The organism is Serratia quinivorans, from assembly GCF_052113645.1.
Lineage (GTDB): Bacteria > Pseudomonadota > Gammaproteobacteria > Enterobacterales > Enterobacteriaceae > Serratia > Serratia quinivorans_B.
In genome coordinates this window covers 1-57,671 of the sequence record NZ_JBIEIU010000013.1, presented here as the reverse complement: position 1 = coordinate 57,671, position 57,671 = coordinate 1, and the positions used below count along the sequence as shown (strand labels likewise).

Below are 57,671 nucleotides of genomic sequence, written 5' to 3'. Positions count from 1 at the left end.
CACCCACATCACCGCGGTAGGCGCCGATTCCCATGGCAAGCAGGAACTGGAGAGCGGCCTGGTGGCCAGGGCGGATGTCTTGCTGGCAGACGCGCTGTCTCAGTGCACAGAATACGGCGAGATCGCCACGGCTTATCGGCAGGGATTATTGGTGTCGACGCCCATCGTCGAGTTGGGTGCCGCTCTGGCGCAAGGGAAAAAGGTACGCACGAGTCCGGAGCAAATCACCCTGGCCGATCTGACCGGGTTGGCGATCCAGGATGTGCAGATTGTGAAAGGGATTTTAGCGCGGCTGTAAACGGATTTCAGGGGCGCGGCTGCGCCCCTCCGGATGCCAAACAGCGTCAGGCATTCAGCACAAACTTCTCGATGGCACGTGCCACGCCGTCTTCGGTATTGGTGGCAGTGACAAACTGCGCGATCGCCTTCAGTTCCTCAATGGCGTTGCCCATTGCCACGCCAACGCCGGCATATTCGATCATCGCCGTATCGTTAGCCTGATCGCCCAACGTCATGATATTTTCCTGTGCAATACCGAGATGATCGGCCAGCATTTTCACGCCGGTACCTTTATCCACGTTCTTGTGCAGGATCTCTAGATAATAAGGCGCGCTTTTCAGGAGGGTGTAACGCCCCAGCGTTTCAGCCGGGATACGGGCGATGGCGCGGTCCAACAGCTCAGGCTCGTCGATCATCATAACTTTCGGGAAGCGAATCTCAGGATCCATTTCTTCCACACTGCGATATTTGAGCGGAATACCGGTCATCTCCGACTCGTGCACGGTGTATTTACCGATATCCTTGTTCGGCGTATACAGAGTATCGAAATCGAATGCCTGATAGTGGACGCCGAGTTCGCGCGCCATCTGCTCGAAGTAGAGATAATCCTCAAAACCCAATGTTTCCTGCAGGATGCATTCACCATCTACCGCCTTCAAAACCAGCGCACCGTTGTAGGTAATGCAAAAATCACCGGGCCCCTGAATGTCCAACTGACGCAGATAGTCCTGCACGCCGACGTAAGGCCGCCCGGTGGCCAGCACCACGTGCACCCCTTTGCGGCGTGCCTCGGTGATCGCCTGCTTTACCGCCGGCGTAATCTGGTGCTGCGGGTTGAGCAGCGTGCCGTCCATATCAATCGCAATCAATTCAATAGCCATTCGAGCCTCTCCCAGTGGTTTTTTCCCATGCTAACGCGTTTCAGCCTGCCATGTCAGCGACAAAAAAGGCGTAAAAAAATCCGCGCGGGTTGCCCGGCGCGGATTTTCACACCATCAATGCATTAGATATCGATGTTTGCCGCTTTCAGGGCATTCTCTTCGATAAAGGCACGACGAGGTTCAACCGCATCACCCATCAGGGTGGTGAACAGTTGGTCAGCGGCAATGGCATCCTTCACGGTCACGCGCAACATGCGGCGGCTTTCCGGATCCATGGTGGTTTCCCACAGCTGCTCCGGGTTCATTTCACCCAGACCTTTATAACGCTGCACCGCCAGACCGCGGCGTGACTCTTTCACCAGCCACTCCAGCGCCTGCTCGAAGCTTTCAATCGGTTGACGACGCTCGCCACGTTCGATGAAGGCATCTTCTTCGATCAGGCCGCGCAGTTTCTCACCCAGCACGCAGATTTTGCGGTACTCGCCACCGTGAATAAAGTCGAAGTCCAGCGCGTAGTCGGTATCCACACCGTGGGTACGAATGCGCAGTACCGGCTCAAACATCTGGCGTTCACGGTTCTCAAAGATCACCGAGTCATAGCTGCTGCCGTGCTGTTCTTTGTCGTTCAGCAGTTTCACCAGAGAATCAATCCAGGTCTGAACCTTGGCCTGATCGCTCAGATCGCCTTCCTGCAGGGTCGGCTGGTAAATCAGGTTGTTCAGCAGCGCACGCGGGTAGCGGCGCTCCATACGACCGATCAACTTCTGCACGCTGTAATGCTCGGCAACCAGTTTTTCCAATTGCTCGCCAGCCAGTGCCGGAGCGCTGGCGTTGGTGTGCAGGGTTGCACCGTCCATCGCGATGGCGATTTGGTATTGATCCATCGCCTCGTCATCTTTGATGTACTGTTCCTGCTTGCCTTTTTTCACCTTGTACAGCGGCGGCTGGGCAATGAACACGTGGCCGCGTTCAATGATTTCCGGCATCTGACGGTAGAAGAAGGTCAACAGCAGCGTACGGATGTGCGAGCCATCGACGTCGGCATCGGTCATGATGATGATGCTGTGGTAGCGCAACTTGTCCGGGTTGTACTCGTCACGGCCAATGCCGCAACCCAACGCGGTGATCAGCGTCGCCACTTCCTGCGAAGACAGCATCTTGTCGAAGCGCGCCTTCTCAACGTTGAGGATTTTCCCTTTCAACGGCAGGATCGCCTGGTTCTTACGGTTACGCCCCTGCTTGGCAGAGCCGCCCGCTGAGTCCCCTTCCACCAGGTACAGTTCAGACAGTGCCGGGTCGCGTTCCTGGCAGTCCGCCAGTTTGCCCGGCAGGCCGGCCAGATCCAACGCGCCTTTACGACGGGTCATTTCACGCGCTTTACGCGCCGCTTCACGAGCACGTGCCGCATCGATGATTTTACCGACGACGATTTTCGCATCGCCCGGATTTTCCATCAGATAATCGACCAGCTTCTCGTTCATCAGCGTTTCAACCGCGGTTTTCACTTCGGAAGAAACCAGCTTGTCTTTGGTCTGAGAAGAGAACTTCGGATCCGGTACCTTCACCGAAACCACGGCAATCAGACCTTCACGCGCATCGTCGCCGGTGGCGCTGATTTTGGCCTTTTTGCTGTAGCCTTCTTTATCCATGTAGCTGTTCAGGGTACGGGTCATCGCGGTACGGAAACCGACCAGATGGGTACCGCCGTCGCGCTGCGGGATGTTGTTGGTGAAGCAATAGATGTTTTCCTGGAAACCGTCGTTCCACTGCAGCGCCACTTCCACACCGATGTCGTCTTTCACGGTCGAGAAGTAGAACACGTTCGGGTGGATCGGGGTTTTGTTCTTGTTCAGGTATTCAACAAACGCCTTGATACCGCCTTCGTAGTGGAAGTGGTCTTCTCTGTCACTGCGTTTGTCTTTCAGGCGGATAGACACACCGGAGTTCAGGAAAGAGAGTTCGCGCAGGCGCTTGGCCAGAATGTCGTACTCAAATTCGGTATTGTTGGTAAAGGTTTCATAGCTCGGCCAGAAACGTACCGTGGTGCCGGTTTGATCGGTTTCACCGACCACTTTCAGCGGCGCCTGTGGCTCGCCCATGGCGTAGGTTTGCTCGTGCACCTTGCCTTCACGACGGATCACCAGTTCCAGCTTCTCAGACAGGGCGTTAACAACGGAGACGCCCACGCCGTGCAGACCGCCGGAGACCTTGTAGGAGTTGTCATCAAATTTGCCGCCGGCATGCAGCACGGTCATGATCACCTGTGCTGCGGAAACCCCTTCCTCTTCGTGAATACCGGTAGGGATACCACGGCCGTCATCCTGTACCGAAACGGAGTTGTCGGCATGGATGGTCACCTGAATGTCACTACAGTGGCCAGCGAGTGCTTCGTCGATAGCGTTGTCCACAACCTCGAATACCATGTGGTGCAGACCGGTGCCATCATCGGTGTCGCCGATATACATGCCCGGGCGCTTACGCACCGCGTCCAGCCCTTTTAATACCTTGATACTTGAGGAGTCATAAGAATTCGACATCAACGTTTCTCGCTCATTTTAGTCCTGTGGTTGAACCTCTATTTTACCTTGTTCCACGCGGAACATCTTGCCCTTTTCACCGGCCATATCGGTCACTTGTTCAGCGCTCACGGCACTGACAAAGACCTGGGCCTGGGTGGCTTTCAGGCGATCGGCCAGCAACCGGCGACGGCCGGTGTCCAGCTCGGAGGCAAAATCATCAATCAGATACAGGCAACGCCGCCCGCTCTGCCGGGTGAGAAACTCACCCTGCGCTAAGCGCAATGCGCACATCAGCAACTTAAGCTGACCGCGCGATAACAAATCCTCTACCGGCGTGCCGTCGGCACGGATGCGGAAGTCCGCCTTATGCGGCCCCACCGCGGTATAGGTTAACGCCCTGTCGCGCTCAAACTGGCGCTCCAGCAGCTCTCCGTAGTCGCTCTCTTTGTCCCAGCCGCGCTGGAAAGAGAAACTCAGGGCAAATTCGGGCAAAAACTGCGCGCACGTCGCGGTAATATCCGCGGCAATCGCGTCGCTGTAAGCTGCCCGCCACTCGCTGATACGCTCGGCCAACGGGATCAATTCCTGATCCCAGGCGCGGATTTGCGCATAACGACTGACCTGGCGCAGCGCGGCATTGCGCTGCTTCAGTAACCGTTTCAGGTTGCTCCAGGCGGTGAAAAAACCCGGTTCGTTATGAAAACAGCCCCAGTCCAGGAAGGCGCGCCGGAATTTCGGCCCACCGTTTAGCAGGGTAAAACCTTCAGGGGTGATCAGCTGCATCGGCAATAGCTGCGCCAGTTCAGCCACTTTGTGGCCGTCGCTGCCATCGATGCGTACCTTGCTGTCCCCCTGACGGCTCTTGCTTAATCCTACGGATATTTCACGCTCTGCACCGTCAATACGGCCGTGCAAAACAAACTCTGGCTGGTCGTGGCGGATCACCCGACCGGCCTGCAGGCTTCGAAACGCACGCCCATGCCCGAGGGTATACACCGCTTCAAGCACGCTGGTTTTTCCGCTGCCGTTGGCGCCAACCAGGAAGTTGAATCCTGGCGCCAGCGCCAAATCCGCCGCTTCTATATTGCGGAAGTCTTTAATCAGTAAACGCGTCAGAGCCATGCAATCTCTTTACCGATGACGGTAAGTTGTTCAACCGTATATACCCTATGGATTTCAAGTTGCAGCCAACAACGCTGCAGCTTGAAAGACGACGGGTATGAACTACAACCGCATTGGCATGACGACGTAGGCGGCGGACTTACTGGCGCCGTCTTCGATCTGCACGCTGGAAACCGAGTCGGTCAGCAGCAGGCGCACATCTTCACACTTGAGCGCGTTCAATACGTCCAGCACATAGCTGACGTTGAAACCAATTTCCATCTCGGTGCCGTCGTAACTGACGTCGAGGATCTCTTCCGCTTCTTCCTGTTCAGGGTTATTGGCGGTGATCTTGAGCTGGTTCTGGCTAACGTACAGGCGCACGCCACGGAATTTTTCGTTCGACAAAATGGCCGCACGGGCAAATGCCTGCTTGAGCAGATCGCAACCGGCTTCCAGCGTTTTGTCCGGATTCTTCGGCAATACGCGGCGATAATCAGGGAAACGACCATCAACCAGCTTGGAAGTGAAGATAAAGTCACCGACGTGAGCACGAATGTTGTTGCTGCCAATCTGCAACTGCAGCAGCGTTTCGCCGCCGTCCAGCAGACGAACCAACTCCATCACGCCTTTACGCGGTACGATCACCGAATGCGACGGCAATTGCTGACCGATAGGCATCGAGCACACCGCCAGGCGGTGGCCATCGGTCGCCACGGTACGCAGTTCTTCCCCTTCGGTTTCGAACAGCATGCCGTTTAAGTAGTAACGCACATCCTGATGAGCCATCGAGAACTGCGTGGCTTCGATCAGGCGCTTCAGCGTCGCCTGCGGCAGAGAAAATTCAACTTCGCTCTGCCAGTCGTCCAGGTTCGGGAAGTCCGCCGCCGGCAGCGTAGAAAGGGAGAAACGGCTGCGGCCGGAACGCACCAGCATGCGCTCGCTTTCAAGCGTTACGGTGATCTCGGCCCCTTCAGGCAGACCACGGCAGATATCAAAGAATTTACGCGCGGGGACGGTAGTCGCGCCCGCTTCATGGGGCTGGGACAGGGCAACGCGCGCCACCATCTCCATCTCCAGATCGGTACCGGTCAGCAGCAGGGAGCCTTCCGTCACCTGCAACAGCAGGTTACCCAGAATTGGCAACGTTGGGCGGCCGCCCAGCGGGCTGCTCACCTGTTGCAGCGGTTTTAGCAGATGCTCACGTTCAACGATAAATTTCATAGCGCTAGGAAGATAATGTTCTGATTAAATTGGAGAAATCTTCTTTGATGTCGTGACTTTCCTCACGCAACTGCTCAATTTTCCGGCAGGCGTGCAACACCGTGGTATGGTCGCGGCCACCAAACGCATCGCCGATTTCTGGCAGGCTGTGGTTGGTGAGTTCTTTTGCCAATGCCATCGCCATCTGGCGCGGGCGGGCAACGGAACGCGAACGCCGCTTGGACAACAAATCCGCGACTTTAATTTTATAGTATTCCGCCACCGTCTTTTGAATATTATCGATGGTGACCAGCTTTTCCTGCAATGCCAGCAGATCGCGCAGCGCTTCACGCACGAAATCAATGGTGATGGCACGGCCGGTAAAGTTTGCGTTGGCAATCACGCGGTTCAACGCCCCTTCGAGCTCACGCACGTTGGAACGCAGGCGCTTGGCGATAAAGAACGCCACTTCGCCCGGCAGACGAATATCGTTCTCGTCGGCCTTTTTCATCAGGATCGCCACGCGGGTTTCCAGCTCAGGCGGTTCGATCGCCACCGTCAGCCCCCAACCGAAGCGGGATTTCAGACGATCTTCCACGCCGTTAATCTCTTTGGGGTAGCGGTCTGAGGTCAGGATAATCTGCTGATTGCCTTCCAACAGGGCGTTAAAGGTATGGAAGAACTCTTCCTGTGAACGCTCTTTATTGGCAAAAAATTGGATGTCATCGATCAGCAGCGCATCGACCGAACGGTAATAACGCTTAAATTCTTCAATGGCATTGTTCTGCAAGGCTTTGACCATGTCCTGCACAAAGCGTTCAGAGTGCATATAGACCACTTTGGCGTTCGCCTTGCGCGCCATGATGCCGTTGCCTACCGCATGCAACAGGTGAGTTTTACCCAGGCCGGTACCGCCGTACAGGAACAACGGGTTATAGGCACCGCCCGGGTTATCCGCCACCTGGCGGGCCGCCGCACGCGCCAATTGGTTGGATTTACCCTCAACGAAGTTATCAAAGGTGTGCTTGGGATTGACGTTGGAGCGGTAAGAAAGTTCAGGCTGCGGCGCCGCGTTGTCCCAGCTTGGGCGGGAAGGCGCCACGGCACGCACCACCGGCGCACTGGGGGCCGTTGCACTGCGGCTTTCGGTGACGGTCTGGCTGATGATTTGGGAAATCGGTTTGCTGCCCACTTCAAAACGCAGCAATGGGGCATCCGTACCGCAGAAATCGTTCAGCAGGCCATTGATATTGTTTAAGTACTTATCGCGGACCCAATCCAGCACAAAACGATTGGGCGCATAAAGCGCCAGGGTGTTGTCACTCAGTTCCGCCTGCAATGGGCGTATCCACATACTAAATTCTGTGGCAGGTAACTCATCCTGCAATCGGGCAAGACACTGCTGCCAAAGCGAAAGTGACACGGCGGACTCCACTCGAACAAGATCAATAAAAGAAAAGAATCAGGCTAATTTTTTATAACTCATGATTTTTGACACATACCCGGCATCGGCTGTTTGCCTGTGGGGGATGCGAACCGCCTTTCACGGTTTATGTCCCTCACGATCCCCGCTTGAGAGATCGCGATCGGAATGACGGATCATAGCGCAATCCGCGCAAGAGATCCTCCCCTTCATCACAGATTAGATCCATTTTATCCACAGGCCCCGGCCTGCGGCGATCTTTTCGCCAGCCGCGCCAAATTGCAGGCAAAATCCCGCCTGAGGAACGGCATTTTTTACATTGTCAACCGGTTATACCCTGTTATCCACGCCGGATCCTTGCCTTAAGCCACGAGGATCGCATCGGGATCCTTGCGATTTACCCCCGAGTCCGTATAATCTTCGCCCTACGTGTGTACCTGGTTCCTTAATGGTGTGTCATTAACCAGACAGGATTCTGCGGTGACCACGGGCCAAGACCGGATTTTACTCCGTATTGGCAGACAACCAGGTAGGCTAGCGCGATGTGAATTGACTCAGGACTGTACAATTATTACAATCCCGCCTCTTTATATATTGCGATTGAGGCGTCGGTGGTCTTCACGCCGAATAGCCAAACGCGTTTACTGATCAGTAATTATTTAAGTTTAGGTAGAAATCGCCATGAAACGCACTTTCCAACCGTCCGTATTGAAGCGCAACCGTAGCCACGGTTTCCGTGCTCGTATGGCCACCAAAAATGGTCGTCAAGTTCTGGCCCGCCGTCGTGCGAAAGGCCGTTCTCGTCTGACTGTTTCTAAGTAATAAAAGCTAACCCGCTGAGTGGTTAAGCTAGCTTTTCCCAGGGAGTTACGTTTGTTAACTCCCACTCATTTCACTTTCGTCTTCCAGCAGCCACAACGGGCTGGCACGCCGCAAATCACCATCCTCGGCCGCCTGAACCAGCTGGGGCATCCCCGCATCGGTCTTACCGTCGCCAAAAAACACGTCAAACGCGCGCATGAACGCAACCGGATCAAACGCCTAACCCGCGAAAGCTTCCGTTTACGTCAGCACGAGTTACCGGCGATGGATTTTGTCGTGGTGGCCAAAAAAGGGATAGCGGATTTGGATAACCGCGCGCTGACGGAAGCTTTGGAAAAATTATGGCGTCGCCACTGTCGCCAGGCTCCCGCATCCTGATCGGGCTGGTGCGGGCTTACCAGCTCGTCATCAGTCCGCTGCTTGGGCCTCGTTGTCGCTTCCAGCCGACATGCTCTCATTACGCAATTGAGGCATTAAGCAGGTTTGGCATGATAAAAGGCAGTTGGTTAGCATTGAAACGCGTATTAAAATGCCACCCCTTGAACCCAGGTGGCGATGATCCCGTGCCGCCGAAACCCGACGATAACAGAGAACACTAACGATGGATTCGCAACGCAATCTTCTCCTCATCGCTCTGCTGTTCGTGTCTTTCATGATCTGGCAAGCCTGGCAAACGGACAACGCTCCGCAACCAGTCGCCCAGACCACGCAACAGACTTCGAACACTGCTACCGGTGATGCCGCAAGCTCAGCAGTTCCAGCCAGTGGTCAGGGTAAACTGATTACCGTTAATACTGACGTGCTGTCGCTGACCATCAACACCCGTGGTGGTGATATCGAGCAGGCTAAACTGTTGGCTTACCCGGACACTCTGGGTTCATCGACGCCATTCCAACTGCTGGAAACCACACCGTCATTTGTTTATCAGGCGCAAAGCGGCCTGACCGGCAGAAACGGTCCGGATAACCCGGCAAACGGCGAACGTCCTCTGTTCCAGGCGGCGCAGGACAGCTACACCCTGCCGGAAGGCCAGGAAGAGCTGCGCATTCCGCTGACCTTTACCGGTAAAGACGGTGCGGTCTACACCAAGACTTTCGTGCTCAAGCGTAACCATTACGCGGTTGGCGTTGACTACAACGTTGACAACAAAGGCACCACTCCGCTGGAACTGACTCTGTTCGGCCAACTGAAGCAGACGACTGAACTGCCTAAGCACCGTGACACCGGCAGCAACAACTTCGCCCTGCACACCTTCCGTGGCGCGGCGTACTCTTCCAGCGATGACAAATATCAGAAGTATGCGTTCGATAAGGACGAGAACCTGAGTGTCACCACGCAGGGCGGTTGGGTTGCGATGCTGCAACAGTACTTCGCCACCGCATGGGTACCGGCAACTCAGGGCAGCAATACCTTCTATACTGCCAAGCCTGGCGATAACCTGTCGACCATTGGCTTCAAGGCTACTCCGGTAGTGGTGCAGCCTGGTGCGCAGCAGCAGCTGAATGCCACCCTGTGGGTGGGTCCGGAACTGCAGGACCAGATGGCCCAATTGGCACCTCACCTGGACCTGACCGTGGATTACGGTTGGTTGTGGTTCATTTCCCAGCCGCTGTTCAAATTGCTGAAGTTTATCCACGGCTTTATCGGTAACTGGGGCTTCTCAATTATCATCATCACCTTCATCGTGCGTGGCATCATGTACCCGCTGACCAAAGCGCAGTACACCTCGATGGCGAAAATGCGCATGCTGCAGCCAAAACTGCAGGCGATGCGTGAACGTATCGGTGATGACAAACAGCGCATGAGCCAAGAGATGATGGCGCTGTACAAGTCTGAGAAAGTGAACCCGTTGGGGGGTTGTTTGCCGCTGGTTATCCAGATGCCAATCTTCCTGGCGCTGTACTACATGTTGATGGGCTCGGTTGAGCTGCGCCATGCGCCGTTCGCCCTGTGGATCCACGACCTGTCGGCGCAAGACCCGTACTACATCTTGCCAATCCTGATGGGCGTGACGATGTTCTTCATCCAGAAGATGTCGCCGACCACCGTGACTGACCCGATGCAGCAGAAAATCATGACCTTCATGCCGGTGATCTTCACAGTGTTCTTCCTGTGGTTCCCGTCCGGTCTGGTGCTGTACTACATCGTCAGTAACCTGGTGACCATCCTCCAGCAGCAGCTGATTTACCGCGGCCTGGAAAAACGTGGTCTGCACAGCCGCGACAAGAAAAAGACCTAAGCGTATTGTAGGGGTTCGGCGCGCTGAACCCTTGCAGCAAAAGATAAGAGGCGGTCATTAAGACCGCCTTTTTGCATATTGAATCGTCAGAGAGAATCACTATGAGCACCACCGATACCATCGTAGCCCAAGCCACCCCGCCGGGACGCGGCGGCGTCGGCATTCTGCGTATTTCCGGCCGTGGCGCCAAAGACGTCGCCCAGGCCCTGCTCGGCAAACTACCGAAGCCGCGTTACGCCGATTACCTGCCATTCCGTGATGCCGAAGGCGCCACCCTGGATCAGGGGATCGCGCTGTGGTTTCCCGGCCCTAACTCGTTTACCGGCGAAGACGTGCTGGAACTGCAAGGTCACGGCGGGCCGGTGATCCTCGATTTGTTGCTCAAACGCGTGCTGGCGCTGCCTGGCGTGCGTATCGCACGGCCCGGTGAATTTTCCGAACGCGCATTCCTCAATGACAAACTGGATTTGGCACAGGCCGAGGCGATTGCCGACCTGATCGATGCCAGCTCAGAGCAGGCGGCGCGTTCGGCCATGAACTCGCTGCAGGGGGCATTCTCCACCCGCATCAACCACCTTGTGGAAGCACTTACTCACCTGCGGATCTACGTGGAAGCGGCGATCGACTTCCCGGATGAGGAAATCGACTTCCTGTCTGACGGTAAAATCGAAGCACAGCTCAACGGTGTCATGGCCGATCTGGACAACGTACGCGCAGAAGCGCGCCAGGGCAGCCTGCTGCGTGAAGGGATGAAAGTGGTGATCGCCGGGCGGCCTAACGCCGGTAAATCCAGCCTGCTGAACGAATTGGCCGGCCGCGAAGCGGCTATCGTCACCGATATCGCCGGCACCACTCGCGACGTGCTGCGCGAGCATATTCACATCGACGGCATGCCTTTGCACATCATCGATACCGCCGGTCTGCGCGAAGCCAGCGACGAAGTGGAGCGTATCGGCATCGAACGTGCGTGGAACGAGATCGAACAGGCAGACCGCGTGCTGTTTATGGTTGATGGCACGACGACGGCGGCGACCGAACCGGCAGAGATTTGGCCGGAATTTATGGCACGCCTGCCGCACTGCCTGCCGATCACCGTGGTACGTAACAAAGCCGACATTACCGGTGAAACCTTGGGTATGACAGAAGTAAATGGTCACTCACTTATTCGTCTGTCAGCCCGTACCGGTGAAGGTATCGACCTGTTGCGAGACCACCTGAAGCAGAGTATGGGCTTCACCAGCAATATGGAGGGCGGTTTCCTGGCGCGCCGTCGCCACCTGCAGGCGCTGGAGCAAGCGGCTCAGCACCTGGTCGAGGGCAAAGAACAGTTAGTGAGCGCTTACGCGGGGGAGTTGCTGGCCGAAGAATTGCGACTGGCACAGCAAGCGCTGAGTGAAATCACCGGTGAATTCACCTCAGATGACCTGTTGGGGCGCATTTTCTCCAGCTTCTGCATCGGTAAATAACCCATAGTGGGCGTCAGAACAACGCCCGCTATCTCCCCCTCCTTGCCAAAATTCACCTAAGCTTATCTCATCGATTTCCGTCCAAGAGATAAGAAAAAATGCATGAACCACTGGATTTACTCGGCGTCGGCCTGGGCCCGTTCAATCTCAGCCTGGCTGCTCTGGCCTCTGAAAGTGGTGCCCTTAATTATGCTTTTCTCGATCGCAACGCCAGCTTCCGTTGGCACCCCGGCATGCTGCTGCCATCCGCTTATATGCAGACTTATGTACTGCAGGACCTGGTCACAGCGGTGACGCCTCGCAGTCAATTCTCTTTTATCAATTACCTGGTCGAGCAAAAAAAGATTTATCGTTTTTTGATTACCGAGCAACAGATTATCAGCCGCGAAGAGTTCTCAGACTACCTGAGCTGGGCCTGTGATAGATTAGAAGGGTTACAGTTTTCACAGTCGGTCGAAAGTATTGATTTTGACGATGACAAACAGCTGTTCGAAGTGCGCACTATCAACCAAACCCTGTGGGCGAAGAACATCTGCCTGGGGACTGGCCATGATCCCTGGTTGCCGGCGGAATTTTATCCCGCGCTGGGTGAAAACTGCCTGCATGCCGCCGAAATCGCCATTCGTAATCCGGACCTGACAGATAAGAGGGTGACGGTGGTCGGTGGTGGCCAAAGCGGTGCCGACATTTTTCTGAACGCGCTGCGTGGTCACTGGGGTGAACCGGCACAGCTCGACTGGATCTCCCGGCGGCCGAATTTCCAGCCGCTGGATGAGTCCGCCTTCACCAATGAATACTTCACCCCAGAATACGTCGATTATTTTTATACTCTGCCGCAGGATATCCGCGAACGCGAAATCAGAACGCAAAAACTGCCAGCCGACGGGATCAGCAACCATACGCTGCGCACGCTGTACCGCGAACTGTATATGCGTTTCGATGTGATGCACCAGCCACGCAACGTGCGTCTTTTGCCGCATCGCACTCTGCTGGCGATCGAGCCGACGAGTAAAGGATTCCAATTGCGTACCCGACACGGCCTGGAAAATCGCCAGGAAGGATTCAATGCCGACGTCGTTATTCTCGCGACAGGTTATCGTCCTTCACTCCCCGCCTGCCTCAAACCTCTGTTGCCGCGCATTCCCTTCGACGATAAACAGCATTTACCGCTGCAACCGGATTTTAATCTTGAGTGGCAGGGGCCAGAACAGAATCGCATTTATGCGGTGAATGCCGGTATACATAGCCACGGCAGCGCCGAGGGCGGGCTCAGCCTGATGGCCTGGCGATCTGCCCGTATCCTCAATCATCTGCTCGGTAAATCCCATTTTGATCTGACGCCAAACGCCTCGATGATCCAATGGTGGAGTGATGCCGCTCCAGATAATGATATTACTCAAACAGATAAATAGGATAAAACGCATACTGTTTTTTAATGATAAATCCTCGACTTATGCTTAATCTAATCTCCCTGCGTTTTCAGAGCCCCTTCTGTCATGGAGTGAAGAATGGCGTGTCATTTTGCCCGATGGATCCCCAACGCCACCGCACTGGATACCCGGAGACTCACCGCCGAGGTGGTTGCTGCAACCGCGGCTTTTTCCGTTAAACGCCGCCAACGCTTCCTGCAGGGCCGCATCCTGCTCGCTGAGATGATGTTTTATCTCTATGGTTTGCCGACATTGCCTCCTATCGCCACCACGCCCACCGGCCGTCCCTGTTTTGTCGACAACCACCTGCCCGATTTCAGCCTGGCCTACGCCAGCGATACGGTGGGGGTGTTGCTAAGCGAGGAAGGCAAAGTGGGGCTGGATATCGAAGTCATGCGCGCCCGGGGCGGGCAGCAGAAAAGATTGCAAGACCAACATCAAACGCCGGCAGAAAGTGCCTGGATCAGCGCGCAATACGATCGGCTGGAGGCGGAAACCCAACTCTGGAGTATCCGCCAAAGCGTGCTGAAAATTTCCGGCCTGGGCAACAGCGGGCAATCAACGCTGCTGCTGCACCCTTTTTCCGGCCATCTGCGCTCCCGTATCACTCCCCAGGTTCAGGTGATGAGTGATGCTGACGAATATCTGAGCTGGGCCTGCGCGCGCGAACCCAGCCTGGACCGCTTGATATGCTGGCATTACGACGCGAATAAAGGGCTACAGAAGCACGGCGAAATCTCCCAGCGTACCCCGGCCATTTCCACCCGCTTTGTCAAATTGACCAGTCTGGCGCTTAACCGCTGACATCGGTGGTTTGTGGCGAAATCCTAAGATAAAACTTTCTTTAACGGATAAATTCCTGCATAAAACTGTAAAGTCAGCTAAATATTCAGCAATCGTCTATTCTCGCCTCCCGCTTTGCCCTACTATCTCGCTATGTTCTAAGCTGAATCTGTTCATTCGAAAGGGAGAATCACCATGTCAGACCAAGCATTAAAAATCGTCACCCTGCTCGGCAGCTTGCGTAAAGGTTCGTACAACGCCATGGTGGCCAATGCCCTGCCAGGCCTCGCGCCGCAAGGCGTCACCGTAGAAGCGCTTCCTTCAATCCGTGATATCCCGCTGTATGATGCCGATGTGCAACAGGAAGAAGGTTTCCCCGCCGCGGTGGAAGCGCTGGCAGAGCAAATCCGTCAGGCAGACGGCGTCATCATCGTCACCCCGGAATATAACTACTCGGTGCCGGGCGGGTTAAAAAACGCCATCGACTGGCTGTCCCGCCTGCCGAACCAACCGTTAGCCGGAAAACCCGTAGCCATTCAGACCAGCTCTATGGGGCCTATTGGCGGCGCGCGTTGCCAGTATCATCTGCGCCAGATCCTGGTGTTTCTCGATGCCATGGTGATGAACAAGCCGGAATTTATGGGCGGCGTGATCCAGAATAAAGTGGATGCGCAGGCGGGCGAATTGATCGACCAGGGCACATTGGATTTCCTGACAGGTCAACTGTCGGCATTCAGCGATTACATTCGTCGCCTGAAGTAAATCCTTTTTATAGACGCCTTCAGCAACAACTCGACTGAAGGCGTCATTTCAATGAGACATGCTTCGCCAACCCATTAAAAATAAAGTCATTAAATTATGTATTTTTTCATTTTAGCCATATTATTGGCTTTCATCACCAGACCATTATTCGCCGCAGAAATGCGTTATCCCGCCGGAGAAGAGCCGATCGAGCTGCCGGTACATAGCCCACTGAATGCCCAATACCCACGCGCCGCTCAGAGTCAGGAAGACAAAAAGATCGAGGCCATGTCGCTGTATCTGACGCTGATGCGTGAGGACGGACGGAACATATGGGCGCCCTACCAACTGGCGGCCTCTTCGGCGGAAAAGGGCCAAACCGAACTGGCGGAGCGCTATCTGCAACTGAGCGCCGATCGCGGATTGTGGTATTACTACAACCTGTTGGAGGATGACGCCTTCAACAGTATCCAGCACAGCAGCACCTATCAATCGATCCTGGCGGTCACCAAGGCCCGTTATCTGCAACATGCTCATTGGTTCGAAGGCAAGGCCAGCTACGCCATCCCGGACGGCACGCCGCCCCCAGGAGGCTGGCCAACGGTAGTCTTCCTGCATACCTATGGCAAAAGCGCCGGCATCACTCCCGAAGAGCGTTTGCTGTTCAGTGAGATGGGCGTGGCCTATGTTGAGATCAACGGTACCCAGATGCTGTCGGAAAACAGTTTCCGTTGGTCTAACTACAGTGACGAAAGTACCCAAAGCGCGATTCAGAGGGCTTTGCAGCCGGTGACGGCGGAGTTAAAACTCAATCCGCAACAGATCTACCTCACCGCTCGCGGCCAGGGAGCGCTGCACGCCGCCAATCTGCTGGCCAAATACCCACAGCTTTATGCCGGCGCACTGCTGATTGCCCCCAATGGCGAGATCAAACAGGCACAGCAATCGCTGGCGACCCATAAACGGCTGGTGGTGGCGTACTACGATCGGCAAAACTTCAGCGATCAGGCGTTGGCGATGCACTTCGCCAATCTGTTCAGCGAGAATAACCAGGTAGAGACGTTGCACTTTTCCCAGGGAGAGGACCCTAATGGCGGCTGGCAGGCGCGTTTCAAACGGCCTTTACAGTGGATGTTGCAGCAGGCTCCCGATGCAACCCCGGGAGCCTGAGATAACAGGGTCGACTAACGTCGGCCCTGGTCACATTAATGGCCGTCGACAAACACGATTTTCAGCACAAACAGCAGCGCTACCACCACTACACAAGGGCTGATTTCGCGCCAGCGACCGGTCCCCAGCTTCATCACGCAGTAGGAAATAAAGCCCAGCGCAATGCCTTCGGTGATCGAGAAGCTGAACGGCATCATTACCGCCGTCACAAATGCCGGTACGGCTTCGGTCAGATCATCCCACTTCACCCGTGCCAGGCTGGAGGTCATCAGCACGCCAACGTAGATCAGCGCACCGGCAGCGGCATAAGCCGGCACCATGCCCGCCAGCGGCGACAGGAAAATCACCAACAGGAACAGAATACCGGTCACCACCGCGGTCAGGCCGGTGCGTCCGCCAACGGACACCCCGGCGGAACTTTCAATGTAGGCGGTAACGGAAGAGGTACCGACAAACGAGCCGGCCACCGAACTGATGCTGTCGACATACAGCGCCTGCTTCATGCGTGGAAACTTGCCCTTGTCGTCAGTCAGACCGGCTTTGTCGGTCACGCCAATCAGGGTGCCGGAGGAGTCGAACAGGTTGACCAGCATGAAGGAGAAAATCACCCCCGCCAGGCCAATATTCAGCGCCCCAGCCAGATCAACCTGGCCCACGACCGAGGTAATGTTCGGAGGCATCGAGAAGACACCGCCGTATTTCACATCGCCCAACGCCCAACCGATCAGCGTGGTGACCACGATAGAAACCAGCACCGCCGCATGGAAGTTACGTGAAGACAATATCGCAATGATAAAGAAGCCCAGTGCGCCCAGCAGCACGTTGTGCGAAGTCAGGCTGCCGATGGTCACCAGCGTGTCCGGGTTAGCCACCACGATGCCGGCGTTTTTCAGCCCCATCATGCCGATAAACAGACCGATACCGCTGGTAATGCCCACCCGCAGGCTCATGGGAATATTGGCAATCATCCAGTAACGAACACGGAAAATGGTCAGCAGCAATAAACCGACCGCGCCCCAGAAAATGGCGCCCATGCCGATCTGCCATGAAATGCCCATCGCGCCAACCACCACAAAGGCGAAAAACGCATTAAGGCCCATCGCCGGTGCCAGCGCGACCGGCAGGTTCGCCAGCAGCCCCATGAAAATGCTGCCGAAAGCGGCAATCAGGCAGGTTGTCACAAATACCGCCTGCGTATCCATGCCCGCCGCGCCCAGGATTTGCGGGTTAACGAACACGATATACACCATGGTCAAAAAGGTAGTAATACCGGCAATCGTTTCCGTACGCGCTGTAGTGCCATGTTGCTTGAGTTTAAACACACGCCCAAGCAAGCCTTGCTCAACGTCAAGGCCAGTGACTTGTTTGCTCATTATCAGAATTCCGAAGAAGGGAATGGAGAGTCGCCGGCTATCCTATAACAAAAAGTCAGGGTTTTGATGCCGGTCACAGGTTTTTTTCGCCGTCTTTACGGCTATAGGCGCCAACAGATTGTATTTACTGATATTCATCGGCAAACCGGGATTAAGGGGTCGCAATCCTGCCTGATGCGGTTAAAGTGGCATTATCACTGCTTAACCGAAGGACACTGACGCTGATGAACCAGATTGACTGTATTTTGTTTGATTGCGACGGCACGCTGGTGGACAGCGAAGTGCTGTGCAGCAAAGCCTATGTGCACATGTTTGCCCACTATGGCATTCACCTGTCGCTGGACGAGGTGTTCAGAAAATACAAAGGGGTGAAGCTGTACGAAATAATCGAACAGGTTAATGCGGAACACGGCGTCACGCTGGCGAAGGAAGAGCTTGAACCGCTGTACCGTCAGGAAGTCGCGCGCTTGTTCGACAGCGAACTGCAACAAATCGCCGGGGCACGCGAGCTGCTGGCGCAGGTGGCGGTACCGATGTGTACCGTCTCCAACGGCCCGGTCAGCAAAATGCAACACTCGCTCGGCCTGACGGACATGCTGCACTATTTTGATGACCGGTTGTTCAGCGGCTATGACATTCAGCGCTGGAAACCCGATCCGGCGATCGTATTCCACGCGGCTGAAAAAATGCAGGTGCCGATAGAACACTGCATTCTGGTAGACGACTCCGCTGCCGGCGCGCAGGCCGGGATCGCCGCCGGGATCCCGGTATTTTACTTCTGCGCCGATCCGCATAACAAGCCGATCGATCATCCGCTGGTCACCGCATTCGACGATCTGGCACAGTTGCCGGCGCTATGGCGTGAACGCGGCTGGCAGCTGACTCGCTGATCCAGGCAACAAAAAAGGGCCGTAACGGCGTTAACCGCAGGCCCCTTTTAGTCACCCAGGTGGCTGTTTCAAGCAAGGGGTTATCGGCCCCTCATTGCACATCGCCGCCCTTACCGCTTAAACGTTAACGCCATACCAATTTAGCGCCCAATTCGCTTTCGCGGGAGAAGAAGTTCAGTTCACTCCCTTGTTCCGCATTCCGGACACAAACTGCCATTTCTTTCTTGCCTGCCGCTAGCTGCTCTTTGGCATAACCGGTGAAATCACTAAAGCGCGCACCGGGATGATCCCATTTTTGCACCACCAGAAAACCCACGAAGCGGTCGCTGCAGTTTGCCGTTGAGGGCAGATTATCACTGTCATTCCAATGGCTATCGGCGGCAAACATCGACAACCACTGTTGCCCGGTCCCTTCCCCCTGGGTATAGCCACCGACATTGTGGAGCTCTATCTTGGAGTGCGGGTAATCCCCCAGAAGACTGTCAACGTTTTCGGGGATAGCCAATTTAATCATCAGGGTATCGCCGCTGTTTAACCGAAGGTTTTTATCCGTGGCATTAACCTTGCCTTGTGGATCAATCCACACATCGGCAAGCGTCGGACTTTGCGCCAATGGAACACGATCGTTGCAATCAACGTTGTTATTCATGCAGTTATCCACCACAAATTGCAGACCTTCGGGTTTCCAGCCATTGATAAAGTCCGCATGGGCCGTGTAGAGACTTCCCCATTTCTCTTGCCATTGCCCATTTTCCCACACCGGATCCAGAGAAAGCTGTGCCTGCGAGACATCAGGATTGTTCCCCAGCTCATACACCACGCTAAGATGCATTTCGGGCAGCGTGATGGGATGGCTGGTCGGGCAACTGCCATTTAAGGGATAAACCACGTTCATTTTGTGATTAGCCACATCCGGCTTCAGACTTTTGCCATCCCAGCAGAAAGGAAAGTGCACATTGATATTTAATTGATATTGGCCATTTTCATTCTTTTTCGAACAGCTTTGCGGCACGGTTTGGGTATATCCATTACCGGAGCACAGATAATCGACGTGACTATTAGGTTTTACCCCCATATGGTCGCCCGCCAACATTTGCAACCCTGGCGGGAACGGGTGGATCTTCGCCCGTTCATCTTGGTTCCAATAGTAAGTCTTCTGCATCTTCGGCTTGATGATTTCTTCACCGCGCCGCAAAGAAGGCGTCCAATAGGCCGAACGGTCGGCGCTGGAATGGCAGGTTGTTTGCGGATTTTTCACCAATGACTCGGTGGTGGTAAACGCATCAACCCCGGTGTTGCCAAAAAAATCATGCAACATCGCTTCACCCGGTTTCTGCGGGTACAAAATGGCATCGTCAGGCAAGGTATGTGAGTAATCGCAGATCACGTTAAAACCTACGGCACTCCATGCCTGTCCGCCCCATAAAGCCGTGGCGCATAACGCCATTTTTATCATTTTATTTTTCATTGAGTAACTCCCTTTATTTGCTTTAGTGTGTAGTCGAACACCAGCAAAATACACCTACGGGAGCACGCAATCAGTCAGTCTGCGTCCGGTGAGGAGCAGTACGACAAATCAGTATTAACTCGCCGGTAACGGCGGTTTGTTACGCCACCAGCGCCATGAACGTTTTAATGCCCGAGTCTGTGGGCGGTAACGGCGGTTGACGGCATTGGCCAGCAGATCCAACGCCAGACAGAACACGAAATACACCAGGGCAATAAACAGGAACACCTCCATCGGATACACCATGCTGCGGTTGTTGACCTGGGTTGCCAGGAAGGTCAGTTCGCTGACGCCGACGATATAAGCCAGGGAGGTGTCCTTGATCAGTGAAATCCACTGGTTGATAAACGACGGCACCATCATGCGCAACGCCTGTGGCAACACAATCAGCCACAGGGTTTGCCAGCGGGTCAGCCCCAGCGATAACCCGGCCTGCCACTGGCCCGGGCCGATAGCGGCAATACCCGCCTTCACCGCGTGCGCCAGATAGGCTGAGGCGATCAGCGCCAGGGCACAGACCACCGTGGTAATTTCCGGAATATCCACGCCAAAAACGATCGGCAGCAGGAAATAGGTCCAGAAAATCAGCATGATCACCGGGATAGCGCGGAAAAAGCCCAGTACCGCCGCCAGGAGCCCGGCCGCCACGCCGCGTGACATCGCCAGCGCAACCCCCAGCAACGTGCCGAGAATAGCCGAAGCCACCCCAGCCATCAGGCTGATCGCCAGCGTCAGCGCCGCGCCCCCCAACGGTCCGTCCGGCCAGGTGCCCCACAGCAGATAGCCCAGGTTGTCGTAAATGATGCTGAAATCCATCTTAATGCCCTCCCAGCGGTTTACGTTGCTGCCGCCACATGCCCCAGCCTTCCAGTAGCGCAATGATGGCAATGTACAACAGCGTCGCCACGCCAAACGCCTGGAAGGTGCGTAGCGTCTCGGTTTCCACCTGTCGCGAAGCGTAAGAAAGCTCGGCTACGCCGATCGCCATGGTCAGCGAGGAGTTTTTGATCACGTTCATGTATTGGCCCAGCAACGGTGGCATGGCGATTTTCAGCGCCTGCGGCAGTACCACATAGCGCATTGCCTGCCAGCCGGTCAGCCCCAGCGCGTTAGCCGCGTATTTTTGCCCACTGGCGACGCCGCGGATGCCGGAACGGATCTCTTCGGCGATAAAAGCACTGGAGTAAAGCGTCAGGCCGAAGAAACCGGCCAGAAATTCAAACGACGGCCACTCAAGCGGGCCAATTTGATGTGACGTATTCAGCCACTGCATGGCGGCGGACGGCAGGATCTGCCCGGCGGCGAAATACCAGAAGAACAGTTGCACCAGTAGCGGCGTATTGCGAAACAATGAGCTGTAGCCGACCACCAGCCAGCGCAGCACCCGCAGGCGACTGTCACGCATTGCCGTCAGTAAAAAGCCCAGCAGCGTGGCTGCCAGGCTCGCACAGGCGGACAGCCACAGCGTCAGCAGGAAGCCATTCCATAACCAGCTCAGATACTGCGGCGCCAGCAGCCAGTCCGAGAGTTGTTGCAGATTCATGCCTAATCCTTGTATTGCAGAATGCGCCAGGGGCGCAGCAAGCTGCGCCCCTCCGTTCTGGTCTCACGCCCTGCTGAATCAGGCCTTTGGCTGCTGATCCAGGGGAGCGATGGTGAAGTCACCGCGCGGTTGAGCGGTTTTGGTTTCCGGGCCGAACCAGCGATTGTAGATCTTCACCGCTTCGCCGTCTTTTTCCAGTTTGATCAGCGTGTCGTTAACGCTGGCGGTCAGGCGATCCTCGCCTTTGGGAATACCGACCCCCTGGTACTCTTTGGTAATGCTGAACGGCGAGATCTCAAAGTCCGCTTTCTGAGCGGCCGGCAGGTTGCCGAGCAGCCCCACCAGTTTGGCGTCATCCTGGGTGATCGCCTGCACGTTACCGTTACGCAGCGCCACAAACGCCAGCGGGGTATCGTCGTAAGAAATCACTTTCGCCGTCGGATAATGTTCACGCAGGGTAATTTCCTGCACCGTGCCTTTGTCCGCGCCAATACGCAGTTTTTTGATGTCTTCCGGGGTTTTCAGTACGCCTTTATGGGCGATGAATTTCTGGCCGGTGGCGAAATACGGCACGCTGAAGTTCACTTCCTTGGCGCGCTCGTCAGTGATGGTGAAGTTGGCGGCGATCAGATCGACCTTTTTCGAGACCAGCAAAGGAATACGGTTTGCCGGGTTGGTGGCACGCAACTCAACTTTCACGCCCAGCGCCTTGCCGATCGCATCGGCGACATCCACATCGTAGCCCACCAGCTTTTTGCTTTGCGGGTCGATATAGCCGAACGGCGGGTTGCTGTCGAACACCGCGATACGCACTACGCCGGCTTTCTTGATGTCGTCGAGTTTGTCCGCATGTGCGGCACCGGTGGCGAGGCTGGTCAGGCTGGCTAATAAGGTTAAGGCCAAAGCGCGATGTTTCATGAGGTGCTCCTAAGGGGTTGATGTCCTGCTGGCTGCTAAGCTAGCAAGACCCACTTAGGTCAGGAAATAATATAAAAAGCTATATTTATAACCTTTTTATCTTTAAGGGTTTTAAACAGCATAAAGGCGCAGTGTTCTGCGCCTGAGTTTGATGCAAAGTTGTCTTTGAACCCGAGATACCCGGGCCTAGCGCACCGAGGGGCGCTCCGGCGGACAAGCCGCTACGACCCCTTCGGCACGCTCTCCCTAATAACGAGCTTTGTCAGCAGTCTGAGTTTTCTGCGCCTTTAGGGGGTAACGCTTAGTGGAAATTACTCTTTTTGTTCGTCTTTTCCGTCGGACGACAGCAGTTTTTCCAACGCGTCGCCGCCAATATGACGGAAGTCCTGACCTTTGACGAAGTAGAAGATAAATTCGCAAATGTTCTGGCAACGGTCACCGATACGCTCGATCGAACGGGCGCAGAACAACGCGGTCAGCACGCTGGGGATAGTGCGCGTGTCTTCCATCATGTAGGTCATCAACTGGCGCACGATGCCTTCATATTCCTGATCGACCTTTCTGTCTTCGCGGTAAATCCGGATCGCTTCATCCAGATCCATGCGCGCGAAGGCGTCCAGCACGTCATGCAGCATCTGCACGGTATGGCGGCCAAGTGACTCCAGGCTGACCAGCAGTGGCTGGTGCTGGTGCGAGAATTTCTCCAGCGCGGTGCGACAAATTTTGTCCGCCACGTCACCGATACGTTCCAGCTCGGAAATGGTTTTGATGATCGCCATCACCAGGCGCAAATCGCTGGCGGTCGGCTGGCGTTTGGCAATGATGCGCACGCAGGCTTCGTCGATCGCCACTTCCATCATATTGACCTTGGCGTCGCCTTCAATCACGCGTTTGGCCAATTCGCCGTCCTGATTGTGCATCGCGGTGATAGCGTCGGTCAGTTGCTGCTCCACCAGCCCGCCCATGGTCAATACCTGGGTGCGGATATGCTCCAGTTCTGCGTTGAACTGGCCGGAAATGTGCTTATTTAAATTCAGGTTATCCATGATGCATCCTATCAACCATAACGGCCGGTGATGTAGTCTTCGGTCTGTTTTTTCTGTGGCGCGGTGAACAGATTATCAGTATCACTGAACTCGATCAGTTCGCCCAGATACATAAATGCCGTGGAGTCGGAGCAACGCGCGGCCTGCTGCATGTTGTGGGTTACGATCACCACGGTGTAGTCAGACTTCAGCTCGCTGATCAGCTCTTCGATTTTACCGGTGGAAATCGGATCCAGCGCCGAACAAGGCTCGTCCAGCAATAACACGTCGGGACGAATGGCAATGCCGCGGGCGATGCACAGACGCTGCTGCTGGCCGCCGGACAGGCTGTAACCGCTCTGGTGCAGCTTGTCCTTGGTTTCGTTCCACAGCGCCGCCTTGGTCAAGGCCCATTGCACACGCTCATCCATGTCGGCGCGTGACAGCTTTTCAAACAGACGCACGCCGAAGGCGATATTGTCGTAAATCGACATCGGGAACGGCGTCGGCTTCTGGAACACCATGCCGACCTTGGCACGCAGCAGGGCGATATCCGAGTTGTCGGTCAAAATGTTCTGCCCATCCAACAGGATGTCACCTTCGGCACGCTGCTCTGGGTACAGCTGATACATCTTGTTGAAGGTGCGCAGCAGGGTAGATTTGCCGCAGCCGGACGGGCCGATAAACGCGGTGACCTTGTTCTTGGCGATATCCAGCGTGATGTTTTTCAGCGCATGGAATTTGCCATAGTAGAAGTTCAGATCGCGTACCTGAATTTTGCTGCTGGAAGCGTCGTTAACCATACTCATCAAGACTTCTCTCTTTTCATCAGCGCCGCCACGGCAGCGCTCAAAATTTTATGAATGCTTTTTCTTGGCGAAAACCACTCGCGCCAGGATATTCAGTAGCAGTACACACAGGGTAATCAACAGTACCCCTGCCCAGGCCAGTTGTTGCCATTCGGCGAACGGGCTCATGGCGAATTTGAAAATGGTCACCGGCAGGTTGGCGATCGGCTGCATAAGGTCGGTGCTCCAGAACTGATTCGACAGCGAGGTAAACAGCAACGGGGCGGTTTCCCCGGCGATACGCGCAATCGCCAGCAGCACGCCGGTGATAATGCCGGAGACCGAGGCTTTCAGCGTGATGGCGGAAATCATGCGCCATTTCGGCGTGCCCAGCGCGTAAGCGGCTTCACGCAGCGTATCCGGCACCAGCTTCAACATATTCTCTGTGGTACGGATGACAATCGGGACCTGCAACAGCGCCAGCGCGATGATCCCGGCCCAACCGGAGAAGTGCTCCATTTTCGCCACCACGATGGTGTACACGAACAGGCCCACAACAATTGACGGTGCCGATAACAGGATGTCGTTAATAAAGCGAATAACTTCCGCCAGCCAGGATTTGCGGCCATATTCCGCCAGGTAAATGCCCGCCATGATGCCCAGCGGCGTACCGAAAACGGTGGCCCACAGGATCAACAGGCCGCTACCGGCGATGGCGTTAGCCAGGCCACCGCCCGCAGTGTTCGGCGGTGGGGTCATTTCGGTGAACAGCGCCAGCGACATGCCGTCGATGCCCTTGGTCACGGTGGAGAACAGGATCCACACCAGCCAGAACAAGCCAAACACCATGGTCGCCATCGACAGGAACAGTGCCAGTCGGTTCTTCTGGCGGCGCCAGGCCTGCATTTTGCGGCGGCTTTCCAGCAGCGCTACGCTATTTTGCATATCCATAGTCGTCACGTTAGCGTCCCTCATTCTTTGCCAGGCGCATCACCATCAGCTTCGACAGCGCCAGCACGATAAAGGTGATAACAAACAGAATCAGCCCCAGCTCCATCAACGCAGCCGTGTGCACGCCAGATTCCGCCTCGGCGAATTCGTTGGCCAGTGCAGAGGTGATGCTGTTGCCCGGCATATACAGTGAAGCGCTGTCGAGCTGGTAGGTGTTACCGATGATGAAGGTCACCGCCATGGTTTCCCCCAGCGCACGGCCCAGCCCCAGCATCACGCCGCCAATCACGCCATTCTTGGTAAACGGCAACACGATACGCCAAATCACTTCCCAGGTGGTGCAGCCGATGCCGTAGGCCGACTCTTTCATCATCACCGGGGTTTGTTCGAACACGTCGCGCATTACGGCGGCGATGTAAGGAATGATCATAATCGCCAGGATCACCCCGGCAGCCAGAATACCGATACCGAACGCCGGGCCAGAGAACAGCTCACCGACAATCGGAATGCCGGACAGCACGTCGCCGACCGGGGTTTGGAAATATTCGGCAAACAGCGGGGCAAACACGAACAGGCCCCACATGCCGTAAACGATACTCGGGATCGCCGCCAGCAGTTCAATGGCGATGCCCAGCGGGCGTCTCAGCCAGTTTGGCGCCAGCTCGGTCAGGAACAGCGCAATGCCGAAGCTGACGGGGACGGCGATAATCAATGCGATCAGCGAGGTGACGACGGTGCCGTAGATCGGTACCAGTGCACCGAACTGCTCAGCAGGCGCGTCCCATTCTTTGGTCCACAGGAAGGAGAAACCGAATTTCTGTATGCTCGGCCAGGAGGCGAAGATCAGCGAAACAATAATGCCGCCCAGCAACAATAGGGTAATCAGCGCCGCCAGTTTAACCAGCGCGCTGAAGATGACGTCACCATTTTTACTCGGTGCTTTAATGGTCGGCTTGTACTCAGCCATAGATCACTCTCTGTGTTAACCCTGGCAGGCCCAACCGGGTTGAGCCCTGAAAAACTAAGTGGGGCGCGCCGATTCACGCGCCCCTGCGTTGTTAGTACAGCGCTTTACCGGAACTGTCTTTTACGTTGGTTTTCCATGCTGCACGCACCTGCTCGATAACTTCGTTCGGCAGCGTGGCGTAATCCAGGTCGTTAGCCTGCTTGGCGCCGGTTTTGTACGCCCAGTCAAAGAACTTCAGGACTTCGGTGCCCTGAGCCGGGTTTTTCTGCTCTTTGTGCACCAGGATGAAAGTGGTGGAGGTGATTGGCCAGGCGTTGTCACCTTTCTGGTTAGTCAGGTCCTGGGCGAAGGTTTTGCTCCAGTCAACGCCTTTAGCGGCGGCGCTGAAGCTCTCTTCTGTTGGGCTAATCGCTTTGCCGTCGGCAGAAATCAGCTTGGTGTATGCCAGGTTGTTTTGTTTGGCATACGCGTATTCAACGTAACCGATGGAGCCTGGCAGACGCTGTACGAATGCGGCGATGCCGTCGTTACCCTTGCCGCCCAGGCCGGTTGGCCAGTTGACGGTAGAGCCTGCGCCGATTTTCTCTTTCCACTGCGCGTTGGCTTTAGACAGGTAGCTGGTGAACACGAAAGAGGTGCCCGAGCCGTCAGCGCGACGCACAACTGCAATGTTTTGATCCGGCAGCTTAACGCCTGGGTTCAGCTTGGTGATCGCCGGGTCGTTCCATTTTTTCACGTTGCCCAGGTAGATATCACCCAAGGTTTTCCCGTCCAGGGTCAGCTCACCGGATTTGATGCCCGGGATGTTAACGGCCAGCACCACGCCACCGATCACGGTAGGGAACTGGAACAGGCCATCGGCCGCCAGCTTGTCATCACTCAAAGGTGCATCGGAGGCACCAAAGTCAACGGTATTGGCGACGATTTGCTTCACGCCACCAGAAGAGCCGATGCCCTGATAGTTAACTTTGTTGCCGGTTTCTTTCTGATAAGAATCTGCCCACTTGGCATACACCGGAGCGGGGAATGTCGCACCTGCACCGGTCAGGCTAGCAGCAGCGAACGCGGACACGGCGGTCAGGGAGAAAGTCGCTGCCACAATACTGGCGACGGTGGTACGCATCAGTTTCATAATCCCTCCTAATGGGATATTCAAAAATCGACTTTGAGTCGTTTTCATCAGAGTAAGTATTGCTGCAGGAGGGAAAATAGGACAGTTTGGTGACAGTAAAATGTACGAAATATGACAGTTATATTACAGCAGGGAAATCATGATGATTAGTAATTTAAAATCAAATGGTTAAATACAAAATCACTCAGTAATTAATCAATAAAAAAACCCTTTGCATCGCTTCTATTCGCTTGAATATGACAACTTTTATCGCTGTTGTCGCACTATTGTCATATTTGATCCCGCCATGAAAAAAGCCGGCACAGTGGCCGGCTTTTAGAGATTAACAGCAGCGTATTACTCTACGGTGACAGACTTAGCCAGGTTGCGCGGCTGGTCAACGTCGGTGCCTTTGATCAGCGCCACGTGGTAAGACAGCAGCTGCAACGGCACGGTGTAGAAGATCGGTGCCACGATTTCTTCCACATGCGGCAATGGAATGATGGTCATGCCTTCGCTGCTGACGAAACCGGCATCCTGATCGGCAAACACATACAGCTGGCCGCCGCGTGCGCGAACTTCTTCGATGTTGGATTTCAGTTTTTCCAACAGTTCGTTGTTCGGCGCTACCACGATCACCGGCATATCGGCATCGATCAACGCCAGCGGGCCGTGCTTCAACTCACCGGCCGCGTAGGCTTCCGCGTGAATATAAGAGATCTCTTTCAGCTTCAACGCACCTTCCATGGCAATCGGGTACTGATCGCCACGGCCGAGGAACAGCGCGTGATGCTTGTCGGAGAAACCTTCTGCCAGCGCTTCAATGCTTTTGTCCAGCGAGAGCATCTGTTCGATACGCGCCGGCAATGCCTGCAGGCCGTGCACGATTTCATGCTCAACGCTTTCCGCCATGCCTTTCAGACGGCCCAAACGCGCCACCAGCATCAACAACACCGCTAACTGGGTGGTGAAGGCTTTGGTGGAAGCCACGCCGATTTCGGTCCCGGCCTTGGTCATCAGCGCCAAATCGGATTCACGCACCAGTGAAGAACCGGCTACGTTGCACACCGCCAGCGAACCGAGATAACCCAACTCCTTCGACAAACGCAGCGCTGCCAGGGTATCGGCCGTTTCACCCGATTGCGACAGCGTGATGATCAGGCTACCCGGACGCACGGCAGATTTGCGATAACGGAATTCAGACGCAATCTCGACGTCACAAGGCACACCGGCCAGGGACTCGAACCAATAACGGGCAACCATGCCAGAGTGGTATGAAGTACCGCAGGCAATGATTTGCACGTGCTGTACCTTCGCCAGCAGTTCATCGGCACGCGGGCCCAGCTCACTCAGGTTGATTTTTCCCTGACTGAAACGCCCTTCCAGGGTGTTCTTCAGCGCCAGCGGCTGTTCGTAAATCTCTTTTTGCATGTAGTGGCGGTAAGCGCCTTTATCACCGGCGTCGTACTGCACCTGGGATTCGATTTCAGGACGCTCAACGGCGTTGCCCTGCTTGTCGAAAATGCTGACGGTGCGACGGGTCATCTCCACCACATCGCCTTCTTCCAGGAAGATAAAGCGACGGGTCACCGGCAGCAGGGCCAGTTGGTCGGAGGCCAGGAAGTTTTCACCCACGCCGCGACCGATAACCAACGGACTGCCGGAGCGTGCTGCCACCAGCACGCTTGGGTCACGGCTATCCATCACCACGGTGCCGTAAGCGCCGCGCAGCTGTGGGATCACCCGTTGCACCACTTCCAGTAAGCTACCGCCCTGGCGCTGTTCCCAATGCACCAGGTGAGCAATCACCTCGGTATCGGTCTCGGAGCTGAAGTGATAACCACGTTCGATCAGCAGTTCACGCAGCGGTTCGTGGTTTTCGATGATGCCGTTATGCACCACCGTGATGTAATCAGAAACATGCGGGTGCGCGTTCGCTTCGGTAGGCTCACCGTGCGTTGCCCAGCGGGTGTGAGCAATACCGGTGCCCCCATGCAATTCATGTTGTTCAGCGGCTTCGGCCAATTTATTAACCTTGCCCACGCGGCGTAAACGGTTGACGTTCCCTTGCGCATCCACCACCGCCAAACCGGCTGAGTCGTAGCCACGGTATTCAAGACGGCGTAAACCTTCCAACAGAATCTCTGCAATATCACGTTGCGCTACTGCGCCTACAATTCCACACATCAGTTGTATTCCTAATTAAACGCCTTTCAGGGCGCTTTCGATGTCTTGACCTGATTTTGCCGGTTTTTACCGTGCGTCCCCGAGCCTGTAGAGAATGGGGATTATTATGTTTTGTATTGGGCTCATCATTAGAGCGCAATACAAAACATATTATTTATGCCTCAGCCCAATAGATTTCGGGTTGCAGCTAGGCGGCAAGTGTCAGAATCCCCAGGAGCTTACTCAGGTAAGTGACTGGGGTTCTGGCATGAAGCCAACAACGCTGCAGCTCGAAAGATGAAGGGCTATCTTTTCTTGACCGGACGCTGCCAACCCTGGATATGCACCTGCTTGACGCGGCTCAGCACCAGTTCATCCTCCCCGATATCACGGGTAACCGTGGTACCGGCGGCGATGGTGGAGCCTTTACCGACCGAAACCGGGGCCACCAGTTGGGTATCGGAGCCGACAAACACGCCGTCGCCGATAATGGTTTTATGCTTGTTGGCGCCATCATAATTACAAGTGATGGTACCGGCGCCGATATTCACATCGTCGCCAATCTCGGCATCGCCCAGGTAGCTCAGATGGCCCGCTTTGGAACCTTTGCCCAAGCGCGCTTTTTTCATTTCGACGAAGTTGCCGACATGAGCGCCCACCGCCAGCTCCGCGCCCGGGCGCAGACGGGCAAATGGCCCCACGGTACATTCCGCTGCCAGCACCGCATCTTCCAATACGCTATACGGGCTGATCTCGCAGTCATCGCCAATTACGCAGTTTTTCAGTACGCAGCCGGCACCGATTTTCACGCGATCGCCCAGCGTGACCGATCCTTCAATAATCACGTTGGCATCAATAGAGATATCGCGACCGTGCACCAGTTCCCCGCGCAGGTCAAAACGCGCCGGATCCAGCAGCATTACGCCGGCCAGCAACAACTTTTCGGATTGTTCTGCCTGATAGATGCGCTCAAGCCGCGACAGTTGCAGGCGGTTATTCACGCCTTCCACTTCGCTCAGGCGTGAAGGATGTACCGCCTCAATTGTCTTGCCGTCGGCATGCGCCAACGCAATGATATCGGTGATGTAGAACTCACCCTGCGCGTTGTCGTTGTTCAGCATTCCCAGCCAACGCTTTAAATCGCGTCCGTTGGCCACCAGAATGCCGGTATTGATTTCATTAATTTCGCGCTGGGCTTCGCTGGCGTCCTTGTGCTCAACAATCCCCACTACCTTGTCGTTCTCACGCACGATACGACCGTAACCGCTAGGGTCAGCCAGTTTAACGGTCAGCAGACCAATGCCGCCCTGTGGCTTCGCCGCCAACAAGCGCTGCAAGGTATCGACAGATATCAGCGGGACGTCGCCGTACAGCATCAGCACGTCTTCATCATCGGCAAAGTGCGGTGCAGCCTGCTGCATGGCGTGGCCGGTACCCAATTGCTCAGCCTGCAGTACCCAGTTCAGTGCACTGTCGGTCAGGGTATTTTTCAGCAGCTCACCGCCGTGGCCGTACACCAGATGGACGTTTTTCGCGCCCAGTTTCATCGCGGCATCAATGACGTGCTGCACCATCGGCTTACCGGCCAACGGATGTAACACCTTGGGAAGATCGGAATACATGCGTGTTCCCTTGCCCGCGGCGAGGATCACCACACTCATTGCGCTGTTCGACATAAGCAACCTGATAACTCCATTTTGATAGACGAAAGTAGAACCCTTTAGTGACGATATTACTACATATTTCTCTGCACGAACCCGGCGCAGGCCATGGGGCACTAGGCACGCCGTAGTTACCACTCACGCAACCCCGGCGCGGGCAGAACTGTCGGCGATCGGAGACATTTTTAGCCTCTCTCGGGGGTTATACACCACAATGTCCACCGGGCTGAAACGCTTATTTTAAAGCAAAAAAAAAGCGACCGAATAGGCCGCTTTCTTAATTTTAGCTGTGTTATGCACACGCCAAAATATTACATCGATCTTCTGGTGAGCTCGATAACGCGCAGTTTCGCGATCGCTTTCGCCAGTTCTGCAGATGCCTGAGCATAGTCGACATCGCCATGAGAGCTGCTGATATGCTCTTCAGCTTTACGCTTGGCTTCCAGCGCTCTCGCTTCGTCGAGGTCCGTTCCACGGATAGCAGTGTCAGCCAGCACGGTGACCACGCTCGGTTGTACCTCAAGGATACCGCCGGACAGGTAGATGAACTCTTCTTCACCGTGTTGTTTAACAATACGCACCATGCCAGGCTTGATGGCAGTCAGCAGCGGCGCATGGCCAGGGAAAATCCCCAGTTCGCCTTCGCTACCTGTCACCTGGATCTTTTGCACCAGGCCGGAAAACATGTGTTTTTCCGCGCTGACTACATCCAGATGGTAAGTCATAGCCATATCACCCTCCTCTCAAGACGTTACAGTTTCTTGGCTTTTTCCACTGCTTCTTCAATGGCGCCAACCATGTAGAACGCTTGTTCAGGCAGGTGGTCATAGTCGCCGTCCATAATGCCTTTGAAACCACGAATGGTGTCTTTCAGCGATACGAACTTGCCCGGAGAACCGGTGAAGACTTCTGCCACGAAGAACGGCTGAGACAGGAAGCGTTGGATTTTACGCGCACGGGATACGACCAGTTTGTCATCTTCTGACAGCTCGTCCATACCCAGGATTGCGATGATATCTTTCAGTTCCTGGTAGCGTTGCAGAATAGACTGCACGCCACGCGCTACATCGTAGTGCTCCTGGCCAACTACCAGCGGATCCAGCTGACGGCTGGTGGAATCCAGCGGGTCAACGGCCGGGTAGATACCCAGAGAAGCGATATTACGGCTCAGTACCACGGTTGCATCCAAGTGAGCAAAGGTGGTGGCTGGTGACGGGTCAGTCAAGTCATCCGCAGGAACGTAAACGGCCTGTACGGAGGTGATTGAACCGGTCTTGGTTGAGGTGATACGTTCTTGCAGAACGCCCATCTCTTCCGCCAGCGTTGGCTGATAACCTACCGCAGATGGCATACGGCCCAGAAGTGCGGACACTTCGGTACCGGCCAGGGTGTAACGGTAAATGTTGTCAACGAACAACAGAACGTCGCGGCCTTCGTCACGGAATTTCTCCGCCATGGTCAGACCGGTCAGAGCAACGCGCAGACGGTTACCCGGTGGCTCGTTCATCTGGCCGTAAACCAGGGATACTTTGTCCAGTACGTTGGAGTCGTTCATTTCGTGGTAGAAGTCGTTACCCTCACGAGTACGCTCACCCACGCCTGCAAACACGGAATAACCGGAGTGTTCGATCGCGATGTTACGGATCAGCTCCATCATGTTTACAGTTTTACCCACACCCGCACCACCGAACAGACCGACTTTACCGCCCTTAGCGAACGGACAGATCAGGTCCATAACCTTGATACCGGTTTCCAGCAGATCCTGGGAGTTGGCCAAATCTTCGTAGCTTGGCGCCGGACGGTGAATCGCCCAACGTTCTTCTTCGCCGATATCGCCTTTCATGTCGATTGGTTCACCCAATACGTTCATGATACGGCCCAGAGTAGCTTTACCTACCGGTACTTCAATCGGGTGGTCCAGGTCAGTGACTTTCAGACCACGACGCAGACCATCAGAGGTCCCCATTGCGATACAGCGAACCACGCCACCGCCCAACTGTTGCTGAACTTCCAGCACCAGCTTATTGGTACCGTTTTCTACCTCAAGAGCGTTGTACACTTTTGGTACGGCATCCTGAGGGAACTCGACGTCCACTACGGCGCCGATTACCTGGATAATCTTTCCAGTAGCCATCTTGAATCCTCTACGTAATTCGTAAACCTAGCTTAAACCGCGGAGGCTCCCGAAACGATCTCGGTGAGTTCCTGAGTGATGCTGGCCTGACGAGCCTTGTTGTATACCAACTGCAGCTCTTTGATCAGGCTACCGCCGTTATCGGTTGCGGCTTTCATCGCTACCATTCGTGCGGCCTGCTCGCTGGCCAGGTTTTCCACGACGCCCTGATAAACTTGCGATTCCACATAGCGGCGCAGCAAGGTATCAAGCAGCACTTTTGGATCGGGTTCATACAGGTAATCCCAAGATTTTTTCTTCAGCTCACCGTCATCAGAAGGCGGCAACGGCAGCAGCTGAATGATCTGTGGTTCCTGGGACATCGTATTGATAAATTTGTTGCTGACAATGTACAGCTTGTCCAAACGACCTTCGTCGTAGGCTTGCAGCATCACTTTCACCGGACCGATCAGTTCCGACAGGGAAGGTTTATCCCCCATGCCGGTAACCTGGGCAACCACGTTGCCACCCACGGAACCAAAGAAAGAGGCCGCTTTAGAGCCAATCAGCGCCAAATCAACTTCAACGCCTTTTTCGGACCAGCCTTTCATCTCTGCCAACAGACGCTTGAACAGGTTGATGTTCAAACCGCCACAGAGACCACGGTCAGTAGACACCACCAGATACCCGACGCGCTTAACGTCACGCTCATCCAGGTACGGGTGCTTATATTCCAGATTACCTAGCGCAAGGTGACCAATCACTTTGCGCATGGTCTCTGCATAAGGACGGCTGGCCGCCATGCGTTCCTGCGATTTACGCATTTTGGAGGCGGCGACCATTTCCATCGCTTTAGTGATCTTTTGCGTGTTTTGCACGCTCGCGATCTTACTACGTATCTCTTTTGCGCCGGCCATCTCTGCTTCTCCTCATTGCCAGACGGCCTGCTGTCTTTCAACTGCAGGCCGCTGAGCGTTACCAGGACTGGGTTTTCTTGAAGGTCTCGAGGACGGCTTTCAGTTTGTCCTCGATCTCATCGTTGAAATTGCCAGTTTGGTTGATGTGGTTCAGCAACTCGGCATGCTCGCGGTCTGCGTAAGCAACCAGCGCGGCTTCGAAGCTCACGACTTTCGCGACTTCAACGTCGTTCAGGTAGCCACGTTCTGCGGCAAACAGCACCAGAGACTGTTGTGCGACGGACATCGGCGCATACTGTTTCTGTTTCAGCAGCTCGGTCACTTTCTGACCGTGGCTCAGCTGTTTGCGGGTCGCATCATCCAGATCGGAAGCGAACTGAGAGAACGCAGCCAGTTCACGATACTGTGCCAGCGCGGTACGAATACCACCGGACAGTTTTTTCATGATCTTGGTTTGCGCTGCACCGCCCACACGGGATACGGAGATACCCGGGTTAACCGCCGGACGAATACCGGAGTTAAACAGGTTGGATTCCAGGAAGATCTGACCATCGGTAATCGAGATTACGTTGGTCGGAACGAACGCGGAAACGTCACCCGCCTGGGTTTCAATGATCGGCAGAGCAGTCAGTGAACCGGTTTGGCCTTTGACTTCACCTTTAGTGAAGGCTTCAACGTAGTCGGCGTTAACACGCGCAGCACGCTCCAGCAAACGGGAGTGGAGGTAGAATACGTCGCCTGGATAAGCTTCACGACCTGGTGGACGACGAAGCAGCAGGGAAATCTGACGGTAAGCAACGGCCTGTTTGGACAGGTCATCATAAACAATCAGCGCATCTTCACCGCGGTCACGGAAGTATTCACCCATCGCACAACCGGCATATGGCGCCAGGTATTGCAGTGCAGCGGACTCGGACGCGGTAGCAACCACAACGATGGTGTTTGCCAGTGCACCGTGCTCTTCCAGCTTGCGCACCACGTTAGCGATGGTAGACGCTTTCTGGCCGATAGCCACGTACACACATTTGATGCCGGAGTCGCGTTGGTTGATGATCGCATCGATCGCCAGAGCGGTTTTACCGGTCTGACGGTCACCGATCACCAGCTCACGCTGGCCACGGCCGATTGGAATCATGGCGTCAACAGATTTGTAGCCAGTTTGAACCGGCTGATCTACGGACTGACGCTCGATAACACCAGGGGCAATGGCTTCAACCGGGGAGAAACCGTCGTTATCAACCGGGCCTTTACCGTCAATAGGTGCGCCCAGGGTGTTAACTACACGGCCCAGCAGGCCACGGCCAACCGGAACTTCCAGAATACGGCCAGTACATTTTACCTTCATGCCTTCGGCCAGATCCGAGTACGGACCCATAACCACGGCACCTACGGAGTCGCGCTCCAGGTTCAATGCGATTGCGTAACGGTTGCCTGGCAGTGCGATCATTTCGCCCTGCATAACTTCGGCCAGACCGTGTACGCGGATGATCCCGTCGCTGACGGAAACAATAGTACCTTCATTGTGAGCTTCGCTCACCACATTGAACTGAGCAATGCGCTGCTTGATCAGTTCGCTGATTTCGGTGGAATTCAGTTGCATGCTCCAGTCCCCTTAAGACTGCAAGACGTCTGTCAGGCGTTCAAGACGACCGCGAACGCTGCCATCAATCACCATATCGCCAGCACGGATAATTACGCCGGCCAGTACAGACTTGTCAATTTTGCAATTCAGCTTAACTTTGCGTGACAGACGTTTTTCCATCGCAGCGGCAATATTAGCCTGCTGTTTGTCGCTCAGTGCGCTCGCAGAGAGCACGTCGACTTCGACGGTGGATTCCAGCAAGGCGCGCAGTTCGTTGAACTGCTGCAGCACGGCAGGAAGAACCAGTAAACGTCCATTTTCGGCCATTACACGGATAAAGTTCTGGCCATGTTCGTCGAGTTGATCGCCACATACCGCGATGAACGTCTTGGACAGCGTCTCTGGCGCCATAGCGCCAGACAGCAGTTCAGAAATCTGTTCATTGCGAGTGACATCAGCAGCAAACGCCAGCATATCTTGCCAGCGCTCTACGCTTTGATGCTCAACGGCAAAGTCAAAAGCTGCTTTGGCGTAGGGGCGAGCTACAGTTACAAATTCAGACATCAGCCCCTCCCTCCTTACAGTTCAGCGACCAGTTTATCAACGATGTCGCTGTTAGCAGCTTCATCCACGGAACGTTCGATGATCTTCTCGGCGCCGGCAATTGCCAGCATCGCGACTTGCTTACGCAACTCTTCACGAGCGCGCTTACGTTCGGCTTCGATCTCAGCCTGAGCCTGCGCCACGATTTTGTTACGTTCCTGCTCGGCTTCGGCTTTCGCTTCATCCATGATCTGAGCTTTGCGTTTGTTTGCTTGCTCGATGATCACCTGAGCTTCTGCTTTAGCAGTTTTCAGCTGGTCGGTCGCATTGGCTTGCGCTAAGTCCAAATCTTTTTTGGCACGTTCTGCAGAAGCGAGACCGTCAGCAATTTCTCCCTGACGCTTCTCGATGGCTGCCATAATCGGCGGCCATACATACTTCATGCAGAACCAGACAAACAGAACGAACGCGATGGCCTGGCCGAGGATTGTTGCGTTAAGATTCACAGCACAATGCCTCTTTAAAAGTTAATAGTGTGGTTTCAGTGTAGAGAAATTCTCTACTTACGCGACAGCGAACATCACGTACAGACCCAGACCAACAGCGATCATCGGGATGGCGTCAACCAGACCCATAACGATAAAGAACTGTGTACGCAGCAGAGGAATCAGGTCAGGCTGACGTGCAGCGCCTTCCAAGAATTTACCACCCAGGATGCCGATACCGATCGCAGCACCGATTGCCGCTAAACCCATCATCACAGCGGCAGCCATGTACAGCAGATCCATACTCAGGTTTTCCATGACAGTCTCCAGTTTGTTTCAGTTTAAAAGTGCAAGTGTTTTAAGAAAATCAGTGCTCTTCAGATGCCATCGAGAGATAGACAATCGTCAGAACCATGAAAATAAAGGCTTGAAGCGTAATGATCAGGATGTGGAAAATAGCCCAAGGCAAGCTCAGGACCCACTGTGACCACCACGGCAACAGGCCAGCAATCAGGATGAAGATCAACTCACCCGCATACATGTTGCCGAACAGTCGCAGGCCCAGTGAAACAGGCTTGGACAGCAGGCTGACACCTTCAAGGATCAGGTTAATAGGAATGAATACAGGGTGGTTGAACGGCTGCATGGTTAACTCTTTAACGAACCCACCAACGCCTTTCATTTTAATGCTATAGAACAGAATCAGGATAAATACGCCCAACGCCATCGACAACGTCACGTTCACGTCAGCCGTCGGTACCACACGCAGTGCCGGCAGACCGAGCTGAGCACCGATGAATGGCAGGAAGTCGACCGGGATCAGGTCCATCATGTTCATCAGGAACACCCAGACAAACACCGTCAGCGCCAGCGGAGCAATGACCTTGCTCTTGCCGTGGTACATATCACGCACGCTGCTGTCGACAAACCCGACGACCAGTTCCACCGCGGTTTGCAGTTTACCCGGCACGCCACTGGTGGCGTTTTTGGCTACCCGGCGGAAAATCACCAGGAACAGAACCCCGAGGACAACGGAGAAAAACATCGAGTCGAGGTTAATCGACCAAAAACCAGTCCCGACCTGAAGTTGCGTCAGGTGGTGACCGATATACTCCTGTGGACTGTTGTATCCCTCTGCAGACATGATGCCTCTACCCTTATTTAGTTAATTTCGGTAACTGTTAATCACGGCGGGTGCCACAATCTGCACCACTAACACCGCTAAATAGGTCAGGCCAAGCGGTATAAACTCCGCTTTGAACACCCCAAGCGCCACGATCAACAAAACTATGGTGATCAAGACCTTTAACCCCTCGCCGATGGCGAACGACCAGGCTACCCGACCGGGTGCCTGCGTCTGCGTCTGATGACGCAAGGCAAACAGCATAAACATGGTACTCGGCAACCAGGCAGCGAGACCGCCCGCCAGTGCCGAACCGCTCCATTCCAGGCTTTTCAGACCGAAAGCAGCGCTGATCAGAACAAAAGTCATTAACTGCAGAAACAGCAATTTACGAGCAGCTTTTCCGCTGTAAAGGGACACAGACATGACGTTTGTTCTCTCCGTACCCCTGAGGGGGTATGCTGAGTGACGTATAAAACTGTTTTTACTGATCTGAGTCAAGCAGCAAAAAACGAGCAAATTATACGGGGCATACCAACGAATTCAATCGATAAGTAGCGAAAAGGTGAACAATTATTTAAATCCCCCCATTTCAGGCTATTTTCACAAGAAAACGGTCGGAATAATAGGGCGCATTAAATTGTCTGATTATTCCAGCGTTACACCATAAAACGTGGAACTGCTCACAATAATGCCTCTTTCTGATTTATAACTCACCAACGCGCAAACAGTCTTTAGCTAATTGAGCGATCAAAAAACATTATAAATCAAAATATTACAAGTTAACCGTTCAAAAACAATCCATCTACCCGGTAAAAACCTTTTATTGACAGCTTCGAAGGTAATATTACAACAGGCAATTAACATTAGCTGCAAAGCAGAATCGTTACCTTATCGTTGCTAACGTGACTATTTCGAACTGCAATTACTCTATTGTCGCTAATTGGCGGCTATTTTTGTGTTAATAAAAAGTAAAGTAACTAAAAAAACCGCCATTTAATTAGCCTGCTTATTTTCACCGCTGGCACTATCTTTTAATTCAAGCTTATTTGATCAAAAACAAACTCAGTTTGCCTTAAGTACCACCAAGTGACGCTCACCTTCGAGTTCCGGCACCTGCAAGCGCACCACCGACTCCAGTTCAATACCTTCCGGCAGCTGCGCCAGCTCCTCGTCAGGACGAACCCCTTTCAGCGCGTAGAAACGTCCCTGCCCTTTCGCCGGCAAATGGTGGCACCAGGACAGCATGTCCTGCAACGAAGCAAAAGCGCGGCTGATAACGCCGTCAAACGGCGGTTCGGCTGGGAACGCTTCAACCCGGCTCTGCACCGGTTCTACGTTATTCAGACCCAGCTCATGTTGCACCTGACGAAGGAAGCGCACGCGCTTGCCCAAGCTGTCCAGCAAGGTGAAATGAGAATCCGGACGAACGATCGCCAACGGAATGCCCGGCAGACCGGGACCGGTGCCAACGTCGATAAAACGTGAGCCCTGCAAATGCGGGTTTACCACGATGCTGTCGAGAATGTGGCGTACCAGCATTTGCTGTGGGTCGCGCACCGAGGTGAGGTTATAAGCTTTGTTCCACTTATCCAGCATGCCGACATAGCCCAGCAATTGCTGTTTTTGCTGATCGGGAAGCGCAATGCCTGCTGCAGAGAGCAGCGAGTCTAATTTTTTCTGCACAACGTGTCCTCTGACTGGCGCGGAACGGCAAACCAAACTGGGGCTGACCAAGAAGGCGACCATGATAATTCAGGCCCGGGGCGATGTCAGCGGCCGTTTGCCTACCAAATAGACAAACGGTCGCCCAAAAACAAGATTTATGCGCTGCGGCGCAACAAGCCCTGCTTTTTCAGCCAAATCAGCAGAATCGAGATCGCCGCCGGGGTTATGCCGGAGATGCGTGAAGCCTGGCCGATCGAGTTTGGTTTATGGTCGTTCAGTTTGGCGATCACTTCATTCGACAGGCCGGACACTTGCTGATAATCGAGATCCAATGGCAGCACGGTGTTTTCGTTGCGCTGCTGTTTTTCGATCTCTTCCTGCTGGCGAGCGATATAACCTTCGTATTTGACCTGGATCTCAACCTGCTCTGCAGCCTGGGTATCGGCCAGCGGTGGCGCAAATGCGTCCACGGAGGTCAGCTGCAGGTAATCCATTTCAGGGCGGCGCAGCAGCTCTTCGCCGTTTGCCTCACGCGACAGTGGCGCCTTCAGCAAGGCGTTGACCTGATCGACGTTTTCCGCATGCGGATGCATCCAGATGTCGCGCAGGCGCTGACGTTCCTGTTCGATGTGTTCCAGCTTTTCGCTGAAGCGTGCCCAACGGGCATCATCCACCAGGCCCAGTTCACGGCCTTTTTCGGTCAGACGAAGATCGGCATTGTCTTCACGCAGCATCAGGCGGTATTCGGCACGTGAGGTGAACATACGGTACGGTTCTTTGGTGCCCAAGGTGCTGAGGTCGTCCACCAGCACCCCCAGGTAAGCCTGATCGCGGCGTGGCGACCAGCCTTCGTCTTCATTGGCGTAGCGGCCGGCATTCAGGCCGGCCAGCAGGCCCTGTGCAGCAGCCTCTTCGTAACCGGTGGTGCCGTTGATCTGGCCGGCGAAGAACAAGCCCTGGATAAACTTGCTTTCCAGCGTCGGTTTCAAATCACGTGGATCGAAGAAATCATACTCAATGGCATAACCAGGACGAACGATACGGGCATTCTGCATCCCTTCCATCGAACGGACGATTTGCATCTGCACGTCAAACGGCAGGCTGGTGGAAATGCCGTTAGGGTAAATTTCATTGCTGGTCAGGCCTTCCGGTTCAAGGAAGATCTGGTGAGCATTACGATCGGCAAAGCGCATCACTTTGTCTTCGATCGATGGGCAATAGCGTGGGCCGATCCCTTCGATGATCCCGGCATACATCGGGCTGCGATCGAGGTTATTGCGGATCACGTCATGGGTTTTTTCGTTGGTATGGGTGATGTAGCACGCCATTTGTTCCGGATGTTGCCCGGCATTGCCCATGAATGAGAACACCGGGATCGGAGTATCGCCATGTTGCGGTGCCAGTACGCTGAAATCGATAGTGCGTGCATCGATACGCGGTGGTGTACCGGTTTTCAGGCGATTAACGCGCAAAGGCAATTCACGCAGGCGCTGTGACAAGGAGATCGACGGAGGATCCCCGGCACGGCCCCCACTGTAATTTTCCAGGCCGATATGGATCTTGCCGTCCAGGAAGGTCCCAACGGTCAGTACCACCGCTTTGGCGCGGAATTTCAGCCCCATTTGGGTGACGGCACCGACGACGCGATCGTTTTCCACAATCAGATCTTCGACCGGCTGCTGGAAGATCATCAGGTTTGGCTGGTTCTCCAGGGCAGTGCGTACCGCTTGGCGATACAGCACGCGGTCAGCCTGAGCACGTGTGGCTCGCACCGCAGGGCCTTTGCTGGCGTTTAGTATCCTAAACTGGATGCCGGCGTGGTCGATCGCCGTGGCCATCAGGCCGCCAAGTGCATCAATTTCCTTAACCAGATGCCCTTTACCAATACCGCCAATCGCCGGGTTGCAAGACATCTGCCCCAGCGTATCGATATTGTGTGTCAATAATAAAGTCTGATGTCCCATGCGTGCCGCAGCCATTGCGGCTTCGGTACCGGCATGGCCACCACCGATGATGATGACGTCAAATTGCTCTGGATAAAACATGGAACTGCACCTCGCCGTATTGCGAACGATCGTTGTTTGCCCTGGGGAGGGCGATTCTACTCAAGTTTAGTCGATCGACCAAGTGGTCAGGATCGTCGGTAATTAAAAGAAGATCTTTTTATTTAAAGATCTCTTTATTAGATCTCTTATTAGGATCGCGATCTTCTGTGGATAAGTGATTATTCGTGATTGAGATCAGCGGATTAAGGAGGATCGTTAGCTGTGAATGATCGGTGATCCTATGGCTTATAAGCTGGGATCTAAATGGCATGTTATGCACAGGACAAAAAGCGACCTAGGGTTGTTATTGGGATAACTACTGCTTTTACCCTGCTTTTAAGCATAGTTATCCACAATCGTTCGGGTGATCTTTGAACAAATTAGAGTAAATTAATCCAGTTTTTCACCCATTCCTCTGCCGGATCCTCAGGAATTTCGTGTTCAGTCACGTCGATCTCGAACCGATCGCCGATCCTTTTCGCTCCACGCGCGATCAGAAGATCGTCGATCCGTTGGATCGCACCACAAAAAGTATCGTATTCAGAGCTACCCAAACCGACTGCACCGAACTGCACCTGAGACAAGTCAGGAAGTTGTTCTTCTATTTGTTCGAACAGCGGTTGCAGGTTATCCGGTAAATCGCCGGCGCCGTGGGTAGAAGACACCACCAGCCAGCGCCCGGACAGGGTCAGTTCATCCAATTCAGGGCCGTGCAGGGTTTCGGTAGTAAAACCGGCCGCTTCCAGCTTTTCAGCCAGGTGCTCGGCTACGTACTCGGCACTGCCAAGCGTACTGCCACTGATCAGAGTAATGTCTGCCATGAAATGAATGATCCCAGCCTTCTCAAAGTGGCAGCATTGTACGCTGTGAATCGGCTGGGATCTACCTGTGGATAATATGGGTATAGTAATTAATTGGCTAGGGCGTGATGGTCCGCATGATGGGGTTCTGCAGCGAGATCAGTGTTTCAGTAGACTGGATCTCGTCAATGGTCTGGATCTTGTTGATAAGTACCTGTTGCAACGCATCTATTGAGCGGCACATCACCTTGATGAACACGCTGTAATGGCCGGTGGTGTAGTAAGCTTCGACCACTTCCTCCAGGCTTTCGAGCTTTTTCAACGCGGAAGGATAGTCTTTAGCACTCTTTAATATAATGCCGATAAAGCAGCAGACGTCGTAACCCAGGCGTTTGGGGTTCACGTCGACTCGCGCACCGGTGATGATACCGGCCTGCTTCATCTTCTCTACCCGCACATGAATGGTACCGGGGCTGACGGCAAAGTTTTTCGCCAGTTCGGCATACGGTGTACGTGCGTTCTCCATCAAGGCGTTAAGGATGCCGCGATCAAGATTATCGATCTGATAATTTTCAGCCATTTAATCCCCCACTAATTGCTGATTGTTGAATTATTACCGCATCAAAATGAACGATTAAAAGTGAAAAGGCAATATTGATTAGCGGATATTGAATTGCGGTGCCGTTCTGTTGCTTAATCGTTGGCAACAGAGACAGGTTTATAAGAGATACGGCAATGAAAAAACAGTTTATTCAAAAACAACAACAAATCAGTCTGGTTAAATCCTTCTTCTCCCGCCAGTTGGAACAGCAGCTTGGCCTGATCGAAGTGCAGGCGCCGATCCTCAGCCGCCTGGGTGACGGTACTCAGGACAACCTGTCCGGCAGTGAGAAAGCGGTGCAGGTAAAGGTGAAAACCCTGCCGGACGCCACTTTTGAAGTGGTGCATTCGCTGGCCAAATGGAAACGTAAAACGTTGGGCAGCTACGATTTCGGTGCCGGTGAAGGCCTGTATACCCACATGAAAGCGCTACGTCCTGATGAAGATCGTCTGAGTGCGATCCACTCTGTCTACGTCGATCAATGGGACTGGGAGCGGGTGATGGGCGATGGCGAACGCAGCCTGGATTACCTGAAAAGCACCGTGAGCAGCATTTATGCGGCGATTAAGGCGACAGAAATTGAAGTGAGCCGTGAATATGGCTTAACGCCGTTCCTGCCGGAGCAGATCCATTTTGTTCACAGCGAAACCCTGCTGCAACGCTACCCTGAGCTGGACGCCAAAGGCCGTGAGCGTGCGATTGCCAAAGAGCTGGGCGCGGTCTTTCTGATGGGGATCGGCGGCAAGCTGTCGCACGGCAAATCACACGATGTACGTGCGCCAGATTATGATGACTGGACGACACCCGCCGCAGAAGGGCTGGCCGGTCTGAACGGCGATATTCTGGTGTGGAACCCGGTACTGCAGGACGCCTTTGAACTTTCCTCTATGGGCATTCGCGTCGACGCCGGTGCGCTGAAGCGCCAGTTGGCGCAAACCGGCGATGAAGATCGTCTGGCGCTGGAATGGCATCAGTCATTGTTGCGCGGCGATATGCCGCAAACCATCGGTGGCGGTATCGGTCAGTCGCGTCTGGTGATGCTGTTGCTGCAGCTGTCGCACATTGGTCAGGTGCAGTGCGGCGTGTGGTCACCGCAAGTGCATGAAGCGGTCGAAGGGCTTTTGTAATAATCAGCGCCGCCAGCGGCGCATCAAGCGACTTTTTAACCCGGTATCAAAGCGCCAGATGTGATCGAAGATGCGCATGATGCCGGGTTTGCCATAGCTGGACATCGCCACCGCGTGGAAGCGCTGTTGGTGACTCTGTTGCTGCTGTTTGACCTTCTTTATGATCTCCTCCGGCAACCGCTGGGCAATAAAGTCGGAAATGATCACCGCATCGGCATCGAACCAGCCGCTCTCCGCCATTTTACTCACCGTGGCGTTCAGACAGGCGGCCAGATCGGTACCGCCGCGAAACTGCTGGCCGAGAAAACGCACCGCTTGCTCAATGCCGCTGGCGGCGGTGAGTTCGTAATGCACTATCTGGTTGGCAAACAGCATGATGTAACAGCGGCGGTTATCCGCCAGCGCGATGCGCAACAGCGCAAGACAAAATGCCTTGGCACACTGTTCATTGAAACCGCCCATCGACCCTGAGGTATCGACACAGACGATAAACGGCCCGCGGGGTTGCTGATCCTGCTGCTGGTGGGTGACCTGACGGATCATAATCTGCTCCTGCCAGACGTCGCCCTGCAGGCGATAACTCAACAGCCGCTTTTCCAGCAGGCGGCGGTAAAACTCAAACTCCAACTCTTCGATGCCCAGCGTGACCAGCTCGGGCGGCAGCAGGCGCAGGATATCGTCGCTCTGGTGAATGCCGCTGACCTCTTCCGGCAGCGTGGCCGGTACTTGCACCATGACGCGAAACGGCTCCGGCAGCGCATCCTGTTGCTGTACCGCTTTGGCCTGATAGCTGCGCCCAAGCTGCTGCGCCAGCTTTTTCAGCTCCGGCTGTTGCTGCAAGAAGTTGCCGTACTCCACCAGCCGTTGATAGTCACCCCGCTGCAGGTGACCTTTACTCATGTCCCACAGTCGCCCGGCGGCGGTATCGTTTTCCGACAGCAACGGCTCCAGTGCGCCACTCAGCGCCAGCCGTTCCTGCAGTTCCGCCATCAGCTGTTCGCGTTCTTGCTCCAGCAACTGGTGATGCATCATGGTGGCCTGCAGCGTCAGGCTGATGCGCCAGCGCTGCAGGAATAGGGTTTGGAAGCTGTCGTCCAGCGGATGATTGGGCAGATCGGCAGCATCCACCAGCGCGCGTGCCTGTTCATAAAAAGGAGAGACCAGTTGGCGCAACAGATCGAGGGTGTCGTTGAGGTTATGGAAGAACTGGGTATTGTTCTCTAACTGGCATTGTTGATAGCGATAAAACTCCTGCGCCAGCGCGGGTGGCACCATGGCTTCATGGAGACGCTCTTTCAGTTGCAGCTTCCAGCGCGGCAAGTCGCGGTCCAGCGCCCGGCGGATCGCCGGAAACTTCTTGAAGAAAATCGACAGCTGCGGCGCGGCCAGCATGCCGATGATCATCTCCTCGATCAGCTCACCTTCGGTGATCGCCAGCAGCAGATCGAGCGTTTCCAGGCTGAGCATGCTTACTGACCGCGCATCTGCTGGTGCTGCTGTTTAATTTGTTCCGCCACCTGCAACAGACTGGCCTCAATTTTTGCCAGTCTGGCGGTCGGGGTAAACAGGCAGGGCTGGTGCTGACTGAACAACCGGCGCTGTTCCGCCAGACGCTGAGCCAACTGGTCCATTTCGTCGAGCATCGCCTGGGGCGTTCCCCCCGTTTTTATGCCGGGCAGGGCCAGCAGCGAAGGTTGACGACTGACGTCCAGCACCGTCAGGTGCAGCTTTTCGTCCACTTCCAGATCGATCTGCTGGGCAAAGCCGATGCCGTTCAGTTTGGCGCGTACGTCGCCGCCTTTTTGCAGCCAGTTTTCCAGCACGCTGTTTTCAATACTCAGATGGTTAACCTGAATATCATGCAGTTGCAGTGGTTTTTGCAGCAACAGCGTCAGGGGGCCGGTACCGAGTGGCGCGGCCAGGGCAAACTGAGGCTTTCTGCTGAACATGCCGCCTTTTTTCACCAGTGTGATCGCCTGACTGTCGCTCTGCTGCTGTTGATGCTGCAGCCAGCGGGTGTGGATCTGTTGCAGTTGGATCAGCAGCGTTTGCTGCTGGTAAGCCGATTCGTTCAGCAGCTGTTCTACTTGTTGTTGCAGCAGTTTCAGCGAGGTGAGGTCGTGCCACAGGCAGTCTTTCAGCAGCAGCAGATCGATCGGGGCTACGGCATCGCGACCGCTGAAGAAGGCGCAGGCCTGTAGCAGGCGCAAGGCTTTTTTCCATCGACGATCGGAAACGTAAGGAGCATGGTCCAGTGCATCCAGGCGCTGGCGCAGCTGGAATATCAATTCAAAGCAATTTTCCGGCAGCTTGATTTTGTCGATCTGCGCTTGCCACTGATGATATTCCTCGTCGGTGATGCTCAGGGCTTCCGGCACCGGGTTTTCATTCTCGTTCTGGCGGCTGACCAGCAGCGAGCGGAAGTTCTGTTTGTCCTGCACTTTGTCCAGCCACAGGCGTATCAGCATACGGTCATACAGGGCTTCCAGGCTGCTGTCGGCTTCCGGCAGTTCGTTGGAGGCGGTGACCAGCAGCCGCAGGGGGATCGGTTCTTCGGTGTTGCCGTTGCGGAAACGACGTTCGTTGATCGCCGTCAGCAGGGTGTTGAGGATCGCCGGGCCGGCCTTCCAGATCTCATCCAGAAACACGATTTCCGCTTCTGGCAGATAGCCGGTGGTCAAACGCTGATAGCGGCCTTCGTCTTTTAATGCCTGAATGGATAACGGGCCGAACACTTCTTCCGGCGTCGAGAAACGCGTCATCAGGTATTCAAACGATCGCGCATGGCGAAAGGCGAATTTTAACCGGCGCGCAATCAGGCTTTTGGCGATGCCTGGTGGACCAAGCAGAAACACGCTTTCGCCGCTGAGCGCTGCCAGCAGGCACAGGCGAATTGCTTCCTGCCGTTCATATAAACCGCTCTCCAGCGCACTGCTGAGGCGGGAAATTCGTTCTGCCAGAAGTGATGATGGCGCCATATTATTGTCGTGTTGTCCGAGAGTTAGCCAATCTTGGTGGATAATCCGATGATAAACCACCATTATTTTTAATGGTATAGCTTGTTGATTAGTAAAATCTTTCTATTATCAAAAGAGCGGTTGGTTCACATTTTGTTTATTTTTTGGGTCTGATATAAGAGTAGGCAAGCAGTATAAATCGTGCATACTGTGCGCCTTTTAGTGGGCGTAACGGATCTTAGAGCCCGTATCTCTGGCTGATGCGGATGCATCGCTAACGGATGTTCTAATAAAGAAACGAATTATGAGCACAGAGCATAAACAGTCCTTATCGGCGGTAACCCTGGCGGCAATTGGGGTGGTTTACGGTGATATCGGCACCAGCCCTCTCTATACTCTCAGAGAGTGTTTCTCCGGCCATTACGGCTTCGATGTTCGTCCAGACGTGGTTTTCGGCTTCCTGTCGCTGATCTTCTGGATGTTAATCATCATTGTTTCCCTCAAATACCTTACCTACGTCATGCGGGCGGATAACGCCGGCGAAGGCGGCATCCTGACGCTGATGTCGTTGGCCGGGCGCCATACTTCGGCGCGCACTACCGCAGTATTGGTGATTCTGGGCCTGATTGGCGGCAGTTTCTTCTATGGCGAGGTGGTGATCACCCCGGCGATATCGGTGATGTCCGCAATAGAGGGGCTGGAAATCGCCGCCCCGTCGCTCGACGGCTATATCGTTCCCCTGTCGATTCTGGTGCTGACGCTGTTGTTTGCCATCCAGAAACACGGTACCGGCAGCGTCGGTAAGCTTTTCGCGCCGGTGATGCTGCTGTGGTTTATCGTTCTGGCGGTGCTGGGTGCGCGTAGCATCATGGCTAACCCGGAAGTGCTGCAGGCGTTAAACCCGAAATGGGCGCTGAACTTCTTTATTGAATATAAGAAGGTTTCGTTCTTTGCGCTGGGTGCGGTGGTGCTGTCTATCACCGGTGTCGAGGCGTTGTACGCCGATATGGGCCACTTCGGCAAATTCCCTATCCGTTTGGCCTGGTTCACCGTGGTGTTGCCTTCGCTGGTGCTGAACTATTTTGGCCAGGGCGCCCTGCTGCTGAAAAATCCAGAGGCGATCAAGAACCCGTTCTTCCTGTTGGCGCCGGACTGGGCGCTGATCCCGCTGTTGATCCTGGCGACGCTGGCCACGGTTATCGCCTCGCAGGCGGTGATCTCAGGCGTGTTCTCGCTGACCCGTCAGGCGGTGCGTCTGGGTTACCTGTCACCGATGCGCATCATCCATACCTCTGAAATGGAATCCGGCCAAATCTATATTCCGGTGATCAACTGGACGTTGTATATCGCGGTGGTGTTGGTGATTGTCGGCTTCGAACACTCCAGCAATCTGGCGGCGGCCTACGGCATTGCCGTGACCGGCACCATGGTGCTGACCAGTATTCTGGTGACTTCGGTGGCGATTAAAAACTGGCACTGGAATCGTTTCTTTGCCGTCGGCATTCTGGTTGTCCTGCTGATTATCGACGTGCCGATGTTCTCCGCCAACGCCCTGAAGCTGTTCTCCGGCGGTTGGCTGCCACTGTTGCTGGCGCTGGTGATGTTCATCATCATGACCACCTGGAAGAGCGAACGTTTCCGCCTGCTGCGTCGCATGCACGAGCACGGCAATTCCCTTGAGGCGATGATTGCTTCGTTGGAAAAATCGCCGCCGGTGCGGGTGCCTGGCACCGCGGTCTTTATGTCGCGCGCCATCAATGTGATCCCTTTTGCGCTGCTGCATAACCTAAAGCATAACAAGGTGCTGCACGAACGCGTGGTGCTGTTGACGTTGCGTACCGAGGATGCGCCTTACGTGCATAACGTGCGGCGAGTCACCATCGAACAGCTGTCACCGACCTTCTGGCGGGTGGTGGCCAGCTACGGCTGGCGTGAAACGCCGAACGTTGAGGAAGTGTTCCACCGTTGCGGGCTGGAAGGGTTGCCGTGCCGGATGACGGAAACCTCGTTCTTTATGTCGCACGAGTCGCTGATCCTGACCAAACGGCCGTGGTACCTGTTCCTGCGCGGCAAGCTGTTTATTGCATTGAGTCGCAACGCGCTACGTGCGCCGGACCAGTTTGAGATCCCGCCCAATAGGGTGATCGAGCTGGGAACCCAGGTCGAGATTTAACTCCCCCTCAAGGGCTCAGCAACGGCTGGGCCCTTTCTGTTTATGTTCTCGGTAACACGAGCGAAACGTTTCGATAGTGATCACACTTCTGCATTGTCCCGGTTGCCTTCTACTGACGTTTTTTTAAACTCCAGACACAAGCGAAACGTTTCGCTGGCGGAATGAGAAGAACAAGATGAAAAAAGGCGTGTTGCTGAATGCTGATGTCTCTGCCGTGGTTTCCCGTCTCGGCCATACCGATCAGGTCGCTATCGGTGATGCCGGGCTGCCTATCCCGGCGGCAACGCAGCGTATCGATCTGGCGTTGACTCAGGGGGTGCCGACGTTTTTACAGGTGCTCGGGGTGGTGACGCAGGAAATGCAGGTCGAAAGCGCCATCTTGGCGGAGGAGATCATTAAGCAGAATCCTCAGCTTCATAGCGCGTTGTTGGCTCAACTGACCGAACTTGGCCAACGCCAGGGGAACTCCGTCAGCGTGAGCTATATCAGCCATCAGGCTTTTAAAGCGCAAACGGAACACTGCCGGGCGGTGATCCGCAGCGGGGAATGTTCGCCTTACGCGAACGTGATCCTGTGCGCCGGCGTAACTTTCTGAGGCACCTATGCAACCTTTACTGCAACTGAAAGGGATCGATAAAGCCTTTCCCGGCGTGAAGGCGCTCTCCGGCGCTGCGCTCAGCGTTTACCCGGGTAAGGTGATGGCGCTGGTGGGGGAAAACGGCGCCGGGAAATCCACCATGATGAAAGTGCTGACCGGCATTTATAACAAAGACGCCGGCAGCCAGTATTTTCTCGGTAAAGAAGTGGCGTTCAATGGCCCAAAGGATTCGCAGGAAGCGGGCATCGGCATTATCCATCAGGAACTGAACCTGATCCCGCAGCTGACGATTGCGGAAAATATCTTCCTTGGCCGTGAGTTTGTTAATCGCATCGGCCGCATCGACTGGAAGCGCATGTACGCCGAAGCCGACAAACTGCTGGCGCGACTGAACCTGAGTTACAGCAGCCACCGGCTGGTGGGGGAATTGTCGATCGGCGATCAGCAAATGGTGGAAATCGCCAAGGTGCTGAGCTTCGAATCTAAAGTCATCATTATGGATGAGCCGACGGATGCGTTGACCGACACCGAAACCGCCTCTTTATTTAAAGTGATCAACGAACTGAAGGCCGAGGGGCGAGGCATTGTTTACATCTCGCACCGGCTGAAAGAGATTTTTGAAATTTGCGATGACGTCACGGTGTTTCGTGACGGGCAGTTTATTGCCGAGCGCCAGGTCAGCGAACTGCAGGAAGATTCGCTGATAGAAATGATGGTGGGTCGCAAGCTGGAAGAACAATACCCGCGTCTGAACCAACCGCGCGGTGAAAAACGGCTGGAGGTCAGCCAGGTTTCCGGCCCGGGCGTGCATGACGTCAGCTTTACGCTGTACCGGGGCGAAATTCTTGGCGTGGCCGGGTTGATGGGCGCCGGGCGCACCGAGCTGATGAAAATTCTCTACGGCGCCGCGCCGCGCAAAGCCGGTACGGTCAGCCTTGATGGCCGTCCGGTGATCACCCACTCTCCGCAGGACGGTCTGGCGAACGGCATTGTTTATATCTCCGAAGACCGTAAGCGCGATGGCCTGGTGTTGGGGATGTCGGTAAAGGAAAACATGTCGTTGACTGCACTGCGCTATTTCAGCCGTGCCGGCGGCAGTTTGAAACAGGCCGAAGAACAACAAGCGGTGGGCGATTTCATTCGCTTGTTCAATATCAAGACGCCGTCGATGGAACAGCCCATTGGCCTGCTCTCCGGCGGCAACCAGCAAAAAGTGGCGATTGCCCGTGGTCTGATGACGCGGCCAAAGGTGTTGATCCTCGATGAGCCGACACGCGGTGTCGACGTCGGTGCCAAAAAAGAAATCTATCAGTTAATTAACCAGTTCAAGCAGGAAGGTCTGAGTATCATTCTGGTGTCGTCGGAAATGCCTGAGGTGATGGGCATGAGCGACCGCATCCTGGTGATGCACGAAGGACACCTCAGCGGCGAGTTCCCGATTGAACAGGCCACCCAGGAAGCGTTGATGGCTGCGGCCGTTGGCAAGCAATACGGCGTAAAGCAGGAGTAATCAGATATGAGTTCCCAGAGTGTGGCAAAGCGCTGGTTCAGTAAAGAGTGGCTGTTAGAGCAAAAATCACTGATTGCTCTGTTGGTGCTGATCGCCGTGGTCTCTTCAATGAGCCCGAATTTCTTCACCCTGAATAACCTGTTCAATATTCTGCAGCAAACCTCGGTGAACGCCATTATGGCGGTGGGGATGACGCTGGTGATCCTCACTTCCGGCATCGATTTGTCGGTGGGATCGCTATTGGCGCTGACCGGCGCGGTGGCGGCCTCGATCGTCGGTTTTGAAATTAATGCGGTGGTAGCCGTGGCCGCGGCACTTGCATTGGGGGCGGCGGTCGGCGCCTGTACCGGGGTGATCGTTGCCAAGGGCAAGGTGCAGGCGTTTATCGCGACTCTGGTGATGATGTTGCTGTTGCGCGGCGTCACCATGGTGTACACCAACGGCAGCCCGGTGAATACCGGCTTTACCGATGTGGCCGACACCTTCGGCTGGTTTGGTATCGGCCGCCCGCTGGGGGTGCCAACCCCGATCTGGATCATGGCGATCGTCTTTATCGCCGCCTGGTACATGCTGCACCATACCCGTCTGGGCCGCTATATTTATGCCCTGGGGGGGAATGAGGCGGCAACGCGCCTGTCCGGCATCAGCGTCGATAAAGTGAAGATTATCGTTTATTCGCTTTGTGGTCTGCTGGCGGCGTTGGCGGGGGTGATCGAAGTGGCGCGTCTGTCTTCAGCGCAGCCAACCGCCGGTACCGGCTATGAGTTGGACGCCATTGCGGCGGTGGTGCTGGGCGGTACCAGCCTGGCCGGCGGTAAAGGCCGCATCGTTGGCACGCTGATCGGGGCGCTGATCCTTGGCTTCCTGAACAACGGCCTGAATTTACTGGGTGTTTCTTCCTACTACCAAATGATCGTGAAGGCAGTGGTGATACTGCTGGCGGTTCTGGTAGAGAACAAAAGCAACAAATAACCTCCCCTACAGGAATCACGATGATGAAAATGAAAAAACTGGCAATTCTGGCTTCAGCCTTCGCGCTGAGCGCCACCCTGAGCGCTAACGCGCTGGCGAAAGACACCATTGCGCTGGTGGTTTCCACGCTGAACAACCCGTTCTTTGTTTCGATGAAAGAGGGGGCACAGCAGGAAGCCAACAAATTGGGTTACAACCTGGTAGTACTGGATTCGCAGAACAACCCGGCCAAAGAGCTGGCTAACGTGCAGGATCTGATGGTGCAGGCACCTAAGCTGCTGCTGATTAACCCAACCGATTCCGATGCGGTCGGCAACGCCATCAAGATGGCCAACCAGGCCAAAATCCCGGTCATCACTTTGGACCGTGTGGCGAGCAAGGGTGACGTAGTCAGCCATATCGCTTCGGATAACCGCGTCGGCGGTAAAATGGCCGGTGACTTTATTGCCAAAAAAGTGGGCGCAGATGCCAAAGTGATCCAACTGGAAGGGATCGCCGGGACTTCCGCAGCCCGTGAACGTGGCGAAGGCTTTAAACAATCACTGGATCAGAACAAATTCAAACTGTTGGCCAGCCAGCCGGCAGACTTCGATCGCACCAAAGGCCTGAACGTGATGCAGAACCTGCTGACCGCTCACCCGGATGTGCAGGCGGTGTTTGCCCAGAACGATGAAATGGCGCTGGGCGCTCTGCGTGCGCTGCAAACCGCCGGTAAAACCGACGTGGTCGTGGTAGGCTTCGACGGCACTGCCGACGGCGTGAAAGCGGTCGAAGGCGGCAAGCTGGCGGCGACCGTGGCGCAGCGTCCGGATCAAATCGGTGTGATTGGCGTAGAGACGGCCGATAAAGTGCTGAAAGGCGAGAAAGTGCCGGCTACCATTCCGGTGGATTTGAAACTGGTCACCCAATAAGTCATACCAGCGCCATCAAAACGGGGCGTTTATGATGGCGCGCAATTCAGGAATCAATGCGATGGCAACAGGTAAGCTGGTGGTTCTGGGCAGTATCAATGCCGACCATATCCTTAATATTGAGCAGTTTCCCCGCCCGGGTGAAACGGTGATCGGGAAACAGTATAAAGTGGCGTTTGGCGGCAAAGGCGCCAATCAGGCGGTGGCGGCAGGACGCAGCGGCGCAGATATCGCTTTTATCGCCTGCGTGGGAGCCGATGACATCGGTGAACGCGTACGTCAACAACTGGCGAGCGATCGCATTGATACCCAACCGATAGAAGCTATCGCCGACAGCACCACCGGCGTGGCGCTGATTTTCGTTAATGCGGATGGCGAGAACGTGATCGGCATCGACGCCGGCGCCAATGCCGCAGTGACCCCCGACTATCTGGCACGTTATCAACAAAAGGTTATCGATGCCGACGCGCTGTTGATGCAACTCGAATCTCCGCTGGAGACCGTTATTGCCGCGTCCCAACTGGCGAAACAGCACCAGACTCAGGTGATCCTTAACCCGGCACCGGCCCGTGAGCTGCCGGATGCGTTACTGGCGATGATCGATATGATCACGCCAAACGAAACTGAAGCCCAGCGCCTGACCGGCATTGCGGTCAACGACGATAATGACGCCGCGCGCGCCTCTCAGGTTTTACATGATAAAGGCATTGCTACGGTGATCATCACCCTTGGCAGCCGCGGCGTGTGGCTGAGTGAGAACGGCAATGGCAAATTGGTGCCTGGTTTCAGGGTTAAAGCGGTCGATACCATCGCCGCCGGTGATACCTTTAATGGGGCGCTGGTTACAGCGTTGCTGGAAGGCAAAACCATGGCGGATGCGGTGCGCTTTGCTCATGCGGCGGCGGCCATTGCGGTGACCCGTCCTGGCGCTCAACCTTCAGTGCCCTGGCGCGAAGAGATTGACGCCTTCTTGCTGCAGCAGGAGTAATTCCTTTGGCCACCATGAAAGATGTCGCCCGTTTGGCGGGTGTTTCAACGTCGACAGTTTCGCACGTCATTAATAACAATCGCTTTGTCAGCGACAGCGTGCGAGCCAAAGTCATGGCGGCCGTAGAACAGCTGAACTATGCCCCCTCCGCACTGGCGCGCAGTCTCAAACTGAATCAGACGCGAACCATAGGTATGCTGGTCACCTCCAGCAATAACCCCTTCTATGCCGAGGTGGTGCGCGGCGTCGAGCGCAGTTGCTATGAACGCGGCTACAGTCTGATCCTGTGCAATACCGAAGAGGATGCGGCGCGTATGAATCGCAACATGGAGACGCTGCTGCAAAAGCGTGTCGACGGTTTGTTGCTGATGTGTACCGAAAACCACCGTCCGTCACAGGTTGCGCTGAGCCGCTATCCGTCGTTACCGATAGTGATGATGGATTGGGCGCCGTTCGAAGGGGCTAACGATATTATTCAGGATAATTCGTTGCTGGGCGGCGAGATGGCGACCGATCACCTGATCGCTCGCGGGTATCGCAAAATTGCCTGCATCGCCGGCCCACAGGATAAAACCACCGCGCGCCACCGACTGGAAGGCTACCGCCGCGCCATGCAGCGTGCTGGGCTGGCGATCCTGCCGGGGTATGAAGTGCACTGCGATTTTGAATTTGAAGGCGGTGTCATCGCCATGAAACAACTGCTGGCGTTGGCTGAGCCCCCGCACGCAGTGTTTGCCGGCAACGACGCGGTGGCTGTGGGCGCCTATCAGGCGTTGTATCAGGCAGGGCTGTCGGTGCCGCAAGACATGGCGGTGATGGGCTACGACGATATCGAATTGGCCAAATATCTGGCCCCGCCGCTAAGCACCATTCATCAACCTAAAGATTCGCTGGGCGAGTTGGCGATCGACGCGTTGATCAACCGCCTGCAAAACCCGGAGCGCGAAGCTCAGGTTCTGGTGCTGACGCCTGAGCTGGTGGAGCGTGCTTCGGTCGGCCACCGTTAGCTCGTGGCCTTGGCTTCTTTCTTGCTGTCACGGCCGCTGATCAGGTTACGGCCGTCCTTCCTTTTCAACAGCATAAACACAAACGCCGAAGCTACGGTGACAATCCCCATGGTGATAAAGGTGTAGTGGAAGTGATCGACCATGGTGCCGAGCGACATCGATTCATAAAAACGCAGCACCGCGGCGCTGATCGCCACGCCAAAGCTGATGGAAAGTTGTTGAGTGACCGCCAGCACGCTGTTGCCGGAACTGGCATTGGCGTCGTTTAAATCTGCCAGGCTGATGGTATTCATGGCGGTGAATTGCGTAGACATCGCCATACCCAGCACGAACAGCGGCAGGATCATCAACCACAGCGGCATTCCCGGGCTTTGCAATGCGAACTGGGCAATCAGCACGCCGATAATCAACGTGATGCCAACCAGCGTTTTGCGATAGCCGAACCAACGTAACACCTGAGTGACGGTAGATTTTGCCATCAGTGAGCCGACGGCCGTCGGTGCCATCATGCAACCGGCAATAATTGCCGAATAGCCGAAACCGACCTGCAGCATCAGCGGCATCAGGAAGGGGACGCAGCCGGTGCCCAGACGTGAGGCAACGTTACCGGCAATACCCACCGAGAAGGTTCGGGTCTGGAATAAATCCAGGCCAATCAGCGGTTGGGGATGCCTGCGGGCATGGGCGATATAACCGAACAGCATCACCACGCCGCTGAGTAAAATACCCAGTGAGATATAGCTGGCCAGCACCTGTTCGCCAAACAGCTCAAGCCCGGTGGAAACCAGCACCAGGCTCAGGCCGAACAGCATAAAGCCGATGAAGTCGAAGCGACGCTTGGGCGTGGTGAAGTCCGGCATATATTTGCGCGCATAGAAAATGCCGAGCAGGCCAATCGGGATATTAATAAGGAAAATCCAGTGCCAGGTGGCGTAGGTTACCAGCCAGCCGCCCAGCATCGGCCCCATGATCGGTCCAACCAAACCGGGCATGGTCACGAAATTCAGTACCGGCAACAGCTCGCTGCGCGGATAGGCGCGTAGCAGGGCCAAACGTGCCACCGGCATCATCATCGCGCCACCGACCCCCTGAATGACGCGTGAGGTCACCAGTACGCTTAGCGTAGGGGAAAGCGCGCACAGCAACGAACCGAGAGTAAACAGCGAAACCGCGACGATAAACACCCGACGGGTACCGAAGCGGTCTGCCAGCCAGCCGCTGACCGGGATCAGCATGGCGACCGTCAACGTATAGCTGATAACGGCCGACTGCATTGCCAACGGGGAGCGCTCCAGGCTTTGCGCTATGGCCGGCAACGCAGTGTTGAGGATAGTGGCGTCCAGCGCCTGCATAAAGAAGGCCATTGCGGCGATCCAGGGGAGCCCTGCCATACTGCGCGCGGATTTAGTCATTATGATTCCCGGTTAACTGTCTTATTCGTCCCTTCATTGTTGTTCTTCTATATATAAGTAGGGGAGTTAGTCTTTCTCTCTGAGCAATACCTGGCAGGCGGCTAATGCTCCTGCACTGTCGCCGGCGAGTATTGCATCGACGATGGCCTGATGGTTCTGGAGCTTAATCACTTCGTTGCCGGTGATGGCGCGGAAGTAGCTTTGATACACCGAACTGAACAGATTGGCGAATGATGTCAGAAACGGATTGCCGCTGGCTTCATAGATAAGCTGGTGGAACTGGGTATCTATCTGGATCCAGTGCTCGCGGTCAAACTGAACATGCAGCGCCCGCATCTCCGCCATCAGCTCAGCCAGCCGTGTGGTTTGCTGGGTGCTGGCATTGGCAGCCGCCAATGAGCAAGCCTGAGGTTCCAGCGAGGTGCGCAGGATAAGGAAGTGCTGCATCACCTGATCGAAATTTTCCTTGGTCATCCACCAGGTCAGTAAATCCTGGTCGAGAAAGTTCCACTGGCTTTGTGGCATGACCCGGGTACCTATGCGTGGACGGGGTAACAGCATGCCTTTGGCGGCCAGCATCTTCACCGCTTCACGTACCGCAGTGCGGCTAACGCCGAATTGTTCCCCGAGCTCCATCTCCCCGGGCAGGATACTGCCGGCCTGATAATCGCCTGCCAGAATTTGTTGGCCGAGCTTTTCTGCAAGCAGATAAGAAAGATTGCGTTGGGCGGCCTGTTGTTGGGCATTAAATTGCATGGCTGCGAGTCCTTACTGACATTGTTACTCTTATTTTACTCTACGGATCGCCAGCTTTTGTGGCTGTTTACCGGAAAAAGTGACGAAAACGCCGACTTGTGCAGCGCTTTGTTGAAAAAAAACGCGCTTGAAAAGTTTTTTGCATTTAGGGGTTGCGGCCTTCTGAGAACTCCCTATAATGCGCCTCCACTGACCGGGAACAACGACTCCTCTAACGAGAACCCGTCGCCCAGCCAGGAAGAAGCAAGCCGGTGAAAACACCGTTTCTTAATAAGAAAAAGCTTGACTCTTCAGCGGGAAAGCGTAATATGCACCTCCCGCGTTACCGAGAGTTATCTCAGTAACGAACGCTCTTTAACAATTTATCAGACAATCTGTGTGGGCACTCCACAAGACGATATCCAGAACCTTCGGGTTCGAAAAAAT

At 54.9% G+C, this 57,671-nt stretch carries 53 protein-coding genes (1 of these 53 running past the window's edge); 19 read left to right on the top strand and 34 right to left on the bottom strand.

The window, feature by feature from the left end; all coding sequences use genetic code 11:
- Window positions 1-298, top strand: partial view of an ornithine cyclodeaminase family protein gene (locus ACGS9J_RS21205; protein WP_442232730.1) — the final stretch only. The gene continues 644 nt to the left of window position 1, outside the view; 298 of the gene's 942 nt are visible here — the last part of the coding sequence; its start codon lies off the left edge, out of view; the stop codon is at window positions 296-298.
- A gap of 46 nt (window positions 299-344) precedes the next feature.
- On the opposite strand, the gene yidA is transcribed toward ACGS9J_RS21205, so the two are convergent.
- From yidA to dnaA, 5 genes are all read right to left on the bottom strand, one after another.
- Window positions 345-1,160, bottom strand: a complete 816-nt coding sequence (gene yidA, locus ACGS9J_RS21200; protein WP_442232729.1) for a sugar-phosphatase — start codon at window positions 1,158-1,160, stop codon at window positions 345-347.
- 122 nt (window positions 1,161-1,282) lie between these two features.
- Window positions 1,283-3,697, bottom strand: coding sequence for a DNA topoisomerase (ATP-hydrolyzing) subunit B (gyrB, locus tag ACGS9J_RS21195; RefSeq protein ID WP_442232728.1), 2,415 nt, complete (start codon window positions 3,695-3,697; stop codon window positions 1,283-1,285).
- A gap of 18 nt (window positions 3,698-3,715) precedes the next feature.
- Entirely contained in the window at window positions 3,716-4,801 is a 1,086-nt protein-coding gene (gene recF / locus ACGS9J_RS21190; protein WP_442232727.1) for a DNA replication/repair protein RecF, read from the bottom strand.
- Between the two features lie 102 nt (window positions 4,802-4,903).
- Complete coding sequence (dnaN, locus tag ACGS9J_RS21185) at window positions 4,904-6,004, bottom strand: DNA polymerase III subunit beta (RefSeq protein ID WP_442232726.1); 1,101 nt, start codon at window positions 6,002-6,004, stop codon at window positions 4,904-4,906.
- Between the two features lie 4 nt (window positions 6,005-6,008).
- Entirely contained in the window at window positions 6,009-7,406 is a 1,398-nt protein-coding gene (gene dnaA, locus ACGS9J_RS21180) for a chromosomal replication initiator protein DnaA (protein WP_442232725.1), read from the bottom strand.
- 681 nt (window positions 7,407-8,087) lie between these two features.
- Here dnaA and rpmH point away from each other — a divergent pair.
- The 9 genes from rpmH (at window position 8,088) to ACGS9J_RS21135 (ending at window position 16,057) form a co-directional block, all read left to right on the top strand.
- Window positions 8,088-8,228: a 50S ribosomal protein L34 gene (gene rpmH / locus ACGS9J_RS21175; protein WP_003849659.1), complete on the top strand. Its 141-nt coding sequence runs from the start codon at window positions 8,088-8,090 to the stop codon at window positions 8,226-8,228.
- Between the two features lie 18 nt (window positions 8,229-8,246).
- Entirely contained in the window at window positions 8,247-8,606 is a 360-nt protein-coding gene (gene rnpA, locus ACGS9J_RS21170) for a ribonuclease P protein component (protein ID WP_004950547.1), read from the top strand.
- The gene (yidD, locus tag ACGS9J_RS21165; protein WP_012004505.1) at window positions 8,570-8,827 is read left to right on the top strand and encodes a membrane protein insertion efficiency factor YidD; all 258 of its coding nucleotides are present in this window, start codon (window positions 8,570-8,572) and stop codon (window positions 8,825-8,827) included. Before rnpA ends, yidD begins: the two co-directional genes overlap by 37 nt.
- Before the next feature lie 2 nt (window positions 8,828-8,829).
- Complete coding sequence (gene yidC, locus ACGS9J_RS21160) at window positions 8,830-10,467, top strand: membrane protein insertase YidC (protein WP_442232724.1); 1,638 nt, start codon at window positions 8,830-8,832, stop codon at window positions 10,465-10,467.
- A gap of 101 nt (window positions 10,468-10,568) precedes the next feature.
- A complete protein-coding gene (gene mnmE / locus ACGS9J_RS21155; RefSeq protein ID WP_442232723.1) occupies window positions 10,569-11,933 on the top strand; it encodes a tRNA uridine-5-carboxymethylaminomethyl(34) synthesis GTPase MnmE in 1,365 nt (454 codons plus the stop codon).
- 98 nt (window positions 11,934-12,031) lie between these two features.
- Window positions 12,032-13,345, top strand: coding sequence for a lysine N(6)-hydroxylase/L-ornithine N(5)-oxygenase family protein (locus ACGS9J_RS21150; RefSeq protein ID WP_442232722.1), 1,314 nt, complete (start codon window positions 12,032-12,034; stop codon window positions 13,343-13,345).
- 96 nt (window positions 13,346-13,441) lie between these two features.
- Window positions 13,442-14,167: a 4'-phosphopantetheinyl transferase family protein gene (locus ACGS9J_RS21145; protein WP_442232721.1), complete on the top strand. Its 726-nt coding sequence runs from the start codon at window positions 13,442-13,444 to the stop codon at window positions 14,165-14,167.
- Window positions 14,168-14,341: 174 nt separating this feature from the next.
- Window positions 14,342-14,908: an NADPH-dependent FMN reductase gene (locus tag ACGS9J_RS21140; RefSeq protein ID WP_442232720.1), complete on the top strand. Its 567-nt coding sequence runs from the start codon at window positions 14,342-14,344 to the stop codon at window positions 14,906-14,908.
- Window positions 14,909-15,004: 96 nt separating this feature from the next.
- Window positions 15,005-16,057: a hypothetical protein gene (locus tag ACGS9J_RS21135; protein WP_442232719.1), complete on the top strand. Its 1,053-nt coding sequence runs from the start codon at window positions 15,005-15,007 to the stop codon at window positions 16,055-16,057.
- Window positions 16,058-16,092: 35 nt separating this feature from the next.
- On the opposite strand, the gene ACGS9J_RS21130 is transcribed toward ACGS9J_RS21135, so the two are convergent.
- Complete coding sequence (locus ACGS9J_RS21130) at window positions 16,093-17,430, bottom strand: NCS2 family permease (RefSeq protein WP_442232718.1); 1,338 nt, start codon at window positions 17,428-17,430, stop codon at window positions 16,093-16,095.
- A gap of 224 nt (window positions 17,431-17,654) precedes the next feature.
- Here ACGS9J_RS21130 and yieH point away from each other — a divergent pair, with 224 nt between their 5' ends.
- Complete coding sequence (gene yieH / locus ACGS9J_RS21125) at window positions 17,655-18,320, top strand: 6-phosphogluconate phosphatase (protein ID WP_442232717.1); 666 nt, start codon at window positions 17,655-17,657, stop codon at window positions 18,318-18,320.
- Window positions 18,321-18,444: 124 nt separating this feature from the next.
- Here yieH and ACGS9J_RS21120 read toward each other — a convergent pair whose 3' ends face one another.
- From ACGS9J_RS21120 to asnC, 24 genes are all read right to left on the bottom strand, one after another.
- Window positions 18,445-19,842, bottom strand: coding sequence for a DUF1996 domain-containing protein (locus tag ACGS9J_RS21120; protein WP_442232716.1), 1,398 nt, complete (start codon window positions 19,840-19,842; stop codon window positions 18,445-18,447).
- A gap of 60 nt (window positions 19,843-19,902) precedes the next feature.
- Window positions 19,903-20,643 (bottom strand): amino acid ABC transporter permease, encoded by a 741-nt coding sequence (locus ACGS9J_RS21115; protein WP_442232715.1) that lies wholly within the window; start codon window positions 20,641-20,643, stop codon window positions 19,903-19,905.
- Window position 20,644: 1 nt separating this feature from the next.
- Window positions 20,645-21,370, bottom strand: coding sequence for an amino acid ABC transporter permease (locus tag ACGS9J_RS21110; RefSeq protein ID WP_442232714.1), 726 nt, complete (start codon window positions 21,368-21,370; stop codon window positions 20,645-20,647).
- Between the two features lie 78 nt (window positions 21,371-21,448).
- Complete coding sequence (locus ACGS9J_RS21105; protein ID WP_044554285.1) at window positions 21,449-22,288, bottom strand: ABC transporter substrate-binding protein; 840 nt, start codon at window positions 22,286-22,288, stop codon at window positions 21,449-21,451.
- Window positions 22,289-22,599: 311 nt separating this feature from the next.
- Window positions 22,600-23,334, bottom strand: coding sequence for a phosphate signaling complex protein PhoU (gene phoU, locus ACGS9J_RS21100; protein WP_442232713.1), 735 nt, complete (start codon window positions 23,332-23,334; stop codon window positions 22,600-22,602).
- An 11-nt stretch (window positions 23,335-23,345) separates the two neighbouring features.
- The gene (gene pstB, locus ACGS9J_RS21095; protein WP_442232712.1) at window positions 23,346-24,122 is read right to left on the bottom strand and encodes a phosphate ABC transporter ATP-binding protein PstB; all 777 of its coding nucleotides are present in this window, start codon (window positions 24,120-24,122) and stop codon (window positions 23,346-23,348) included.
- Window positions 24,123-24,170: 48 nt separating this feature from the next.
- A complete protein-coding gene (gene pstA / locus ACGS9J_RS21090) occupies window positions 24,171-25,061 on the bottom strand; it encodes a phosphate ABC transporter permease PstA (RefSeq protein WP_442232711.1) in 891 nt (296 codons plus the stop codon).
- A gap of 1 nt (window position 25,062) precedes the next feature.
- The gene (gene pstC, locus ACGS9J_RS21085; RefSeq protein WP_269935209.1) at window positions 25,063-26,019 is read right to left on the bottom strand and encodes a phosphate ABC transporter permease PstC; all 957 of its coding nucleotides are present in this window, start codon (window positions 26,017-26,019) and stop codon (window positions 25,063-25,065) included.
- A gap of 91 nt (window positions 26,020-26,110) precedes the next feature.
- Complete coding sequence (gene pstS, locus ACGS9J_RS21080; protein WP_442232710.1) at window positions 26,111-27,151, bottom strand: phosphate ABC transporter substrate-binding protein PstS; 1,041 nt, start codon at window positions 27,149-27,151, stop codon at window positions 26,111-26,113.
- Window positions 27,152-27,487: 336 nt separating this feature from the next.
- Complete coding sequence (gene glmS / locus ACGS9J_RS21075; RefSeq protein ID WP_442232709.1) at window positions 27,488-29,317, bottom strand: glutamine--fructose-6-phosphate transaminase (isomerizing); 1,830 nt, start codon at window positions 29,315-29,317, stop codon at window positions 27,488-27,490.
- Between the two features lie 284 nt (window positions 29,318-29,601).
- A complete protein-coding gene (glmU, locus tag ACGS9J_RS21070; RefSeq protein WP_442232708.1) occupies window positions 29,602-30,972 on the bottom strand; it encodes a bifunctional UDP-N-acetylglucosamine diphosphorylase/glucosamine-1-phosphate N-acetyltransferase GlmU in 1,371 nt (456 codons plus the stop codon).
- Window positions 30,973-31,268: 296 nt separating this feature from the next.
- The gene (locus ACGS9J_RS21065) at window positions 31,269-31,688 is read right to left on the bottom strand and encodes a F0F1 ATP synthase subunit epsilon (RefSeq protein WP_004950490.1); all 420 of its coding nucleotides are present in this window, start codon (window positions 31,686-31,688) and stop codon (window positions 31,269-31,271) included.
- Window positions 31,689-31,708: 20 nt separating this feature from the next.
- On the bottom strand, window positions 31,709-33,091 hold the full coding sequence (gene atpD, locus ACGS9J_RS21060; RefSeq protein WP_442232707.1) for a F0F1 ATP synthase subunit beta: 1,383 nt from the start codon (window positions 33,089-33,091) through the stop codon (window positions 31,709-31,711).
- A gap of 32 nt (window positions 33,092-33,123) precedes the next feature.
- On the bottom strand, window positions 33,124-33,987 hold the full coding sequence (gene atpG / locus ACGS9J_RS21055; protein WP_020837711.1) for a F0F1 ATP synthase subunit gamma: 864 nt from the start codon (window positions 33,985-33,987) through the stop codon (window positions 33,124-33,126).
- Between the two features lie 58 nt (window positions 33,988-34,045).
- A complete protein-coding gene (gene atpA, locus ACGS9J_RS21050; protein ID WP_442232706.1) occupies window positions 34,046-35,587 on the bottom strand; it encodes a F0F1 ATP synthase subunit alpha in 1,542 nt (513 codons plus the stop codon).
- Between the two features lie 12 nt (window positions 35,588-35,599).
- Window positions 35,600-36,133 carry a F0F1 ATP synthase subunit delta gene (gene atpH, locus ACGS9J_RS21045; protein WP_020837709.1) on the bottom strand — a complete coding sequence of 178 codons (534 nt, stop codon included), beginning with the start codon at window positions 36,131-36,133 and terminating at the stop codon, window positions 35,600-35,602.
- Between the two features lie 14 nt (window positions 36,134-36,147).
- The gene (atpF, locus tag ACGS9J_RS21040) at window positions 36,148-36,618 is read right to left on the bottom strand and encodes a F0F1 ATP synthase subunit B (protein WP_004950476.1); all 471 of its coding nucleotides are present in this window, start codon (window positions 36,616-36,618) and stop codon (window positions 36,148-36,150) included.
- A gap of 57 nt (window positions 36,619-36,675) precedes the next feature.
- Window positions 36,676-36,915, bottom strand: a complete 240-nt coding sequence (gene atpE / locus ACGS9J_RS21035) for a F0F1 ATP synthase subunit C (RefSeq protein WP_004093904.1) — start codon at window positions 36,913-36,915, stop codon at window positions 36,676-36,678.
- Window positions 36,916-36,964: 49 nt separating this feature from the next.
- On the bottom strand, window positions 36,965-37,741 hold the full coding sequence (gene atpB / locus ACGS9J_RS21030; protein ID WP_020837705.1) for a F0F1 ATP synthase subunit A: 777 nt from the start codon (window positions 37,739-37,741) through the stop codon (window positions 36,965-36,967).
- A gap of 21 nt (window positions 37,742-37,762) precedes the next feature.
- Window positions 37,763-38,146 (bottom strand): F0F1 ATP synthase subunit I, encoded by a 384-nt coding sequence (atpI, locus tag ACGS9J_RS21025; RefSeq protein ID WP_442232705.1) that lies wholly within the window; start codon window positions 38,144-38,146, stop codon window positions 37,763-37,765.
- A gap of 639 nt (window positions 38,147-38,785) precedes the next feature.
- Window positions 38,786-39,406 carry a 16S rRNA (guanine(527)-N(7))-methyltransferase RsmG gene (gene rsmG, locus ACGS9J_RS21020; RefSeq protein WP_442232704.1) on the bottom strand — a complete coding sequence of 207 codons (621 nt, stop codon included), beginning with the start codon at window positions 39,404-39,406 and terminating at the stop codon, window positions 38,786-38,788.
- A gap of 137 nt (window positions 39,407-39,543) precedes the next feature.
- Window positions 39,544-41,433 (bottom strand): tRNA uridine-5-carboxymethylaminomethyl(34) synthesis enzyme MnmG, encoded by a 1,890-nt coding sequence (mnmG, locus tag ACGS9J_RS21015; RefSeq protein ID WP_442232703.1) that lies wholly within the window; start codon window positions 41,431-41,433, stop codon window positions 39,544-39,546.
- A gap of 380 nt (window positions 41,434-41,813) precedes the next feature.
- The gene (gene mioC / locus ACGS9J_RS21010) at window positions 41,814-42,254 is read right to left on the bottom strand and encodes an FMN-binding protein MioC (RefSeq protein ID WP_442232702.1); all 441 of its coding nucleotides are present in this window, start codon (window positions 42,252-42,254) and stop codon (window positions 41,814-41,816) included.
- 97 nt (window positions 42,255-42,351) lie between these two features.
- Window positions 42,352-42,813 (bottom strand): transcriptional regulator AsnC, encoded by a 462-nt coding sequence (asnC, locus tag ACGS9J_RS21005; RefSeq protein ID WP_004950461.1) that lies wholly within the window; start codon window positions 42,811-42,813, stop codon window positions 42,352-42,354.
- A gap of 155 nt (window positions 42,814-42,968) precedes the next feature.
- On the opposite strand from asnC, the gene asnA reads away from it, so the two are divergent.
- Entirely contained in the window at window positions 42,969-43,961 is a 993-nt protein-coding gene (asnA, locus tag ACGS9J_RS21000; protein ID WP_442232701.1) for an aspartate--ammonia ligase, read from the top strand.
- Window positions 43,962-43,964: 3 nt separating this feature from the next.
- Here the strand turns inward: asnA and viaA are convergent, their stop codons facing one another.
- Entirely contained in the window at window positions 43,965-45,428 is a 1,464-nt protein-coding gene (gene viaA, locus ACGS9J_RS20995; RefSeq protein ID WP_442232700.1) for an ATPase RavA stimulator ViaA, read from the bottom strand.
- Between the two features lie 2 nt (window positions 45,429-45,430).
- On the bottom strand, window positions 45,431-46,939 hold the full coding sequence (ravA, locus tag ACGS9J_RS20990; protein ID WP_442232699.1) for an ATPase RavA: 1,509 nt from the start codon (window positions 46,937-46,939) through the stop codon (window positions 45,431-45,433).
- A 283-nt stretch (window positions 46,940-47,222) separates the two neighbouring features.
- Between ravA and kup the strand changes: the two genes are divergently transcribed.
- The 7 genes from kup (at window position 47,223) to rbsR (ending at window position 55,077) form a co-directional block, all read left to right on the top strand.
- A complete protein-coding gene (gene kup / locus ACGS9J_RS20985; RefSeq protein ID WP_442232698.1) occupies window positions 47,223-49,091 on the top strand; it encodes a low affinity potassium transporter Kup in 1,869 nt (622 codons plus the stop codon).
- 175 nt (window positions 49,092-49,266) lie between these two features.
- Window positions 49,267-49,686, top strand: coding sequence for a D-ribose pyranase (rbsD, locus tag ACGS9J_RS20980; RefSeq protein WP_442232697.1), 420 nt, complete (start codon window positions 49,267-49,269; stop codon window positions 49,684-49,686).
- 7 nt (window positions 49,687-49,693) lie between these two features.
- Window positions 49,694-51,199, top strand: coding sequence for a ribose ABC transporter ATP-binding protein RbsA (rbsA, locus tag ACGS9J_RS20975; RefSeq protein WP_442232696.1), 1,506 nt, complete (start codon window positions 49,694-49,696; stop codon window positions 51,197-51,199).
- A 6-nt stretch (window positions 51,200-51,205) separates the two neighbouring features.
- Complete coding sequence (rbsC, locus tag ACGS9J_RS20970; protein ID WP_442232695.1) at window positions 51,206-52,171, top strand: ribose ABC transporter permease; 966 nt, start codon at window positions 51,206-51,208, stop codon at window positions 52,169-52,171.
- Window positions 52,172-52,194: 23 nt separating this feature from the next.
- The gene (gene rbsB / locus ACGS9J_RS20965; protein WP_442232813.1) at window positions 52,195-53,082 is read left to right on the top strand and encodes a ribose ABC transporter substrate-binding protein RbsB; all 888 of its coding nucleotides are present in this window, start codon (window positions 52,195-52,197) and stop codon (window positions 53,080-53,082) included.
- A gap of 61 nt (window positions 53,083-53,143) precedes the next feature.
- Window positions 53,144-54,070: a ribokinase gene (gene rbsK / locus ACGS9J_RS20960; protein ID WP_442232694.1), complete on the top strand. Its 927-nt coding sequence runs from the start codon at window positions 53,144-53,146 to the stop codon at window positions 54,068-54,070.
- A gap of 5 nt (window positions 54,071-54,075) precedes the next feature.
- The gene (rbsR, locus tag ACGS9J_RS20955; protein ID WP_442232693.1) at window positions 54,076-55,077 is read left to right on the top strand and encodes a ribose operon transcriptional repressor RbsR; all 1,002 of its coding nucleotides are present in this window, start codon (window positions 54,076-54,078) and stop codon (window positions 55,075-55,077) included.
- Here rbsR and mdtD read toward each other — a convergent pair.
- Window positions 55,074-56,489, bottom strand: a complete 1,416-nt coding sequence (gene mdtD, locus ACGS9J_RS20950) for a multidrug transporter subunit MdtD (RefSeq protein WP_442232692.1) — start codon at window positions 56,487-56,489, stop codon at window positions 55,074-55,076. The genes rbsR and mdtD overlap by 4 nt on opposite strands.
- Before the next feature lie 66 nt (window positions 56,490-56,555).
- Window positions 56,556-57,245: a FadR/GntR family transcriptional regulator gene (locus tag ACGS9J_RS20945; protein ID WP_442232691.1), complete on the bottom strand. Its 690-nt coding sequence runs from the start codon at window positions 57,243-57,245 to the stop codon at window positions 56,556-56,558.
- Window positions 57,246-57,671 lie beyond the last annotated feature (426 nt).

Bases quoted from the DNA above. Each gene is read 5' to 3' on its own strand.
- yidA (WP_442232729.1), bottom strand. From the start codon at position 1,160: ATGGCTATTGAATTGATTGCGATTGATATGGACGGCACGCTGCTCAAC.
- gyrB (WP_442232728.1), bottom strand. From the start codon at position 3,697: ATGTCGAATTCTTATGACTCCTCAAGTATCAAGGTATTAAAAGGGCTG.
- recF (WP_442232727.1), bottom strand. From the start codon at position 4,801: ATGGCTCTGACGCGTTTACTGATTAAAGACTTCCGCAATATAGAAGCG.
- dnaN (WP_442232726.1), bottom strand. From the start codon at position 6,004: ATGAAATTTATCGTTGAACGTGAGCATCTGCTAAAACCGCTGCAACAG.
- rpmH (WP_003849659.1), top strand. From the start codon at position 8,088: ATGAAACGCACTTTCCAACCGTCCGTATTGAAGCGCAACCGTAGCCAC.
- yidD (WP_012004505.1), top strand. From the start codon at position 8,570: ATGGCGTCGCCACTGTCGCCAGGCTCCCGCATCCTGATCGGGCTGGTG.
- yidC (WP_442232724.1), top strand. From the start codon at position 8,830: ATGGATTCGCAACGCAATCTTCTCCTCATCGCTCTGCTGTTCGTGTCT.
- mnmE (WP_442232723.1), top strand. From the start codon at position 10,569: ATGAGCACCACCGATACCATCGTAGCCCAAGCCACCCCGCCGGGACGC.
- ACGS9J_RS21150 (WP_442232722.1), top strand. From the start codon at position 12,032: ATGCATGAACCACTGGATTTACTCGGCGTCGGCCTGGGCCCGTTCAAT.
- ACGS9J_RS21145 (WP_442232721.1), top strand. From the start codon at position 13,442: ATGGCGTGTCATTTTGCCCGATGGATCCCCAACGCCACCGCACTGGAT.
- ACGS9J_RS21140 (WP_442232720.1), top strand. From the start codon at position 14,342: ATGTCAGACCAAGCATTAAAAATCGTCACCCTGCTCGGCAGCTTGCGT.
- ACGS9J_RS21135 (WP_442232719.1), top strand. From the start codon at position 15,005: ATGTATTTTTTCATTTTAGCCATATTATTGGCTTTCATCACCAGACCA.
- ACGS9J_RS21130 (WP_442232718.1), bottom strand. From the start codon at position 17,430: ATGAGCAAACAAGTCACTGGCCTTGACGTTGAGCAAGGCTTGCTTGGG.
- yieH (WP_442232717.1), top strand. From the start codon at position 17,655: ATGAACCAGATTGACTGTATTTTGTTTGATTGCGACGGCACGCTGGTG.
- ACGS9J_RS21115 (WP_442232715.1), bottom strand. From the start codon at position 20,643: ATGGATTTCAGCATCATTTACGACAACCTGGGCTATCTGCTGTGGGGC.
- ACGS9J_RS21110 (WP_442232714.1), bottom strand. From the start codon at position 21,370: ATGAATCTGCAACAACTCTCGGACTGGCTGCTGGCGCCGCAGTATCTG.
- ACGS9J_RS21105 (WP_044554285.1), bottom strand. From the start codon at position 22,288: ATGAAACATCGCGCTTTGGCCTTAACCTTATTAGCCAGCCTGACCAGC.
- phoU (WP_442232713.1), bottom strand. From the start codon at position 23,334: ATGGATAACCTGAATTTAAATAAGCACATTTCCGGCCAGTTCAACGCA.
- pstB (WP_442232712.1), bottom strand. From the start codon at position 24,122: ATGAGTATGGTTAACGACGCTTCCAGCAGCAAAATTCAGGTACGCGAT.
- pstC (WP_269935209.1), bottom strand. From the start codon at position 26,019: ATGGCTGAGTACAAGCCGACCATTAAAGCACCGAGTAAAAATGGTGAC.
- pstS (WP_442232710.1), bottom strand. From the start codon at position 27,151: ATGAAACTGATGCGTACCACCGTCGCCAGTATTGTGGCAGCGACTTTC.
- glmS (WP_442232709.1), bottom strand. From the start codon at position 29,317: ATGTGTGGAATTGTAGGCGCAGTAGCGCAACGTGATATTGCAGAGATT.
- glmU (WP_442232708.1), bottom strand. From the start codon at position 30,972: ATGTCGAACAGCGCAATGAGTGTGGTGATCCTCGCCGCGGGCAAGGGA.
- ACGS9J_RS21065 (WP_004950490.1), bottom strand. From the start codon at position 31,688: ATGGCTATGACTTACCATCTGGATGTAGTCAGCGCGGAAAAACACATG.
- atpD (WP_442232707.1), bottom strand. From the start codon at position 33,091: ATGGCTACTGGAAAGATTATCCAGGTAATCGGCGCCGTAGTGGACGTC.
- atpG (WP_020837711.1), bottom strand. From the start codon at position 33,987: ATGGCCGGCGCAAAAGAGATACGTAGTAAGATCGCGAGCGTGCAAAAC.
- atpA (WP_442232706.1), bottom strand. From the start codon at position 35,587: ATGCAACTGAATTCCACCGAAATCAGCGAACTGATCAAGCAGCGCATT.
- atpH (WP_020837709.1), bottom strand. From the start codon at position 36,133: ATGTCTGAATTTGTAACTGTAGCTCGCCCCTACGCCAAAGCAGCTTTT.
- atpE (WP_004093904.1), bottom strand. From the start codon at position 36,915: ATGGAAAACCTGAGTATGGATCTGCTGTACATGGCTGCCGCTGTGATG.
- atpB (WP_020837705.1), bottom strand. From the start codon at position 37,741: ATGTCTGCAGAGGGATACAACAGTCCACAGGAGTATATCGGTCACCAC.
- atpI (WP_442232705.1), bottom strand. From the start codon at position 38,146: ATGTCTGTGTCCCTTTACAGCGGAAAAGCTGCTCGTAAATTGCTGTTT.
- mnmG (WP_442232703.1), bottom strand. From the start codon at position 41,433: ATGTTTTATCCAGAGCAATTTGACGTCATCATCATCGGTGGTGGCCAT.
- mioC (WP_442232702.1), bottom strand. From the start codon at position 42,254: ATGGCAGACATTACTCTGATCAGTGGCAGTACGCTTGGCAGTGCCGAG.
- asnC (WP_004950461.1), bottom strand. From the start codon at position 42,813: ATGGCTGAAAATTATCAGATCGATAATCTTGATCGCGGCATCCTTAAC.
- asnA (WP_442232701.1), top strand. From the start codon at position 42,969: ATGAAAAAACAGTTTATTCAAAAACAACAACAAATCAGTCTGGTTAAA.
- viaA (WP_442232700.1), bottom strand. From the start codon at position 45,428: ATGCTCAGCCTGGAAACGCTCGATCTGCTGCTGGCGATCACCGAAGGT.
- ravA (WP_442232699.1), bottom strand. From the start codon at position 46,939: ATGGCGCCATCATCACTTCTGGCAGAACGAATTTCCCGCCTCAGCAGT.
- kup (WP_442232698.1), top strand. From the start codon at position 47,223: ATGAGCACAGAGCATAAACAGTCCTTATCGGCGGTAACCCTGGCGGCA.
- rbsD (WP_442232697.1), top strand. From the start codon at position 49,267: ATGAAAAAAGGCGTGTTGCTGAATGCTGATGTCTCTGCCGTGGTTTCC.
- rbsA (WP_442232696.1), top strand. From the start codon at position 49,694: ATGCAACCTTTACTGCAACTGAAAGGGATCGATAAAGCCTTTCCCGGC.
- rbsC (WP_442232695.1), top strand. From the start codon at position 51,206: ATGAGTTCCCAGAGTGTGGCAAAGCGCTGGTTCAGTAAAGAGTGGCTG.
- rbsB (WP_442232813.1), top strand. From the start codon at position 52,195: ATGAAAATGAAAAAACTGGCAATTCTGGCTTCAGCCTTCGCGCTGAGC.
- rbsK (WP_442232694.1), top strand. From the start codon at position 53,144: ATGGCAACAGGTAAGCTGGTGGTTCTGGGCAGTATCAATGCCGACCAT.
- mdtD (WP_442232692.1), bottom strand. From the start codon at position 56,489: ATGACTAAATCCGCGCGCAGTATGGCAGGGCTCCCCTGGATCGCCGCA.
- ACGS9J_RS20945 (WP_442232691.1), bottom strand. From the start codon at position 57,245: ATGCAATTTAATGCCCAACAACAGGCCGCCCAACGCAATCTTTCTTAT.